Source organism: Flavobacterium sp. FlaQc-49, from assembly GCF_044005985.1.
GTDB lineage: Bacteria > Bacteroidota > Bacteroidia > Flavobacteriales > Flavobacteriaceae > Flavobacterium > Flavobacterium cupriresistens.
Window position 1 is genome coordinate 1 of sequence record NZ_JBIPCS010000008.1, and the last position, 57671, is coordinate 57671.

Genomic DNA, 57671 nt, shown 5'->3' on the forward strand with positions numbered 1-57671 from the left:
CTATTTCTTGAACAATTTGTAATTTAAAAGACATACTGTAGTCTTTTTGGGTACGCTTTACATAGCGTAATTCCTGATGGTTTTCCATAATGACACTTTTTGTGTATCGCTATTTCAGGACAAGACAACTATAAAATAAAAAAACCGTCTCCCTAACAAGAGACGGTTTTTTTGTGCGGTAGTGTTTTGTTTGTGAAAGGGTTTCACGCGGATTTAGCAGATTGAGGGGATTTTTTCTCTATTAAAAGATCAGCTTAATCTTCGTAAGAGAAAATATACTACCGGGTTTCTTTATTACTGGATAGCGATATAAATAGGAACTTCTGCATCCTCGCGATTTTGGGCTTTCTCTCCATAAACTTCAAAATCGGTGGTAAAAGTGCGGTTCAGATTGGAGTTCCAGATTTTCATCCATTCGTTATAGACGGCTCCTTCTGCTAAATTTCCTTTTGCGGTGAACGTTTGATATTGTACTCCTTCGATTGTTTTTGCGATCATTCCTTCAGGAATAACCTCTAAATTGTTTACCACGCAACCTATAATGGTGGTATAAGGTTTGGTGTGGTCTTTTTCATAATCGGTGTACATACAGATGATGTCCTGCGATATCTTGTTTGGAATTTTTTCACCGACAGCCTCAGAGAAAAATTTGTTCCAAAGTGCCGGAATGTCATTACCGGATTGCCCTTCTTCATTAGTCGTTCGCATTGAAATACCAATTACATTGAATTTTTGAGTGTACATGTTTTTTAATTTTTGGTTTAATATGATACAAAACTAAAATAGTGCTGTGACAACCGTATGTCAAGGGTTTGTTTTTTGTTGCGGTTTAAGGAATAGTTTTGAAAGAACAGTATAAAAAAACGGCGCTGAATTAGCGCCGTTTTACTTTTTTATGTATTTCTGAATTACTTTAGTTTACTGTAAATATAGGTTTCTATAGCTTTTAGTTCTTCATCAGACATGGCCTGAGTTACCGGAAAATTAGTTTTCATAACGGCAAACTGACTAGGATCTACGATTGGTTCTGCATTTCCTTTCAAGAAAGTAACAATGTCCCCATTTTTGTCTTTGTAGATTTTTGCAATTTCCTTAATGCTTGGGCCAATCACTTTTTGATCTACCTGATGACAGGAAGTACAGTTTCCTCTTCCTTCAAAAATTTGTTGTCCTAAAGCTTCCGGAGTTGCTGCTTTTGCCGTTTCTCCTTCTGAATACGCTTCTGTTGTTTCCGGAACTGGGTTTTCTGCAGTTTCTTTTTTACAGGAAGCCAAAGCTAAAACGGCAGATAGAAATAGTATTTTTTTCATGATTAATTAATTTTACCAACCAACATATTTAGGGGGTTCGATTTGATTTAAATTTAAATAGACAATTAGCTGTCCGCGATGATGTGTGACATGATCCTGCATTAAATTTAGAATTTGGAGCCTTGTTTTCGGCCCGGCAAAAAAATCTACTTTCTCATTTAAATTTGGATTCTTGTCCTCTTTTATGGTGTTTTTTGCTTTATCAAAAGCGCTTTCAATTTCTTTTAAAATAGCTTCTTTTGATGTGATTTTTGAACGATCTTTCTTTTGGTATTTAGCTGTAGAAAAATAAGTAGTACTCAACCAATCCATATTTTCTAAAATATGAAATACTTGCTCTTTAAAACTCATTTCTCTTGCGGTAGCCTTAAAATCATATTGATTCTCAGGCATTGCTTTCGCGATGTCATAAAGATAGGTTTTAGAATTGTCCCACTTTTCTATAAAGGTAGTTGTGATTTCTTGTTGAGCAGAAACAACAGCCGATATAAACAGTACTAGAATACAGATCGTTTTTTTCATCTTTATTTATTTAAAAGTATGGAGGCTTCTTTAGCAAAATAAGTCGAAATCAAGCTGGCTCCGGCGCGTTTGATACACATTAACTGTTCCATCATGATTTTATCATGGTCTAACCAACCTCTTTCTGCGGCTGCTTTTATCATGGCATATTCTCCCGAAACATGGTACACGGTAACAGGAACGTTCACGGCATTTTTTATTTCACGAACAATATCCAAATAAGCAATTCCCGGTTTTACCATAACCATATCAGCTCCTTCTTCTACATCCCATAAAGCTTCTTTGATAGCCTCAATACGGTTGGCATAATCCATCTGATAGGTCTTTTTATCTTTTGGAACTACCACATCAGCCTCTCTTGGTGCAGAATCTAATGCATCGCGAAAAGGACCGTAAAAGGCAGAAGCATATTTAGCCGAATAACTCATGATACCCACATTATGAAAACCTGCTGCATCTAAGCCTTCTCTTAAGCGTAAAACACGTCCGTCCATCATATCACTCGGCGCCACAAAATCGGCTCCGGCCTGAGCGTGAGAAACGGCCATTTTGACCAAAGCTTCAACGGTGCTGTCATTTTCTACATCGCCATTGGTTATAATTCCGTCATGACCGTAGATAGAATAAGGATCTAAAGCCACATCCGGCATAACAATCATTTCAGGACAAGCTGCTTTGATGGCACGAATGGCCTGTTGCATCAATCCGTCTTTGTTCCAGGCTTCTTTACCGGTATTGTCTTTTAAGTTTTCGCTGACTTTTACATAAATATTAACGGCGCGAATCCCCAAAGCATAAACTTCTTTGACTTCTTCTACTGTTAAATCAATCGATCTGCGATAAATTCCAGGCATAGAAGGAATTTCTACTTTTACATTTTCGCCTTCAGCAATAAACATAGGAAACATAAAGTCTGATGGACTCAAACTGGTTTCGCGGACTAAAGAACGAATGGATTCATTTACTCTTAATCTTCTGCCTCTGTGTAATGGGAACATATAATTTTAGATTTTTGGATTTTAGATTTTAGATTTTGACTTCTTGAAATCATAAGTCATGGATCTGCTTTCTTAAAATCGTGTTGTTGTTTTAGTTTTATATTTTAAATCCAATCAATCGGATTTTCAAGAACATTTAATAATTTCTCTTCCTCACTTCCCGTTTCCGGATGATGATCGTAAACCCACTGCACATGAGGTGGTAAACTCATCAATATACTTTCGATTCTTCCGTTGGTTTTTAAACCGAATAAAGTGCCTTTGTCATGAACTAAATTAAATTCAACATAACGGCCACGTCGGATTTCCTGCCAGTTTCTTTGTTCAGGTGTGTATGGAAGATTTTTTCTTCTTTCTACAATCGGAACGTAAGCTTCAAGGAAACTATTTCCCACTTCACTGACAAAATTGAACCAGTTTTCCATTGACATCTGTTCATTTGCTTTGCAATAATCAAAGAACAAACCACCTAATCCACGAGCCTCATTTCGGTGTGCATTCCAGAAGTAAGTATCACATTGCTTTTTATATTTTGGATAAAACTCCGGATTGTGTTTGTCACAGGCCGTTTTACAGGTTTGGTGAAAGTGTTTTGCATCCTCTTCGAACAAATAATAAGGCGTTAAATCCTGTCCGCCGCCAAACCATTGCTCGATTACTTTTCTTGGTTCTGTACTGAGCGAAGACGAAGAATCATACATTTCGAAGTAACGCCAGTTGGCATGAACCGTAGGAACCATTGGATTTTTTGGGTGTAAAACCAAACTTAGTCCGCAGGCAAAAAAATCTGCTTCGCCAACTCCAAACATCTTTTGCATGGCTTCCGGTAATTTTCCGTGAACGGCTGAAATGTTGACACCACCTTTTTCAAAAACAGCTCCATTTTCGATCACGCGGGTTCTTCCGCCACCACCTTCCGGGCGTTTCCAAAGGTCTTCACGGAATTTTGCAGTTCCGTCAACAGCTTCTAATCCGGCGCAAATCTGGTCTTGTAGTTTTTGTATGTAGGCGTAAAATTTATCTTTCATTGTTTTCGTATTCTGATTTAAGCAAGCCAAAATAAACGGTGTTCTGCAATTCGCCAGCACCGTTTCTAAATTCGTCGCGTAAAATTCCTTCTTGTTTGAAGTTGTTTTTTAATGCAATCTGCTGACTTGCGAAATTAATTTCTGAAGTACAGATGAAAACTTTATTCATCAATAATTCATTGAAACAAAAATCAAGCGCATCAGAAGCCATTTTTGATATTATTCCTTTTCCCTGAAAATCTTCGTCAATGAAATAACCGAGTTCGCATTTAGAGTTGCGATAATCTATAGATTTTACACACAGATAACCAATTAAAGCATTGGTTTCGATGGCTCTCGCGAAAAAGAAATAACCTTCTTTGTTTTTCTCTTTCTCAAGATTGACAGTCAAGAAGCTCTCTGTTTTCTTTAGCGTGTCAGAGTTGGCCAGTGTTAGCGGAAAGGTTTGTGCAATATGACTTTTATTCTTGTCAATAAGTTGGTAGAACTCTTGGGGAAGAATGTTTTTAATTCGGTCAGTTTTCCAATCGGTATTACTCATCTCTATTTGTTTTTAGCAGCAGTGATTTTAGTATTAATTCCAAAAGAAAAGACCTTGCTTTCCTGCTGGATGTATTGATAAACAGCCAAAGCTTTTTCGTGAAAAGTGTAACCTTCGGCTTTGGAAAAATGCATTAGAAAATCAGCAAATTGCTCGAGATGATCCCAGTCAAAATGAAGTCGGAGCAATAAGGTGATCAAATCTTCATTTGAATAGTCAACTAATGTTTCGATATTTAAACCGAATTCTTTTAATTGATTTTCTATGTCAATTTTATCTGAGTCGCTTAATGGTTGAGGTACAAAAACAATAGTTCGCAACGTTTTTAAAACATTATCGATTCTAATTTTTTCTTCGTCTCGTAAACCTTTGTTAAGCATGATTTATAGCGTTTTCAGTCGCAGTCTCGGTCTCAGTCTCAGTCTCGGTCTCAGTTTTCAGTTTGTTAGGAGATAACTGATAACTGAAAACGGAGACTGAAAACTGAAAACTAATTCCCGTATTCCTTCACAGCGTCAATAAATGCCTTGGCGTGATCTACAGGGATATTTGGTAAAATTCCGTGACCTAAATTTACGATGTATTTGTCTTTTCCGAATTCGTCGATCATTTCGTGAACCATTTTCTTGATGGTTGGAATTGGAGAAAACAATCTTGACGGGTCAAAATTTCCTTGAAGTGTGATGTTTCCACCAGATAAGTAACGTGCATTTCTTGCAGAACAAGTCCAATCTACACCCAAAGCCGAAGCTTTACTTTTACCCATTTCACCCAAAGCAAACCAACATCCTTTTCCGAAAACAATAACCGGAGTAACCTCTGCCAAAGCATCAATAATCTGGTTGATGTATTTCCATGAGAATTCCTGATAATCAACCGGAGAAAGCATTCCCCCCCAAGAGTCAAAAATCTGAACGGCATTAACACCTGCTTTTACTTTTTCTTTTAAGTATAAAATGGTGGTGTCTGTAATCTTTTGTAATAAAGTATGTGCTGCAACCGGGTTTGAAAAACAGAATCCTTTCGCAGTATCAAAACTTTTAGAACCTTTTCCTTCAACAGCATAACAGAAAATTGTCCAAGGTGAACCGGCGAAACCAATTAAAGGCACTTCGTCGTTCAACATTTCTTTAGTCAATTTAATGGCATCAAAAACATACCCTAAAGTTTCATTCACATCCGGAACAAAAACCTGATTTACTTGCTCCATTGTGCGAATTGGATCCGGAATAATTGGGCCCAGATTATCTTTCAATTCAACGTGAATTCCCATAGCGCGGGGTACCACCAAAATATCCGAAAACAAAATAGCAGCATCCGGTGCAATTCTGCGAATAGGCTGAACCGTAATTTCTGCAGCCAGTTCCGGAGTTTCACAACGGGTAAAGAAATCGTATTTATCACGTAAAGCTCTAAATTCCGGTAAATATCTTCCTGCCTGACGCATCATCCATACGGGTGGACGTTGAACAGTTTCTCCTTTTAATGCTCTTAAAAATAGATCGTTTTTTAACATGTTTTTTATTTTTACACCTAACAGGTTTTTAAAACCGGTTAGGTGTTGTGTTATAATTATTTATATTCGTTGATCACATCTTCAATCACGTCCTCAATAGTAGGCTGATCGGCGATTATGATGTTTTTTGTAATTTTCTCTAATGCTTGAGCTGTAGTTTCTCCGATACAGAAACAAGTTTCTTTCTTGATCGTGTTCTCTTTTAAATAACTATCAACGCCCGAAGGACTAAAAAACAAAATAGCAGCTGCTGCGGTTTTTATCTTCTGTGGAGTTAATGAAGTTTCATAAACCTGAATCTCATTTAGCTTTACATTGGCATCTTTTAAAGCTTTAGGCAACGTTTCTCTACGAAGATTTCCGCTGAAAAAAGTATAGCTTTCCTGAGAATAGATCAAGGTGATGATCTCAGCCAAGTCCGAGGCATAACCAGTGTAAGCGACAACGTTGAATCCACTATCGGATAAAAGAATCTTGGTTTTCAAACCGACGCAAAAAACATTTTTGGACTTTAATTTTTCACAGTTTGGATCTGCTAAAATACTGTGAACAGCATTTTGACTGGTGAAAATCAAATTGTCGTTAAGGTCTTTAATTTCAAAAGGTTTGTTTGCGGTTTGTATAAAATCGGCTTCGATAAGTTCAAGACCGGCTTTTTGCAGTTCTTGCTTTTGAATGTTCGAAAGCGTTTTAGTCGACAGTATTTGAATTGATTTTGTCATTATTTTTTCAGAGATTCTTTAATTGTTTGCATCAATTCGGTTCCGCCATTGTTCAGGATTTCCTGAGCGGCAAAGAATCCAAGTTTTTTCCATTCTTCAATTCCAACAGTTTTGTTGATTTCCAGTTTTTGTTTTCCATCAATAGAAAGCAAAACACCTTGAAAGTGAAGGGTGTCTTCGTCTTCATTATACGTGACCAAAGCTCCAATTGGCGCGGTACAACCACCTTCTAAAGTTCTTAAAAACTGACGCTCGATATAGGTGCAAATTTCAGTTTCAATATGATTTAATTGGGATAATGCATCCAGAGTATAATTGTCATTTTCCATTGCCACGACAAGCATTGCTCCTTGAGCTGGCGCAGGAATCATCCAATCTAAATCGATACAGTTTTGCGGTTTTAGGTTGATGCGCTCCAAACCTGCAGCGGCAAAAACAGCTCCATCCCAGTTATTGTCTTGTAATTTTTGCATGCGGGTGTTTACATTTCCACGTAAGTCAACCACAGTATGATTGGGATATTTATTGAACCATTGCGCTTGACGTCTAAGACTTCCGGTGGCGATGGTACTTGGTGTAGTAAAATCAGGGTTTCCTTTATGAACTAAAATATCCAGCACATTGGCTCTTTCCAGAACCGCCGCCTGTACGATACCTTTTGGCAAAGCAGTCGGAACGTCTTTCATCGAATGTACCGCAATATCAACATCACCATTAATCATAGCAATGTCTAAGGTTTTGGTGAAAATTCCTGTAATTCCAAGTTCGTAAAGAGGTTTGTCGAGAATAATATCACCGGTAGATTTTACCGCTACAATTGAGGTTTCATAACCTAAATCGTTAAGTTGTTTTTCGACGGTATGTGCTTGCCAAAGTGCTAATTCGCTATCGCGCGTTCCAATTCTTATTACTTTTTTGTTCATTATTGTTTTTTTAAACCATATAAGTTATGTAAGCTCATTTAAGTTTCGCGTGGCATAGTGTTAGCGGCTTTTTATTTGAATTTGTATAACTTATTTTTTTTAACCATATAAGTTATGAAAGCTCATTTAAGTTTCGCGTGACATGATGTTAGCGGCTTTTATTGAATTTGCATAACTTATTTTTTTAACCATTTAAGTTATATGAGCTCATTTAAGCTTTCCGCAAGATGATAGTAGCGGCTTTTTTTAATATGAACTTATATAACTTATATGGTTTAAATATTTTCTCAAGCTTTATGAAGCCTTTATTTTGAAGACTTTCTCGATCCATTCGATGCTTTCATCGACCATGGTGTTGTCGTCTTTTAAGTGATTGGCAAAATGAGTGGTGATTTTCTGAATAATTCTTGCACTGATGATTTCAGCTTGTTCTTCATTAAAATCGGTTATTTTTCTGCTTTGAAAATCCAGTTCTGAATTTTTTATGGCATTCAGTTTTTCTTTTAAAGCATTAATGGTAGGAGCAAATTTTCTTCCTTTAGTCCAGGTTATAAATTCTTCCTTTACCTCTTCGATAATCGCTTCTGCTGCAGGAATGTGCAGTTTACGGTTTTCTAAAGTTTCGTCTGTTAATTGAGACAAATAATCCATGTGGATTAAAGTTACACCTTCTAAATCCTCTACATTTTCATCTACATTTTTCGGAATAGAAAGATCCAGAATTAATAATGGTTTTTTAAGATTTAGAATCGCTTTGTCAACCGTTGGGTTCTGAGCTCCTGTTGCCACAACAACAACATCGGCTTTTTGAAGTTCAAGGTGTAATTCTGAGTAGTCTTTAACAATCAGATTTAGTTTTCCGGCCAATTTCTCGGCTTTGTCTTTCGTTCTGTTAATTAAAGTGATATGTTCGTTTTTGGTATGTTTTACCAGATTTTCGCAAGTATTTCTTCCGATTTTTCCGGTTCCGAACAACAAGATGTTTTTATTACTGATGTCGGCAACATTTTTAAGAATGTATTGTACAGATGCAAAAGAAACCGAAGTAGCACCTGAACTGATTTCCGTTTCGTTTTTGATTTTCTTGCTCGCCTGAATGACTGCATTTACCAATCTTTCTAAAAAAGCATTGGCCAAATTCATTGATTTTGAATGCGAAAAGCTGGTTTTTATTTGAGAGATAATTTCGAAGTCACCCAAAATCTGACTGTCTAATCCTGTTCCTACGCGAAACATGTGATTAATCGCTTCCTGATTTTTATAAACAAAACCCACCTTTTGAAAGGCATCAACAGAACCATTGCTGTTATCGCAAATTAGCTTTATCAATTGAAACGGGTGTTCTGCAAAACCATAAATTTCAGTTCTGTTGCAGGTCGAAGTTACGATTAAGCTTTCGATCCCTTCGTTTTTGGCTTGTTCTAATAGACGCGTTTTGGCAATTGCGTCCAAACTAAATTTACCTCTGACCTCTGCATCGGCTTTTTTGTAACTCAGACCAACTGAGTAAAAATAAAGATGTTTTGGTGCGTTGTTGTTTTCCATAAATCCACTTTCATAAAAGTGCAACAAAATTATCATTATAGCTTTTATAAAAGTAACGCTCAAAGTACTTTTTGTGTCGCTATATGTTTTTTTGATTCTAAACAGCTGTTTTTATGCAAAAAGGATTATTTTTGTAGCAAAATCAAGTTGTTAGAATTGATTTGTTTAGAGTCATTCTAAATAATATTTTGTTTTTTAAGCAATTTATCCTTCAAAAAAATATCGCTATGAGTTCTCAGGAAATTATAAAAATTGAAGACGATTTTACGCTAATCCGTTTTCAGAATGACAGTCCGGAGCCATTTTTTGCACAGCATGAAGTTGGTAGTGGTCTGATACAGTTTCACTTCGGTATAAAAGGGAACGCTAAATTTTTATTCAATCAGGGTAATTATGCTTTGGAATTGAAGGAAGAAAAATCGCTGCTTTTATACAATCCGCAGAAAGAATTACCGCTTCATTTAGAACTTGCTCCAAATTCATGGGTGATTTCTGTAATTGTTTCAATAAAGAAATTTCATGCGTTATTTTCTGCCGAAGCCGATTATATTACTTTTTTAAGTCCTGATAATAAGGATAAAAAGTATTATAACGAGGGAAATATTAGTCCGTCTATGGCGATTGTATTGAGTCAGTTGTTTCATTATAATCTGCATCCGTCTATTAAAAATCTGTATTATAAAGGAAAAGGATACGAATTGTTGAGTCTGTATTTTAACAGAACCGAAGACCCAAATGCAGAACAATGTCCATTTTTAATTGATGAAGACAATGTTTTGAAAATCAGAAAAGCTAAAGAAATCATTATAGCCAATATGGCCGAACCACCCGGTTTACAAGAACTGGCGGATGAAATTGGATTGAATCTGAAGAAACTAAAGATGGGTTTCAAACAAATTTATGGCGATACCGTTTATGGTTTTCTGTTTGATTACAAAATGGATTTCGCCAGAAAACTACTTGACAGCGGTTCTTATAATGTAAACGAAGTTGGATTGAAGATTGGTTACAGTACAGGAAGTCACTTTATAGCGGCGTTCAAGAAAAAGTTTGCTACAACTCCAAAAAAATATTTGATGTCGATTAATACAAATGTTTAGTAGAAAATGCTAAAAAGATATTTTGCCTTATTAGTTGTTTTGTCCCTGTTGTCTTGTAAGTCAAAAGAAGATAAAATGTTTTTTGATTTTGATACAGTTGAGTATTATTCCTTGAAGAAGGAGAAAGAAAAGGAGATGTATGAAAATGACCAAAAAGGAATTAATGATCCTGTTTTTGCAAATGTTTTGTACAATGAATCTCCGGAAGATCTTAATAATGAAAAATTTGCAACGACTATTAATTCAACGGGATTTTCGAAGTATACATTATTAAAAAATGATGTTGAAGAATTGAGGAATGATATTTTTATAGAGAAAATGTCTTTTAAGGCATTTTATTACAGGTATGCCTGTGCTCCTGAATATAGGGATATTTTAGTTTTTAAAAAGCAGAATAAAACAACAGGAATAGCTAAAATTTGTCTTTCCTGTAAGCAATATTATTTGGTAAGTTCAAAAAAAAATATTGAAATTGAAAATTTTGGTACGAAGGACGAGTTTGTTTACTTAGAGAAACTATTCCGTTTATATAAAGACAAAAAAACACGTAAAACGGTTTTGTAAATCAATTTTATATATCAATACATAATTAAAAAAGAACAAATATCATATTTCTAAAAAGTAACAATCAATACTTTTGCGGAAAATTTAATTAAACAAAAGCTTAAAGCCCAGAGCTTAAAGCCTAAAGCAATAAAAAAGATAATGAAAGGCGTATTATTAGTAAACTTAGGATCTCCGGATAGTCCAACTGCAAAAGACGTAAAACCTTATTTAGATGAATTTTTAATGGATAAATACGTGATTGATGTTCCGTATTTATTGAGAGCCTTTTTGGTTAGAGGTATTATTCTAAGAAAAAGACCGGAAGAATCAGCACATGCTTATGCAAAAATTTGGTGGGATGAAGGTTCACCATTAGTAGTGCTTTCCGAGAGAATGAAGAAAAAAGTACAACCTTTAACGGCTGTCCCGGTTGCACTAGCGATGCGTTACGGATCGATGACAATCGAAAAAGGACTTCAGGAATTGCACGACAAAGGAGTTACTGAGGTATTGCTTTTTCCGCTGTACCCGCAATATGCGATGGCTTCGACTTTGACCATTTTAGTGTTAGCAGAAGAGATTCGCAAGAAGAAATTTCCAAACATGAAGTTTACGGATGTTCCTGCGTTTTACAACAAACCGGATTACATTAAAAACGTTGCCGATTCTATTGAGAAAAATCTAAAAGGTTTTGATTACGATCAGTTGGTTTTCTCTTATCACGGAATCCCGGAACGTCACGTTCGTAAAACAGATAAAACAAAATCACATAAAAAGTTTGTTACTAACGAAATGTGTTGCGAAGTCGGAACTCCCGAAGCGGAATTTTGCTACAGAACACATTGTTATGAAACGACACGTCTGGTAATAGAGCAACTAGGAATCCCAAAAGACAAATATTGTGTGACTTTCCAGTCCAGATTGGCCGGTGATAAATGGCTTGAGCCTTATACAGATGTCGAAATCGACAAAATGCCTTCAAGAGGAATTAATAAAATTGCAGTTGTAACCCCTGCCTTTGTTACCGATTGTTTAGAAACACTGGAAGAAATTGCAATGCGTGCCAAGGAAGACTTTGAAGCCAACGGAGGGAAAGAGTTTTTGGCCATTCCATGTTTGAATGATGATGACGAGTGGTGTCAGACGGTTAGTAACTGGATTAATGATTGGGCAAAATAGAAAATAGAACAAAGAGTTAAGAAAAAAGAAAGTACGAAATGGAATATTATAATTACCTAAAATCCTTACATCTTATTTTTGTAATTACCTGGTTTGCGGGATTGTTTTATATTGTACGTTTGTTTGTATATCAAATAGAAGCCAACGAAAAGCCTTCTCCTGAAAAAGAAATTTTACAGGCGCAATATAAAATTATGGCCTACCGTTTGTGGTATATTATCACATGGCCGTCTGCAGTTTTGGCAAGTATTTTTGCTTTTTGGATGCTGTTTTTTACAGATTTAGGAAACGCCTGGCTCAAAATGCCGTGGATGCATGTTAAATTGTGTTTCGTGTTTTTATTGTATTTGTATCACGGCAAATGCCATCAGATTTTCAAACAACTGCAAAACGATGAGGTGAAATACACCAATAATTTTATGCGTTTGTGGAATGAAGGTGCAACGATTATATTATTCGCAGTCGTTTTTTTAGTAGTGCTAAAAAGCGCGATCAACTGGATCTACGGTGTAATCGGAATCATGGCATTCTCGATTTTAATCATGTTAGGATTTAGATTTTACAAGAGAATTAGGGAGAAGAAATAGAGTTTTTGTTTCAGGTTCAAAGTTTCAAGTTGTTCTTCTCAAGAACCTGAAACCTGAAACCTGAAACTTTGAACCTGAAACAAAAAAAAACTATGTTGAACAACTTCAAAATGTCGATGCTTTCTTTGCGCACCAGGATTTTCCTGTCGATGATTGTATTGATTGTTGTGGCATCTTTTTTATTGGCGTCTATTTCGATTATTCAGTTTAAAAATGAAGCCAAAGAATACCATCAGGAACGTTTAGAGCGTAAGGAAAATGCCGTAAAAGAACACATCAATTATGTGTTGTCTACTACAACTTATCCACTGAAAACCGGGAATCTGGATTTGATTTTTAAAGATAAAATCCATGAATTAGCTCAGATTCATAAAATTGAGATCAATATTTACAGTTTGGACGGTAAATTGTTAAAATCGTCCAAAGAGTCTTTTGCTGTGGATAAAGCACCACCGCCAATTCCGGAATACATTCTTAAATTGGTTCGCTCTTCTATTGAAAAGCGTTTTGTAGATATCAAAACCATCGATGGAGTCAAAAACAGATCTTCCTATAGCTTAATTAAGGATGAAAAATTCAAGCCCTTGGGGATTTTGAATCTCCCTTACCTCGAAGATGACGGCTATTATGACAATGAATTAAACACCTTTTTGATTCGTTTGAGTCAGGTGTACTCGTTTATGCTTCTGGTAGCTTTTGCTTTAGCCTACTTTTTATCGACCTATATTACGAAATCATTGAAAACCATTTCAGACCGATTGGAAGAAACCAATTTAGATCAGAAGAATGAGAAGATTGTTTTGGAGGCGAATAGCAAAGAAGTGAATTTCCTGATCAAAGCCTATAATGGAATGGTGGATAAACTGGAGACCAGTGCTATAAAACTTGCCCAGAGTGAGCGGGAAGAGGCATGGAGGGAAATGGCAAAACAGGTGGCACATGAGATTAAAAATCCGCTAACGCCAATGCGTCTGACGGTGCAGAGTTTTCAACGAAAGTTCGATCCCACAGTTCCCGATGTCAAACAAAAGCTGAATGATTACTCCGAAACGTTGATTCAGCAAATTGATACTATGACGGCAGTGGCTTCGGCATTTTCGAATTTTGCATCTATGCCGGCGCAACAGAACGAAACCTTAAATGTAGTGGAGGTTGTGGAGTTGGCATTGGATATTTTTAATGAAGATTATATCGTTTTTGAAAGCCAGGAAGAGGAAATTATTTCTAAAATGGATCGTACACAATTGATCCGTGTGATTACCAATCTGGTTAAAAATGCCACACAAGCTATTCCGGAGAATCAAACTCAGAAATCTATTTTAGTTACCGTGAAACGTCGCAATAATAATGTTGAAATAGCAGTAAAAGACAATGGAATCGGGATTCAAAAACAAGATAGCAGCAGGATTTTTGAACCAAAATTCACCACCAAAACCAGTGGAATGGGTCTAGGACTAGGAATTATAAAAAACATAATCGAAAATTACAAAGGAACAATTACCTTTGAATCAACATATGGAAAAGGAACTACATTCAGAGTTTCTTTACCAATCATAAACTCTTAAAATAAGCGTCATGAACTACGAGAATCTTTTAATTTCTATTGAAGAAAATATTGCAACCGTTACTATTAACAGGCCAACGAAACTAAATGCGTTAAACAAAGCGACGATTAGTGACCTGAATAAAGCTATAAAATTGTTAGGTAAAAATAACGATGTCAGAGTTATTATTTTGACCGGAAGCGGCGAAAAAGCATTTGTGGCCGGAGCCGATATTTCGGAATTTGCAAATTACACGATTATTGAAGGCGCACAATTGGCTGCCGAAGGACAGGAAGCGTTGTTTGATAATATTGAGAATTTGAAAAAACCGGTTATCGCTGCTGTCAATGGTTTCGCTTTAGGCGGAGGATTGGAATTAGCGATGGCATGTCATTTTAGAGTAGCTTCAGAGAATGCTAAAATGGGATTACCCGAAGTAAGTCTGGGATTAATTCCGGGATACGGAGGAACACAACGTTTGCCGCAGCTTGTTGGTAAAGGACGAGCGATGGAATTAATAATGACGGCCGGAATGCTTACTGCCGAAGAAGCTAAACAATACAGCTTAGTAAACCATGTAGTCCCTCAGGCAGAACTTTTAGAATTTACTAAAGGAATTGCACAAAAAATCATCAAAAATGCTCCTTTTGCAATCAGCAAAGCCATAAAGTCGATCAATGCGAATTTTGTGGATGGTAAAAATGGTTTTGAAACTGAAATAAAGTCATTCGGAAAATGTTTCGGAACGCAGGATTTTAAAGAAGGAACTACTGCCTTTTTGGAGAAAAGAAAACCTGAATTTACAGGGAAGTAATAAAAATATTTAACCGCAAGGTTCGCAAAGCTTTGCGAATCTCGCGGTTAAAAAAACAAATAATAATTATCATGTCCTACGAACCAATATTTGCTCTTTTCAGCGAACGCGTGAAAGAAAGCATTCAAAGCGGCACCTTTGCCAAATTAACTTTAGCCAAAACCATTGGTGATACCGAGATCAAAAACATCTATTTCAGATTGGTTCTGAATGAAGATAATACCTATTCGATATCGTTAACAACCCGTTATAAAACCGAAGAAATAGAAAGTATCCATACTTTAGACGAGGCTTTATTGGTGCTAGGTTCATATATTAAAAATCCATTTTTGACGGCACTTTTATTCACAACCGACAATGACCTGACGTTTAAAGTCAACAAGAAAAATGCCGGTAGCATCATCGAGCAACCGCCGACTTTTAAAAATGCCTCGCCCGTAATGCTTGAAATGATTGAGAAAGGGATTGTTTAATTGTTGTTGAACAGCATGGTGCGTTAGAATAAATCATAAAATTATAATTTAAGTTTACCCCAAATGAAGAAAAGAATTACTCTTTTTATGTTGGCATTGACTTTTGCTTCTGCAACGGTTTCTGCTCAAACGAAAATGAAAGAATATAAAGCAGGACATACTTTTACCGTTAATTTGCCTGACTATATGAATAAAACGGCCGGTATAAATACATCATCGGCTATTGAATACAAAAGCGAAGTCAAAGAAACCTATGGGTTTGTAATCTATGATTTGAAAGAAGATTTGAGTCTTGTAGAGTTAAATTATGCTTCGGCAAATGACTTTTATGAGGACTTTATGAAGGATTTCCTTAGTGATGTAGAGAAAAAAACGGTTTCGACTCCTGTTTCAAAGAAGATCAATGAAACCAATTTTCTGGAAGCCGATATTAGCTATTATGATAAAGATGCCGCGATGGATATTTATTATTTAGTGGGAATTGTTGAAACTAAAAAAGCTTTTTATAAAGTGTTTTCATGGACTTCAACGGCAAATAAAGACAAGTTCAAGGGCGATTTTCAAAAGATACTTTACAGCTTGAAAGATTAAAAAAAATCCCAAAACTTTAAGTTTTGGGATTTTTTTTGTTTCTAAACCAGTTTCACAAACAAATTAGAAGCAATTTTATTAGAAATCGACAGCTCTTTATTGTCTACCTTTATTTTTACTGATAAATCAAAAGACTCTTTGGACAAGAGTTCAATTTTAGAGCCCAAAGCAATTTCCTGTTTGTCCAGATATTTCAAAAACTCCGAAGAGGTGTCTTTTACGCCGACACAAACACCAATTTGACCTTCGTTTAACTCTGACAACAGATGTTTCTCAATTTTAACGATACGACCGTTAGCATCCGGAATGGGATCACCGTGCGGGTCTTCTGTTGGGTTTCCAAGAAAATCATCCAGACGGTTAATCAGTTGCTCAGATTTAATATGTTCTAACTGTTCTGCAATATCGTGGACTTCATCCCAGCTGAAATTTAATTTTTCAACTAGAAATACTTCCCATAAACGATGTTTTCTAACAATCATTTTGGCAGCCAGTTTTCCGTTTTCCGTCAAAGAAACGCCTTGGTATTTTTTGTAATTTACTAAATCCTTTTCGGACAGCTTTTTAAGCATATCTGTAACCGATGAAGCTTTGGTCTCCATCATTTCGGCAATAGCATTTGTGCTCACTTCTGTTTCTAAAGAAGCAGTAAGGTGGTATATCGCTTTTAAGTAGTTTTCTTCTGAGAAAGTCATTCTTTTTTAAGGTTCTAAGCGGCTGAGATGCTGAGGTTCTGAGTGTAAAGATTCAAAATCTTAGCCACTTAGTAACTCAGGATCTTAGCCACTATTTTTTAACAATCAACAAAGGTATTGAAATTTTATGACGCAGTTTGTCTACTGTTGTGCCAAAAAGAAGATCCTTTAGCCCCGTATGGCCATGGGTTCCCATTACCAAAATATCAAAATCACCTTCATTTATAATTTTTGCGATAATCGTATTGGGTTTTCCAAAGCCGAGCTCGGTTTTGATTTTAAATCCTTTTTTGGAAAGCATTTCTTTGTATTCCAATAATAATTTTTCATCAATAGTAGTTTCATGATCTTGTATTTCGACGCCGTACATTAAAGCGCCAACCGTTTCTACAATATGAATTAAGGTATATTGCGTGTCAATGCCTCCCAATTCAAAGGCTTTGTTTAATGCGGGCTCGTCAGCATTTGAGAAATCGACCGAAATGGCTATGTTCTTAATCGTTTGGTTTTCTTTTGGCGAAAACTGTAATTTTAAATGATGAGGGGAGTGGTTCACAATCTTGTTTTTTACCTTAGCGATAAAAGGTCCAACCACGATATAAAGCAGCAAAGCAAGGAATGCGAAAGCCAATGGAACAACGGTAAGCCACAGCACTATTGGATTGCTGGAGCTCTCAAGCCAGGAAGTGATTTCGTCGTAGACTAATTTTGCATTCAACGAAACTATAATTGCCGCAATAATCCACGAAACTACCTGTGTCGTTCTGGAAATATGAAAACCGTTCATTTTTGATTTGTCGCTCACAAAATGAATCAACGGGATAATCGCAAAACCCAATTGCAAACTTAAAATGACCTGACTTAGAATCAATAGTTTTCCGGTGACGCTTTCACCATAAATTAAAATAACGATAACGGCAGGAATAATGGCAATTAAGCGCGTAAGGATACGACGTACCCAGGGCTGAATACGCAAATGGAGATAGCCTTCCATTACAATCTGTCCGGCCAGCGTTCCGGTAACCGTAGAACTTTGTCCTGCTGCAATCAGCGCAACAGCAAATAAAATGGGAGCCCACTTGGTTCCCAACAGCGGTTCCAGAAATTGATGTGCATCCTGAATTTCGGCTACTTCAAACATACCGTTTTTATGAAAAGTCGCCGCCGCAAGAATCAAAATGGCTGCGTTCACAAAAAAGGCCAGATTTAAAGCAATGGTCGAATCGATGAAATTGTATTTTAAAGCTTGTTTGATACCTGCCGGTGTTCGGTCAAATTTTCTGGTTTGCACCAAAGAAGAGTGTAAATATAAATTGTGAGGCATCACAGTTGCCCCAATAATTCCAATGGCAATATATAAAGCAGCAGAATTTGGAATAGAAGGGATGAGGCCTTCGAGCACTTTATGCATTTCCGGTTCTGCAAAAATCATTTCAAAAATAAAAGAGAAGCCGATAATGGCAACCAAAGCAATAATGAAGGCTTCCATCTTGCGAATTCCTTTATTGATAAGGAAAAGCAGTAAAAAGGTATCTAAAACGGTAATTAAAACCGCTTCGAGAAGCGGAATGCCAAATAACAGATTAATTCCGATCGCCATTCCGAGAACTTCTGCCAGATCACAAGCTGCAATAGCAATTTCTGCCAGAAAGTATAAAATGTAATTGATGTATTTAGAGTAGGTTTCTCTCGAAGCTTGCGCCAGATCGCGCTGTGTCACAATTCCAAGTCGGGCACTTAGGCTTTGAAGTAGTAAAGCCATCAAATTACTCATAAGTAAAACCCAAACCAGGGTGTAGCCAAACTGACTCCCTCCGGCAATATCGGTAGCCCAGTTTCCGGGGTCCATATAACCTACACTTACTAAGTATGCCGGACCGAAGAAGGCTAATATTTTTCTGAATCCTGTTTTTTTATTCTCGGTGGGAACCGATTGGTTTACTTCTTCTAAAGATTTGGTCATTGTCAAAATATTGATTTTCCAAATATATAGAAAAATTGTATTCGCTCAACAATATTTTTAGACAAGTCTAAAAGTTAAATGTTAGAATTTAAACAATTGGGACACAAACCTGATAACGTAAAGTTAATATCATTTACTTTATAGTTGTGCGGAATGATGTAACTTGGTTTTACATTTTCAAGGCAGGTTATTTCGTGGCAATTTTCGCAGCTGAAATGAGCGTGATTATGAATGTGAACAGGATGTGCATGATGGCATTTGGCATATTTTACCGTACCGTCAAGATCTACAATTTTATGAACGATATCGTCATTTACAAGACGATCCAATATTCTGTAAATAGTAACACGATCACACAAATCTGCTGTTAGTTTGCGAATTTCTGTATGTGACAATGCCGTTTTCGATTCGGTGAGAATCTGTGTAACGGCCGTCTTTGCGGTGGTATTTCGAGTGTTTTTCATTCTAAATCAATTAAATATATTAACGCAACAATGTTGCGATTGAAATAATTTTATATATTTGCAACAGAATTGCATTAAGCAAAAGTACGAGAAATGAAGAAAACGACCATGGCCCTTTACGATATTTTAGGAATTTCGAGCGCTACCATTTGTTTGGTGCATTGCTTGCTCTTTCCTTTGCTAACCATTCTGCCATTAGGATTAACTCACAATCCTTTTGTCGATTTAGTTTTTGCTTCAATTGGACTTTTTGCGATTTTAAAAATAATTAAAAAATCGAACCTTTTGGTCTCCAGCATTTTTATTATTTCTATGGCTATGATTTGGATCAGTGTTTTGGTCGATATTTTTTTGGAAATTCATCTTGATTGGATCTTTTTTGGAGGTATAGGGATGATTGTGGGACATTTTTTGAATTATAAATCACATAAAGGATAACAATTATGGCACAGCAAAATCATTTTGAAGTTATTGTTGTAGGAGGAAGTTACAGCGGACTAGCTGCCGCGATGAGTCTGGGGCGTTCTTTGCGTGAGGTTTTGGTGATAGATAGTGGACTGCCATGTAACAGACAAACACCCTATTCGCATAATTTTATTACACAGGATGGAGAGAAGCCGGCAACTATTTCGAAGAAAGCCAAAGAAGAGATTGGCTCTTATGATACAGTTCAATTCCATAACGAATTAGCAATTAGCGCTGTCAAAATAGAAAATGGTTTTGAACTTAAAACAGAATCAGGAAAAACGTTTACAGCAAAGAAAATTCTTTTCGCAACCGGAATAAAAGATTTGATTCCGAATATTAATGGCTTTGGTGCCTGTTGGGGAATCTCCGTTTTGCATTGCCCGTATTGTCATGGTTATGAAGTGAAGGGTGAGAAAACGGCGGTTATTGCCAACGGTGATCTGGGTTTTGAATATGTGAAGATGATTTCAAACTGGACAAAAGAACTTAGTTTGTTAACAAACGGAAAAGCAAATTTTAGTACAGCGCAAATGGAGTTGCTTCAAAAACATGGAATTAAGATCATTGAAGAGGAGATTGATTCATTTCTTCATGAAAATGGAAGCATTCGTGAGGTAGTTTTCAAAAACAAATCAAAAATTAAAGTAAAGGCGGTTTATGCCAAAGTTCCTTTTGTACAGCACTGTCCCTTACCTGAAATTTTAGGGTGTGAATTGACCGAGCAAGGTTTGCTAAAAGTAGATCTGTTGCAGCGAACCAACGTTCCCGGAATTTATGCCAGTGGGGATAGTACCATTCAGGCACGATCTGTTGCAATGGCAGTTTCTTCAGGCTCTTTTGCAGGAGCCTCAATTAATAGAGAACTTATCGACGAAAGTTTCGTTTAAGGATCTCCTTATTCTTTTATAACACATGGAATCATAATTTCCTTTACTTAATTAAAAGGGGTTTTGTTTTTTAAAGGTTACAGAGTTAAATAGGTTTTTGGTTAGGTTTAGCTCGGTTTTTCTTATGATTCTGTGTGTTTTTTTCTTTTATCCAAACCCACTAAATGATTTCATTTTTAAGTTTTTAGCCTTGTAAACATTATTTGTCAAATTTAATTTTTAGATTTGCCTAAAAATTAATTTACATAAAATGAAATATTTATTTTTAGTCTTGTTTTTATTTTCTGCGAAAATGGTTCATTCGCAAACTATTTCGGGAAAGGTAAACAGGGATAATGACGCTCAATTGATTAAAATTACCTTGTTAAATACCGCATTTAAAACAGAAGCTGATAGTTTAGGGTATTATAAATTAGAGAGCATTCCTCAGGGAGAATATAAAATTCAGGTTACCTCTATGGGATTTAAACCCGTAACTCAAAGGATTTTGGTAGCAGAGAATGAAAAACTGAATCTTGATTTTGAATTAAAAGACAACGATAACGAACTCAATGAAGTGGTGGTTTCCGGAACTCTAAAAGCCGTAAAGCGATTAGAAAGTGCCGTTCCGGTTGAGGTTTATTCTACGGTTTTCTTCAAGAAAAATCCAACGCCCAGTATTTATGAGGCGCTTCAGAATATAAACGGTGTTCGGCCTCAGTTGAATTGTGGGGTCTGCAATACGGGAGACATTCATATTAATGGTCTTGAAGGACCATATACTTTGATTTTAATTGACGGGATGCCAATTGTGAGTAGTCTATCAACGGTTTATGGACTATCCGGAATTCCAAATTCGCTTGTAGAACGCATTGAAATCGTAAAAGGTCCGGCTTCCTCCTTGTACGGAAGTGAGGCTGTGGGAGGCTTAATCAATATCATCACCAAAAATCCGACTAACGCGCCGTTGTTTTCTGCTGATGTTTTTACGACTTCCTATTTAGAAACCAATGTCGATTTAGGAATGAAATTCAATCCGTCAAAAAAAGCAACAACGCTTTTAGGGGTTAATTACTTCAATTACAATCAGATTATCGATAAGGATCGTGATAATTTTACCGATGTAACCTTGTCAGAACGAATTTCAGTTTTTAATAAGTGGAGTTTTTTGAGAGACAATAACCGTTTGTTTACCATTGCTGCAAGAGGAATGTATGAAGATCGCTGGGGTGGAGATGTGCGTTGGGAGAAGAAATTCCGCGGAGGGGATGAAATTTATGGAGAAAGCATTTACACCAAAAGAGGAGAATTAATAGGAAGTTATCAATTACCTTTTGAAGAAAAACTGATGGTATCTTTCTCCGGAAATGTGCATTATCAGGACAGTCGCTACGGAACGACCTCTTATATCGCCAATCAGAAAATTGGATTTTTGCAATTGACTTGGGATAAAAAAATGGGTAGAAACGATTTTCTGGCCGGAATTGCCAATCGTTATTCCTACTATGATGACAATACAACCGCAACTAAAGAGGCCGAAAGTACGTGGTTACCCGGAATTTTTGTTCAGGATGAAATTACGATTTCTCCAAAAAGCCAGGTTTTGTTAGGAATGCGATACGATTACAATTCGATTCACGGTTCTATTTATACTCCCAGAGTGGCTTATCGATGGAAGAAAAATCCAAACACTATTTTCAGATTGAACGCCGGAACCGGATTTCGGGTAGTGAATCTGTTTACCGAAGACCACGCAGCACTTACGGGTTCCAGAGATGTGGTGATCAAAAGTGATTTAAAACCGGAGCAATCCGTCAATGTGAATCTGAATTACATACAGAAAATCAATTTTGGAAACGGAACTTTTATGGGGATCGAAACAACGGCTTTTTATACCCGATTCAGCAATAAAATCATTTCAGATTACGAAAGCGATCCGAATAAAATCATTTACGATAACATCAATGGTTATGCCTTAAGTCAGGGAATCAGTACGAATGTGGATCTTAATTTTCCGTCAGGTTTAAAGTTTATTGTTGGTGCAACGCTACTGGATAATAAAAATGTAGAAAATGGAGTTTCGGCAACCCCTTTTTTAACCGAGAAATTCACTGCCACCTGGAGTGTTTCATATAAAATAGATTCACTAAATTTATTGTTGGATTATACGGGGAATGTGTACAGCCCGATGAAGTTACCTTTATTAAGTGATTTAGACCCAAGAAGTCCGAAATCGCCGTGGTATAGTATTCAGAACATTCAATTTACGTATTTCGGATGGAAGAATTTTGAAGTGTACGGGGGAATTAAAAACCTGTTGAATTTTACACCAAAACGCAATAATCCCTTTTTGATTTCAAGAACAAATGATCCTTTCGATAAAAATGTGCAAACATCAGATGGAACAAATGTTGGCTTAAATGGACAAGTAGTTCCAAAAGGGCAAATTGTGACTACTTCAGATAATCCGTACGGTTTGACTTTTGACACAACTTATGTTTATGGACAAAACCAAACCATTAGAGGTTTCTTTGGTTTGAGATATAATTTAAACTAGGGATTTAAGTTGCCACAGATTTGAGGGATTAAAAATGATTTTGAACACGAATTACACGAATTTTCACGAATTATTTTTTATTCATCATGCTGAGATTAGTGTAAATTAGTGTAATTCGTAGCAACCTTTTAAGCGATGTATTGAAAAGAACGGGAAAATCAAAACATTCGTGGATTTTTTGGATTGCGATATACTTTGAGATAGAAATTAGTTATGCCACAGATTTGAGGGATTAAAAATGATTTTGAACACGAATTACACGAATTTTCACGGATTGTTTTTTTATTCATCATGCTGAGATTAGTGTAAATTAGTGTAATTCGTGGCAACCTTTAAACGATGTATTGAAAAGAACATGAAAATCAAAACATTCGCGGTTTCTTTGGTTTGAGATATAATTTAAACTAAGGATTTAAGTTGCCATAGATTTGAAAGATTAAAAATGATTTTGAACACGAATTACACGAATTCTCACGAATTATTTTTATTTATTATGCTTTGAGATAAGAATAAGTTACACCACAGACCTCACAGATTTAGAAAAGAATATTCAGAACAAGCTTAATCCTTTTAATCTGTGAAATCAGTGGCAAAAAAACAACACCAAAATGGGAAAGCTAACCCTTATTATCTTCTTCCTCGGGATTACTTCCACAGGATTCTGCCAGCTCAAAAGCACTCCGTTTGAGGCGATTGACAGCTTGCAGCAAATTCAAAAGAAAAATGTGATTGTTTTTATCCATACCGATTGGTGTCAGTTTTGTCAGCGAATGAAAAGTATGACCTTCAACAATCACGAAATCATAGACAAGTTGAATTCGGATTTTTATTTTATTGATTTGAATGCAGAAGAAAAAAGAGATATTTCGTTTAATAATCAGGTTTTCAAATACCGACCTTCGGGTAATAATGTGGGCATAAACGAGCTAGCCGTTCAGTTAGGAACGATTAATAAACAAATTGCCTATCCGGTTTTGTGTGTTTTGAATGCGAATAATGAAATCATTCTACAGTATAACAGCTACTTAAATGAGGCGGATTTTAAACTGTTTTTAGAAATAGCAAAAGAATAAAATTTCTTATTTTTGAACATGCATTCCTCACAAATCAAACATTTCGACTACATTTTCACCGGAACAGGTCTCTCGGCTTTAATGACGGTTTATAAAATGGTTTTGTCCGGTAAATTCAGCACCAAATCGATTTTGTTGTTAGATGCAAGTTCAAAACAATCCAATGACAGAACCTGGTGTTTTTGGTCGGAGAAGGAAACGATTTGGGATTCGGTTATTTCAAAAAAGTGGGATGCTGCTTTGTTTGCCAATCAGGATTTTAAACGCGATTTAGACCTTCGTCCTTATCAGTACAATCAGATTAGAGGATTGGATTTTTATAGTTTTGTTTTGAAAGCTCTTTTAAAAGAATCAAACATTACTTTTTTAACAGATAAAGTAACCGATATCAACGAACTCGATACCCATGTTTATGTTGGTACAGAAGATAACAGCTACACTTGCAGTCACTTATTCAATAGTATTTACACTAAAGCTTTTGCTGAAAACCAATCCCAATATCCCGTTTTGCAACAGCATTTTATAGGTTGGTTGGTCAAGAGCGAATCGGAGATCTTCAATCCGGAGCAAGTTACTTTTATGGATTTCTCGGTAGAACAAAAAGAGAATACCCGTTTTATGTATGTTTTGCCAATATCAAAAACAGAGGCTTTGGTTGAGTATACGCTATTTTCGGAGAAATTACTTCCGGAAGAAGAGTATGAAAAGGAGATTCAAAACTATTTAAAGAATTTAGGTGCAACTGCGTATGAAATTCTGGAAAAGGAGCAGGGAAGTATTCCAATGACCTGTTTTCCTTTTTGGGAGCGAAATACCAAACGCGTCCTGAATATTGGTACTGCAGGCGGATGGACAAAGGCGAGTACAGGATATACATTTAAAAATTCAGATAAAAAATCAACAGAGCTGGTGGCGTTTTTGTTAGATAATCCTTCGACTTCATTGAAAATGAAAGATTTTCATAAAAAGAGCCGATTTTGGTTTTACGATCTATTGTTGTTGGATATTCTCTATCGCCGCAATGAATTAGGGAATCGTATTTTTTCTTCCCTATTCAAAAAAGGAAATCCGGTTTTGATTTTTAAATTTTTGGATGAAGAAACGACATTAATTCAAGATGTTAAAGTTATTTTAAAGTGTCCCAAAACACCATTTATTAAAGCGTTATTTGGGTTGATTTTTCTTTCAAATAAATACAACCAAAACCAATAACCTTTGAAAAATACCATTTTAGGATTAAGTTTCCTTGTTACCCTTTTCTCTTTTGGACAAGTTTCTGTAAAGAAAGCACATGATGCTATTATAGAAGAATTTTTGACAAATGGAGCCGAAAAACACAACTATATTTTTGAAATGACCGAATGGCAAAATTGCCTCGATGAAGGTCTGAAAAAAGACAGCACAGTTGCTCAATTATGGCAGCAAAAGGCGATGCCCTATTTTAAATGCAGAAAGTATGAAGTAGGAATGACATTTTTAGACAAAGCCGTTTTGTATGATAAACAAGAATGGTTGCCCTATCGTGGTTTTATGAAATGCATCTTTTCAAAGAATTACAAAGAAGCAATCGCCGATTTTGAGGAATGTATCAAATTGTATGGTAACGGTTACAGAATGGACCATTCGTATCGTTTTTATATTGGACTTTGTTACTTACAGTTGAATGAATATGAAAAAGCAGAAAAAATTATAGGTGACTATGTAGATGATATTTATACTAACAGGCAGCAATTAGAACATCCGACAGCCTATTTTTACCAAGGAATTGCCAAATATGAATTGAAGAAGTGGGACGAAGCAATTGCTGTTTTTGATAAAGCACTGAAGATTTACCCTGAATTTTCGGATGTAAAGTATTATAAGGCCATTTGTTGGCTGAAACAAGGAAAATCCAGAGTAGAGGTCGTGGCATTAATTGATAGCGCAAAAGAAGATGCTGCTAAAGGATTTACGATAAATGAAGATAATGCCGTTTATGAAACCTATCCGTACCAAGTGAAGTTTAGGAAATAACAATCGAACTATAACAAAACTTTATACCTCAAATTAAGTAGTTGCCGCTAAACTTTGTAACTTTGCAGTTCAAAAGTAAAATTTAAAAAATAAAAATATGTATCCAGAAGAAATGGTAAAACCAATGCAGGCTGAACTTACTGCTGCAGGTTTTCAAGATTTACATAGTGCTGACGCTGTTGATAATGCTATTAAAGCTGAAGGTACCACTTTGGTTGTTGTAAACTCTGTTTGTGGTTGTGCTGCAAGAAATGCACGTCCGGGAGCAAAAATGAGTTTAGAAGGAGCTAAAAAACCGGATCATTTGATCACCGTTTTTGCTGGTGTTGACAAAGAAGCGGTTGATGCTGCAAGACAACATATGTTTCCTTTTCCTCCATCATCGCCAAGTATGGCTTTGTTCAAAAACGGAGAATTGGTTCACATGTTAGAGCGTCACCATATTGAAGGCCGTCCAGCTGAATTGATTGCTGAGAACTTGCAAGATGCTTTTAATGAGTATTGCTAGTCTGAGAAGCTAAGTTTCTTAGATACTAAGATTTTATAAAAAAGAGTGCGTTTCATCATGAAATGCACTCTTTTTTTTGTTTTTTGGATTCCAGACAGTAGTAAAAGGTCTTGAATGCTTATTTTAATTTTAAAAGTTTCCGCTTTTAATTAAATACTCAGAGCTGTCCCCCTGAGCGAAGTCGAAGGGTTACGCAAAGTTTTTTTGCACGCAGATTTAGCAGATTTAGCGGATCTGTGCGAATGTTTTTTTGCGCAAACACATCGATTTCAATTGTACGAATAAGAAAAAAATCTGCTCAATCTGCCAAATCTGTGCGAGAGCTTCTTCTTTTAATTTGGGATTTTCAGAGTTTTATTAAATACTCGAAGTTGTCCTCCTGAGCGAAGTCGAAGGATTATGCGTGGTGTTTTTTTCTCGCAGAGCCGCAAAGTTTTTAGCACGCAGATTTAGCAGATTAAGCGGATCTGTGCGAATGTTTTTTTTAAGCATAACGATTTCAATTGTACCAATGAAAAAAAATCTGCTCAATCTGCCAAATCTGCGTGCGAGCCCTTCTTCTTCTAATTTTGGGATTTTCAGAGTTTTATTAAATACTCAGAGCTGTCCTCCTGAGCGAAGTCGAAGGACTATGCGCGGTGTTTTTTTATTTCTCGCAGAGCCGCAAAGTTTTTAGCACGCAGATTTAGCTGATTAAGCGGATCTGCTCGAATGTTTTTTGCACTAACACATCAATTTCAATTGTACCAATAAGAAAAAAATCTGCCATATCTGCTAAATCTGCGTGCAAAAACCTCTTTCTATTATTTGCAACATTGTTGCGTTAGATGTGTTAATTCGTTTTAAGTTGCTATTAATGAATGTTTTAGTTATGTAATTTTTTGTTTTAACATCTCACAAATTTCCAAAAGAGACAATGCCCTAATTCCATCCACCGCCAAGTGCTTTATACAACAGAACCATCGAACTCAACTGTTTCTGGGTTAATTGCGAAAGACTTAATTGTGCTTCAAACAAGGAACGTTGGGCGTCCAGAACTTCGAGGTATGAAACATATCCGTTGTAATATCTGGCGTTAGATAAGTCGTAGTTTTTTTGCGCGGCTACAATTTGTCTGTTTCGGGCGGTCCATTCTTCTTTGTACATGGCTACGTTTTGCAAGGCGTTTTCTACTTCTGAGATGGCTATTAAATACGTTTTCTGAAAAACCAGTTTGTTTTCTTCTGCTATCTGGCGGTTTACCTCAACGCGGCGTTTATTCTTTCCAAAGTTAAACAACGGTCCACTAACGCCAGCTCCAATATTCTGGAGGTAAGAAGCATCAGTAAACAAATCACCAATCGTTGGACTTACAAAACCCGCAAGCGCTGCAATATTAAACGATGGATACCGCATCGCTTGTGCAACACCAATTCTTTCGTTGGAAGCGCGGTATAAAAGTTCCGTTCTTTTTACATCAGGACGGTTTTCTAATAAGGCCGAAGGTACCGAAGTCGGAAATGTAGACAAAATCAATAAATCATTGTTGGTTTTACCTCTTTCGATAGGAGCGGGAACCTGGCCTATTAGTACCGAAATGGAGTTTTCTAAAGCTGTAATCTGTCTTTTAATCAATGGAATATTGGCTTCTGCAATTGCGACCTGTTGTTCGATTTGGACTTTATCTAATTCCGCAACATAACCGCTTTTGAATCTTTCGTTAATGATATCATATGCTTTTTGTCTGGTTTCTAAAGTGTACTGTGTGATTTCCAGCTGATTATCGAAATCACGTAATTCAAAATACGAAACAGCAATGGTGCTGACTATATTGGAAAGCACTACTTTTCGGGCTTCATCTGTTGCCAGAAGTTCACTCTGAAGCGCTTTGTTTTGATGACGAAATTTCCCCCAAAAATCCAACTCCCAGGACATATTGGCGGTCAAAGAAGTTTGCTGCAGAAAAGTCTGGGCGCTATTTACCTGACCTGAATATTGAAAGGACGGATATAAATCGGCTTTGGCGATGCCTAAATTAGCTTTTGCCTGTTCCAGACGTGCTAAAGCAATTTTTAAATCATAATTATTCTGAATCCCTTTCTGAATCAATCCGATCAATACATCATCATTAAAAATTGTGGACCATTTTAGGGTAGTTACATTGGCAGTGGTGTCTGTTGTTTTGTTTCCGAATTGAAAACTGTCGGTTTTGGGTTGCTCTGGTTTTGAATATTTTGGACCCACCATACAGCCATAAGGAAAAACAGCTATTACAAGTAATACGAGTACTAATTTTAGATTTTTCATCATTCTTCCTTTTTAGTTTCATCAATTTCTTCTGAAGGTTTTTTACCAAAACTTTCAATAAATACAAATAAGACAGGAATCAAACAAACTCCCAAAATTGTGGCAACCAGCATACCGCTGAAAACCGTTAATCCCATTACCTTTCTGGCTTGAGCTCCGGCACCACTAGCCGTTAAAAGAGGCACAACACCTAAGATAAAAGCAAAAGCAGTCATAAGAATAGGGCGGAAACGCAGTTTGGCGGCATATAGCGCCGCTTCTTTTACAGGCATTCCTTTTTCATACTCTTCTTTGGCAAATTCTACAATCAAAATGGCATTTTTCGCAGCCAAGCCAATTAACATGACTAAACCAATCTGGGCAAAAACATTATTGACATAGTCGGGACTGATTAATCGGCAGAGGAACAGTCCCAGAAAAGCGCCGAAAACGGCAAAAGGAGTTCCTAAAAGCACGCTAAAAGGCAATTTCCAGCTTTCATATTGCGCAGCTAAAATTAAGAACACAAAAAGCAATGCCATGAGGAATACTGTATTCCCTTTTCCTTCGGCTTGTTTTTCCTGAAAACTCATATTCGACCATTGATATCCCATTCCCGAAGGCAGTACTTTGTCGGCGGTTTCCTGTAAAGCATCCATGGCTTCCGCTGAGGTATATCCCGGTGCGGGAGTTCCGCCAACTTCGGCGGCCCGATATAAATTAAAACGAGTTGTAAATTCAGGACCACTTTCTTTTCGGATTGTAGCAATACTCGAGATCGGAATCATTTTGTTGTCTTTACTGCGAACAAAAATCTTATTGATATCTTCCGGATTTACGGTATAATTTGGTGCAGCCTGTAGCAGTACAATATACTGTCGGCCGAATTTATTGAACTCATTGATATATTGTCCTCCTAAGCTTGCTCCGATAGCAAGATTGACATCAGACAACGAAAGATTAAGTTCGCTGACTTTCTCCCGATCAATATCCAGACTAATCTGTGGTACATTGGGATTAAAAGTGGTTCGGATGGTTCCGATTTCCGGACGTTTTTTAGCCTCAGCCATAAAACGTTGCGCATTCTGATAGAGATATTGTGGCGTTTGTCCTTCTTTGTCCTGAAGCATAATTGTAAATCCGGCAGCATTTCCAATTCCGGAAATTGGCGGAGGTCCAAAGGCAAAAACAGTAGCTTCGGGAATTCCAAAAACCACTTTTCCATTCACCTCTTTGAGGATTTGGAAAACGTCTTGCTCGCGTTCTTTCCATTCTTTTAGCGAAACAAAAAAGAAACCATTATTAGTAGCAACAGAGTTTTTGATCAAACTAAATCCTGCAATCGAAGTATAGGAATCGATCCCTTCGTTTTTGGAGAGGATGTTTTCTACTTTGTCGATGACTTTATTGGTTCTTTCTAAGGAAGAAGCGCCGGGAAGTTCAATATTCACAAACATATAGCCCTGATCTTCTTCGGGAACAAATCCACCTGGAATTCTTCCACCTAAAAGGATAATGGCAACAATTAAAATTCCGATGAAAATAAAACTTCTTGTCATTTTCTTGATAAGATAACCAGAGAAACCTGTGTATTTATCGGTGAACGCACTAAATTTTTGATTGAAGGCTTTAAAGAATCGGCCTAACCATCCTTTTGATTCCTGATTGGGTTTTAACAAAAGAGAACATAAAGCCGGACTTAAAGTTAAAGCGCTTAAAGCAGAGAAAATCACCGATATAGCAATTGTAATGGCAAATTGTTGGTAGAGTCGGCCTGTTATTCCGGGTGTTAAAGCTACGGGAATAAATACTGCCGTTAATACAATGGCAATGGCAATTACAGGGCCCGAAACTTCTTTCATGGCTTGGTTGGTGGCATCCCTGGGCGACATACCCTGCTCAATGTGGTGCATGACGGCCTCGACGACGACTATGGCATCATCGACCACAATCCCGATGGCCAATACTAAGCCTAAAAGAGAAAGTACATTGACCGAAAATCCTAAGAGTGGAAAGAGCATAAAAACACCAACAAGTGAAACAGGAACAGTTAAAAGCGGAATCAAAGTCGCGCGCCAGTTTTGCAAGAAGATAAAAACAACCAGAATCACTAAAATAATGGCTTCAAACAAAGTGTGCAGGATTTCGTCTATTCCTTCCGAAATGGCAAGGGTGGTATCTAAAGAAACTTTGTATTTTAGATCCTGTGGAAAGCGTTTGCTTAATCCTTCGATTGTTTTTTTGACATTCTCGGCAACTTCGAGAGCATTTGAACCCGGCATTTGTTTAATACCAATGGTTCCTGCGGGACTTCCGTTTAATTTGGCTATTGAAGCGTAACTTTCAGTTCCCAACGAAACGGTGGCCACATCTTTTAATCGAACCTGCTGATTGCTTAGATTTGATTTTAGAATAATATTCTCAAAATCTTCCGGATTTACCAGACGATCTTTAAGGGTTACATTATAAGTAAAATCGTTTTTGTCTTTTGCGGGTGGTGCGCCAAATTTTCCCCCCGGTGCAATCGCATTTTGTTCCTGAATTGATCTGACAATGTCGGGAACTGTCAGGTTGTATTTGGACATGATATCGGGTTTGACCCAAATTCGCATGGCGTAACTACTACCTCCATAAAGGGTTACTTCTCCAACTCCTTTGATACGGGCCAATGCATCCACAATATTAATGTTGGCATAATTGGTTAGAAAGTTATTATCGAAGGTTTTGTTGGGCGAATACAAGGACAAAATCAACAACGGCATGGCGAGAGACTTTTTGGTAGTCACACCGGTGGTTTTTACATCTTGCGGGAGTTTGTTGGTCGCCTCGGCAACTCTGTTTTGTGTTAACATCGTGGCGATATCCAAATCGGTTCCCATATCAAAGGTGATCGAAAGAGACATACTTCCGTCTCCGGTATTGGTCGATTGCATGTAAAGCATGTTTTCAACACCATTTACTTTTTGCTCAATAGGTGTCGCTACGGCTTGCTCTACATTTAAGGCATTGGCTCCACGATAGCTGGTGGATACCTGTACCAAAGGCGGTGCAATTTCGGGATATTGGGCAACTGGGGTCGAGAGTATAGAGAGTCCACCAATTAAAACAATAAAAATGGACAATACTATGGCGACTATCGGTCTTCGTACAAAAAAATTATCCATAATTTAGTTTTTTTGAGTTGAAGCAATTTGTTTCGGGTCCGGCACATAAGGAACCGGGACTACTGTCGATCCGGGCTGAATAAACTGATTTCCAATTATGGCTACTTTTTCATTCGCTTTTAATCCTTTGGTAATGACCCAATCGGTGCCGGTTTTGGGACCAACTTCAACCACTCGTGTCTCGATTTTGTTTTGTGCATCAATTACAGAAACCTGAAAAAGTCCTTGAAGTTCGGTAACGGCTCTTTGTGGAATCACGATGGCATCTTTTTCGGTTCGGATTAAAACACGGACTTTACCAAATTGTCCCGAACGTAAAGTTCCGTCCGGATTTGGAAATTGTGCTTCAATGGTTACGGTTCCTGTCGTTGGGTCTATTTTACTGTCAGAAAAATTGAGTGTTCCCTTTTGAGGATGAAAACTACCGTCGGATAATATCAATTGAAGATCTGTGATTCTTTCGCCTATTTTCGTTTGTTTCTGATATCTGAGAAAATCAGCTTCACTAACCGTAAATTGCACTCTGACTTTTTCGAGTTTTGAAACGGTATTCAATCGGGAGGCATTGCCTAATTTAGTAATGTAGTCGCCTAACCTCGCATTCGAAAGGCCAATAACACCATCTATTGGTGATTTAATATTGCAATAACCTCTTTCAATTTCCTGATTTTTTAAACTTGCCTGTACACTGGCATAATTAGATCTTGCGGCTTTGTCTTTGGCAACTGCCGCATCGAGCTCCCGTTTACTTACCGCATTCATATCGGCCAGCGGTTTAATTCTTTTCAATTCTTCATTAGCATTTACTAAATTACTCTGAGCAACAGCAACTTGTCCGCGAACCTGTTCGACCTTGGTTTCATATTCAAGTGGATCTATCGTATAGAGTAATTGTCCTTTTTTAACCTTTTGACCTTCTTTGAAATGAATTCCTGTTAAAATTCCATCTACTCTGGCGATCAGTTCAATGTCTAAGTCTCCAAAAGTCTGTCCGGCAAAATCTTTGTAGATCGGAACGTCTTCACTTTTTACGGTTACAAAAGGCGCCTGCATGGGCGGTGGCGCTTTTGGTTGTTCCTTTTTACAAGAACTTAAGAGGGTTAAAAAGATAAAGATTGGGAGCAGTGTTTTAGAGAGTTTTAAAGCATTCATAAGTCATAAATGTTAAAATTGTTTAACATAAATATAGTAAAAAAAGGCAAGCCCTTGATTGTTTGTGACTTATATTTCGGGATTCGGCCCCGTTTCTCTTAATTTTTAGATAAGAAACCGGCAGGGATTTTTAAATTGTAAATAAAGGTCTACCTTTGCAGCCGAATTCAGAATAGGAATTCATTAAAATATATCTCTCAACTTAAATCTGTTTATAGCATGCAACTGTATAACACTTTGAGCGCAGAAGAAAGAGCCATCATGATTGATGATGCAGGTAAACAACGTCTTACTCTGTCTTTCTATGCTTATGCGCAAATTTCAAATCCAACTCAATTTCGTAATGATTTATTTTTAGCTTGGAATCCGCTTGGGGTTTTGGGTCGAATTTATGTAGCCAACGAAGGAATCAATGCTCAATTGTCTCTTCCGGCGGATCATTTCTATGAATTTAAAGATACCATAGAGCAATATGACTTTATGAAAGGGATTCGTTTGAATATTGCGGTAGAGCATGATGATCATTCCTTTTTGAAATTGACGATAAAAGTGCGTGATAAAATTGTTGCCGATGGTTTGGAAGATGAAAGTTTTGATGCCACAAACATCGGAATTCACCTGAAAGCCAAAGAATTCAACGATTTATTAGAAGATCCAAATGTAATTGTGGTCGATATGCGTAATCATTACGAAAGCGAAATCGGTCATTTTACACAAGCAATACGACCAGATGTAGATACGTTCAGAGAAAGTCTGCCTATTATCGAAGAGCAACTAGCAGAACATAAGCAAGATAAAAAATTGTTGATGTATTGCACAGGGGGAATTCGTTGTGAAAAAGCGAGTGCTTACTTTAAACACAAAGGTTTTGAAAATGTGTACCAGCTTGAAGGAGGGATTATAGAATATACCCGTCAGGTAAAAGCAGAAGGATTAGAAAGTAAATTCATAGGTAAAAACTTTGTATTTGATCATCGCTTAGGCGAAAGAATTACTGACGATATCGTTTCGCAATGCCATCAATGTGGGAAACCTTGTGATGTACATACGAATTGTGTGAATGAAGGTTGTCATTTGCTTTTTATTCAATGTGAAGAATGTGCACAGGCAATGGAAGGCTGTTGTTCTACCGACTGTATTTCTGTAATTCACTTACCGGAAGAAGAGCAAAAAGCAATCCGAAGAGGGATTAAAAACGGAAATATGATTTTCAAAAAAGGAAAATCAGATGTTTTGACTTTCAAAAACAATTTAGACCCATTAGCAGCTGTTCCGACTCTTTCTGATTTAGTAAAAACGAAAGCGGTTGCTAAAAAACAGCCAAAAATAAAAAAACAATACATCGGAAAAGGAACCCACTTTTTTCCGAAACCTTCTATTGGTCAGTTTTTAATTGAAGAAAACGAAATCAAAATTGGGGACACTGTTTTAATCAAAGGATCAACAACCGGAGAGCAAAAATTGATAATTGAAAAGATGTTTGTCAATGATATTGAATCAGAAACAGCCGTTTCCGGTGATACCTGTACATTTCAATTGCCATTCAGAATACGATTATCGGATAAAATCTATAAAGTTCTAGACTAGGTAATTCTAACAAAAAATAAAAGGAACAACTCATGGCTCTCGTTGGGAGCTATGAGTTTTTTTATGTATTGTAGTGGTTGCAAAATCCTGTCCGGTTAAAATTATAACCTATTTTTTTTGCGGGTTTTTGAACTGTACAACTCTTGTCAGTACTGCTGCTTATCTTTAGCGATATAAAGTAAAATGTCCAATAAAATCGCTGTCGTGCTTAGGTTCATTGAGGTTCAATGTATACCAATAATCACCCGTAGGCAATTCTTTTCCTTTATATTTCCCGTCCCATCTTTTGTTGTAGCTGCAATTTGCTAGTGGTCGGCCGTAGCGGTCAAAAATAGTAAAGGTCAAATTTTTGTAGTTTAATTCACATTCTGGACCCCATTCATCATTTTGTCCATCTCCATTAGGTGTGAAATAGTTAGGAATGCACAAATCAATTTTAGTGTATTCGAAATATTTTGAAACCGATGCAGTACACCCATTTTCATCAGTAGTGTTAACCGTATACGTACCTGATTCATAAACGGCGAATTTGTTAGTCTGGCTGCCAGGCCCGTCGTTTATGGAATACTGATATCCCGGTTTTCCGCCACTTGCAGTTGCTACAATCTCATTTTTCCCATCGTCTGTTAAAGTTAAAGTAAGCGGACTAGCTAGATTATTTATTTTGATCTCGACATCCAGAAAGTTGCTTTCACAATTTGAACTGTTTATTTGCTTAACCTTGTAAGTGGTGTCAGATGAAAGGATAGGAGTTGTAAATGTGGCACCTTGATAAAGTAAGTTTGTTCCTCTTGCATCGTACCAGTAAAAAGAAGCACCGGGAACTCCGGTGGCTGTAAGTGTGGCAGGTGAGTTATAACAGATTGTTTTATCGGTTACCACAGGGAGACCAAGATGGGCTGCGCTGATTATAACATCCAGAAAGTTACTTTCGCAATTCGAACTGTTTATTTGTTTAACCTTGTAAGTGGTGTCAGATGTGAGAACTGGAGTTGTAAACGTAGCACCTTGATAAAGTAAGTTTGTCCCTGTTGCATCGTACCAATAAAAAGAGGCGTTAGGGACTCCGGTGGCTGTAAGCGTAGCGGATGAATTACTACAGATTATTTTGTGGGCTACCATAGGGAGACTAATATTAGCTGTGCTGACTTTAACATCCAGAAAGTTACTTTCACAATTCGAACTGTTTATTTGTTTAACCTTATAATTAGTATCAGATGATAGAATAGGAGTTGTAAATATGGCACCTTGATAAAGTAAGTTGGTTCCTGTCGCATCATACCAATAAAAAGAGGCACCAGTAATTCCGGTAGCTGTAAGTGTGGTAGATGAGTTAGAGCAGATTGTTTTGTCGGCTGCCACAGGGGGATCAATATTAGCTGCGCTGACTTTAACATCGAGAAAGTTACTTTCACAATTCGAGCTGTTTATTTGTTTGACCTTGTAAGTGGTGTCAGATGTGAGAACAGGAGTTGTAAATGTGGCACCTTGATGAAGTAAGTTGGTTCCTGTTGCATCGTACCAGTAAAAAGAGGCGTTAGGGACTCCGGTGGCTGTAAGCGTGGTAGATGAGTTATAACAGATTGTTTTGTCAGCTACCACAGGAGAGTTAATAGAGGCTGTAAAACTTATGGCGTCCAGAAAATTACCTGCAGTTGGGTTTCCCGTTGCAGTTGCAGAAGATTCAAAGATAAATCGTGTTCTGGTTTGACCTGCCGGGACAGTGTAAGTTCCGGAGTATACTTTCCATTCTTTGGCTGTTGCGGCAGTTTTAATAGTGGTGTAAGGGCCTCCCGGGGGACCCACTTTTAATATCATGGTATCAACTCCAAATCTTCCCATGTGACTAAACGAATAATTGAAATGTGGCGTCGTAGAAGTGTCGTAATCCTGAAATAGACCTGAAGATTGATAGGCATTAAGTTCGATAAATTGATTTCCGGAATAGGCATTTCGACCTTCGTAACCATTACTCCAAAACTCCATTATGTTATCTGTAGCAGTGGTTCTCCAGCCAAGTGAAGCTGCAGGATGCTGAGTTTGATTTATAAAAGCAATGCTACCAGAAGCTATAACGGGGTATTCAAAATCTGAATTTATAGTTTGAATCGTACACTGACTGTGTGTTAAAGAAGAGAAAAGAAAAAGAGAGAGAATTCCGGCTGATTTGATAGCGCTCATTATTACCGAAATATTTTTTTTTCTCTTAAATAAGCGTTGGATTAAAGAAGATTTGTAAATTGACAGACTGTGATAGGTCAGTAGGTGAAGTTTTTTGAAGATCATATGGGAATACTTTGCAAATGGAACCTGATCTTAAAATTGAATTATTATAAAAACAGATTTGTATGGAATATTTTCTTGCAAAGAAAAATCCGATGACAATATTAAATCGTCCTTTTAAGCCAAAAAACTGGTGTAATACGGTAAAACATAAAGTTTTAACAATTAACAAACCATTAGATTTAATCTATAAAAAGACAACTAAAAAAAATACTATCTTTACCGATCGAATGTTTATGAACTTAAGTTGCTTTTATGCAACACTACATATATAATTATGGCATGTACAAGTTGTTCAACCTCAGATGGCGGTGCGCCAAAAGGTTGTAAAAATAATGGGACTTGCGGCACCGATAGCTGCAATAAATTGACGGTTTTTGATTGGCTCGCGAATATGAGTCCGTCTAATGGAGAAGCAATTTTTGATTGTGTTGAGGTTCGTTTTAAGAACGGACGTAAGGAATTTTTTAGGAATTCGGAGAAATTAACATTAAGCATGGGCGATATTGTAGCAACTGTTGCATCGCCGGGACACGATATTGGAATTGTTACTTTGACAGGAGAATTGGTAAAAATTCAAATGAAGAAAAAAGGAGTGAATCCCGAGAGTAACGAAGTGCCGAAAATCTATAGAAAAGCATCTCAAAAAGATATTGATATTTGGTCTGTAGCACGTGAACGTGAGGAGCCTATGAAGGTTCGTGCACGTGAATTGGCAATTCAGCACAAATTAGAGATGAAAATTTCTGATATTGAATTTCAAGGTGACGGGTCAAAAGCTACTTTTTACTACACCGCAAACGACAGAGTCGATTTTAGACTTTTGATTAAGGATTTTGCAAAAGAATTCAGTACAAGAGTAGAGATGAAACAAGTTGGTTTTCGTCAGGAAGCAGCTCGTTTGGGCGGAATCGGTTCTTGCGGAAGAGAGCTTTGCTGTTCAACCTGGTTAACAGATTTTAGAAGTGTCAATACTTCTGCAGCCAGATACCAGCAACTTTCGCTAAATCCTCAAAAATTAGCGGGACAATGTGGTAAATTAAAATGCTGTTTGAACTATGAGTTAGATACTTACATGGATGCCTTGAAAGATTTTCCGGATTACGATACTAAATTAGTGACCGAAAAAGGAGATGCAATCTGTCAGAAACAAGACATTTTCAAAGGGTTAATGTGGTTTGCCTACACGAATAATTTTGCAAATTGGCATGTTTTGAAAATTGATCAGGTAAAAGAAATTATTGCCGAAAACAAACAGAAAAATAAAGTGTCTTCACTTGAAGATTTTGCAATTGAGGTGACGGAAGAGCCTGAAAAAGATTTCAACAATGCAATGGGTCAGGAGAGTTTAACACGTTTTGATCAGCCAAAAAGAAAGAAAAAGCCAGCTCGAAAACGTAAACCCAATGCTGAGAATGCTGTTGTTGCAGCTCCCGAGAAACCAAAACAAGGGAATAACAACAATAATAGCAATAACAATAATAACGCGAAGCCGGCCGGTGGAAACCAAAATAAAGGGAATAAGCCAAATAATAACAACAATAGGTCAAATCAATCGAATAAGCCCAAATCGAATGATGGTAAACCAGCCGAGCCAAGAAAACCTATAATTATTACTAAAAATGAGAATAAAAAATAGCGGTATTCTACTTTTGGTTGCCATTCTTCTTTTTTCCTGTGATAAAAAAAGAGTATTTGATGAGTACAAATCTGTTGGCAGTGCCTGGCATAAAGACAGTGTGGTTACCTTCAATTTGCCAGTTTTAGATTCTACCAAAAAGTACAATTTGTTTGTGAATTTGAGAGACAATAACAATTATCCTTTCAATAATTTGTTTTTAATTGTTGCTATTGAAACCCCAAGCGGATTCACGAAAGTGGATACCTTAGAGTACCAAATGGCAAATCCGGATGGGACATTATTAGGAAACGGTTTTACGGACATTAAAGAAAGTAAACTGTTTTACAAAGAAGATGTAAAGTTTAGAGGAAAATACAAAGTACATATCAAACAAGCGGTTAGAGAATCAGGTAAAATCCCTGGTGTTCAGGCTTTAGAAGGTATTACAGACGTAGGTTTTAGAATAGAACAAAAAGATTAGACGAATATATTTATGGCTACTAAAAAAAACAATGCAACCAACAACACTAAAGATATTAATTACTACAAAAAGAAATTCTGGAGAATTTTTGCTTATAGTTTATTAGGTGTTCTGGCCTTTTTCCTATTTGCTTCATGGGGATTATTTGGGTCAATGCCTTCTTTTGAAGATTTAGAAAACCCGGATTCTAATTTGGCAACAGAAATCATTTCGTCTGACGGAGTGGTGATTGGAAAGTATTTTAAAACCAACAGATCACAACTTAAATATTCTGATTTGCCAAAAAGTTTGGTAGAAGCTTTGGTGGCTACCGAAGATGCCCGTTTTTACGATCACTCCGGAATTGATGGACGTGGGACATTAAGAGCCGTTTTTACTTTAGGGACAAACGGTGGAGCGAGTACATTAACACAACAATTAGCTAAACAATTGTTTCATGGTGAAGGGTCTAAGTTTTTGCCTTTCAGGATTGTACAAAAAATAAAAGAATGGATTATTGCCATTCGCTTGGAAAGACAATATACCAAAAATGAAATTTTGGCGATGTATTGTAACGTTTACGACTTCGGAAATTACTCTGTTGGAGTGAGTTCTGCAGCACAAACCTACTTTTCTAAAGATCCCAAAGATTTAACGATGGACGAATCGGCTATCTTAGTTGGAATGTTCAAAAATTCAGGGCTTTACAATCCGGTTAGAAATCCGGAAGGGGTAAAAAACCGTCGTAATGTGGTGCTTTCTCAAATGGAAAAAGCAAAGATGATTTCTTCCGCTGAAAAAGTAAGATTACAAGCTTTGCCAATTGCATTGAAATTTAAACTGGAGAGCCACCGTGAAGGAACGGCTACTTATTTTAGAGAATATCTTCGTGATTATATGAAGAAATGGGTTGCTGAGAATAAAAAACCGGACGGATCGGATTACGATATCTACAAAGATGGTTTAAAAATCTACACTACTATCGATTCCAGAATGCAGCAATATGCAGAAGAAGCAGTTTCGGCTCATATGAAAAATCTTCAGGAGCAGTTTTTTATTGAGATGAAAAACAATAAAAACGCGCCTTTTTTAAATATTACGCAGGCTGAAACCGATCGAATTATGATGCAGGCCATGAAGAACTCAACTCGTTGGGCGATCATGAAAGACCTGGATAAAAGTGAGGAGGATATTATCAGCTCATTCAAAGTTAAAACAAAAATGCGCATATTTACCTGGAAAGGAGAGCGCGATACGATCATGACTCCAATGGATTCTATCCGTTATTACAAGCATTTTTTACAAGCAGGTGTAATGGCGATGGAGCCTCAAACCGGAAATATTAAAGCGTGGGTAGGTGGAATTAATTATAAATATTTTCAATACGATCACGTAGGGCAGGGAGCCAGACAAGTTGGGTCTACTTTTAAACCTTTTGTTTATGCTACTGCTATCGAACAATTAAATATGTCTCCTTGTGATTCTATACTGGATGGACCCTTTATGATTCACAAAGGGCGTCACCACGTAACGGCAGATTGGGAACCAAGAAATTCCGACAACAGATACCGTGGAATGGTTACCTTAAAACAAGGTTTGGCGAATTCTATCAATACGGTTTCTGCGAAATTAATTGACAGAACCGGACCTGAGGCAGTTGTAGAATTAACGAAAAAATTAGGTGTAAAAACAGAGATTCCTGTACAACCTTCCATCGCATTGGGAGCGGTAGATATTACAGTTGAAGATATGGTTGCTGCTTACAGTACCTTTGCCAATCAGGGAGTTTATGTAAAACCACAGTTTTTAAGTCGTATTGAAAATAAAAGCGGAGAGGTTATTTACGAACCAATTCCGGAATCACACGACGTTTTAAATAAAGATATTGCTTTTGCGGTAATCAAATTACTGCAAGGAGTTACAGAAACCGGTTCAGGGGCGCGTTTGCGTACAGAAGGCGGTGGAAGTGGTGATAATCGTTGGACAGGTTATCCTTATATGTTCAGAAACCCGATTGCGGGTAAAACAGGAACAACACAAAACCAGTCTGATGGTTGGTTTATGGGAATGGTTCCGAATTTAGTAACGGGAGTTTGGGTTGGTTGTGAAGACCGTTCAGCACGTTTCAAAAGTTTGACTTACGGACAAGGCGCAACAGCAGCATTACCGGTTTGGGGTTATTTCATGAAACTTTGTTATGCCGATCCGACGCTTCAGGTTTCTAAATCTGATTTTGAACGTCCGGCTAATCTTTCTATAAAAGTAGATTGTTATAGCAGGCCTGCTGTAGTAAAAGATACAACACAAACAGATCAAAACACGGACGAATTCGAATTGTAATCCGGTTTTTTCTTATAATAAAATAATCCTTTTGTGCTTTCCAAACCGGAAAGAGTACAAAAGGATTTTTTTTGTTCTATGGTTTTATTTTTTTACGAAATCGATATAATATGATAAGAATATAGTATTTTTATCAAAATTATTTGTCAATAAAAGACTAATTATTATGATTACAAAAAAAGTAAATAATGTTCAGGAAGCAATAAAAGGAATTGAAAGCAGCATGACGATTATGTTTGGTGGTTTCGGTCTTTGCGGTATCCCTGAAAATACAATCGCCGCTTTGGTTGCGACCACAATTTCTGATTTAACTTGTATTTCAAACAATGCAGGAGTTGATGATTTTGGACTTGGATTGCTTTTACAAAAAAAGCAAATCAAAAAAATGATCTCTTCTTATGTTGGTGAAAATGCAGAGTTCGAACGTCAGATGCTTTCCGGGGAATTAGACGTAGAGCTTATTCCACAAGGAACTCTTGCAGAACGTTCCCGTGCAGCACAAGCCGGAATTCCTGCTTTTTTTACACCTGCAGGTTATGGAACTGAAGTAGCAGAAGGAAAAGAAGTTCGCGAATTCAATGGTAAAATGCATATTATGGAAGAAGCTTTCAAAGCAGATTTCGCCATTGTAAAAGCATGGAAAGGCGACGAAGCCGGAAACCTGATCTTCAAAGGAACAGCCAGAAATTTTAATGCATGCATGGCCGGTGCCGGAAAAATTACCATTGCTGAAGTAGAGGAATTGGTTCCGGTAGGGACATTAGACCCTAATCAGATTCATATTCCGGGAATTATGGTGCAACGTATTTTTCAAGGAGAGAAATTTGAGAAACGTATAGAGCAACGTACTGTTAGACAGAGATAATTAGATAATTAGAAGATGTGATAATTTGTCCATCAGATAATTGAGAAATGTAATCGTTGTTTAGACAGCAGAAGTAAATCATTATCCAATTATCTAATTGACCAATTATCTAATTACTAAATTGATACATTTAAGACATATGTTAACAAAAGAAGATATAGCAAAACGAATTGCTAAAGAAGTAAAAGACAGGTATTTTGTCAATCTGGGTATCGGTATTCCGACTTTGGTTGCCAATTACGTCAGAGAAGATATTGCGGTAGAGTTTCAAAGTGAAAACGGAGTTCTGGGTATGGGACCTTTTCCTTTTGCAGGAGAAGAAGATGCCGATATCATTAATGCGGGAAAACAAACCATTACAACACTTCCGGGAGCGAGTTTCTTTGATTCCGCTTTTAGTTTTGGAATGATTCGCAGTCAGAAAGTAGATTTAACTATTTTGGGTGCGATGGAAGTTTCTGAAAATGGAGATATTGCCAATTGGAAGATTCCGGGCAAGATGGTAAAAGGGATGGGAGGCGCTATGGATTTAGTAGCTTCTGCCGAAAACATCATCGTTGCCATGATGCATGTGAATAAAGCCGGCGAATCTAAAATCTTAAAAAAATGTACTTTGCCATTAACAGGTGTAGGATGCGTTAAAAAGGTTGTTACAGAGCTTGCGGTTCTAGAAGTGACTCCAAAAGGTTTTAAGCTCTTAGAACGAGCGCCAGGCGTTTCTGTGGAACATATCATTGCGTCAACCGAAGCTGATTTGATTATTGAGGGAGATATTCCTGAAATGGCGATTTAAAGGCTAAGTTCGCAAGGTGCAGAGGTACAGAGAAAATCTTAGAAAATAGTTTATACTAAAAAACCGTCCATTTGGACGGTTTTTTTAGTTGTAACAATCTTAGAATCTTAGAGCTTTAGCAGCTTAGTACCTCAGCACCTTTGTTCCAAGAACCTTAACAAAACTATAGATTAAAAGAAGCTCCTAAACTAAATGTAGTCTGATTGTTTAAGTTGTAAAAAGGATCATTGTTATTACCGTATTTCGCTATAGGGAATCCAACTTCTGTAAATACTCCAAATCCGTCTGTGAAGAAATAACGTCCTCCTACATGACCTCCGAAATTATGTAAACCTAAACTTAGTCCAGGATAAACGTCTAATTCTTTAATACCGATCACGCTTGATAAGTTAGCGTTGATTCTTGCTTTAGCATCAAAACGATCACCGAAATCCGCTTTTGAGTCATTGTATAACGTTGCATCATTGTGGTAAAAGCCCGAAAAATTGTCTACTCCTAATAAATAATTAGCAACAAAACCAAACGAGAAATTCTCTCCTAATCCAAAATCTACAGAACCCTGAATACCAGAACCACCATTTTGTAAATTAGCACCAACATTAACTTTTACATCACCTTTTCCTTTAAATGCTTCTTGTGCCTGTGTGATTCCAACTGTTACCAGAAACAAAAGTGTAATTACCTTTTTCATAAATTTATATATTAATTATTTTAAAGCGCAAAAATAGCCATTTACAGATTTAATTCCTACCCTTTTCGTTAGAATACAGTTCGTTTAACGGATCACTTTGCCAGAATTCCTTGGTATCAACATCCATTATAGTCAGCGAACCTTTGAAGGCGGCACCTGTATCAAGGTTCCATACGCAAGCTCTTTGTACGGGAACGGTTTCTCCAATTCGCGTCACCGGTGTATGACCGATGTATACTTCTTTGTAAACGGTTAATCGTTTTGGATAGTATAAATCGTCGGGTTTCAAATTCGGATCTAAAGAAAGTGCGGTTTCCCAAAGGGTTCGGTCCCAATAGAATAATTTGGAGAAAAATTCATAAGTTACACCACTTAGATTGGTATATCCGGCGTGTATGAACAAGCGGTTTTCAGTATCCAGATAAAAATCCTGCAGCGATGCCAAAAAAGCGATATGTTCCTCTTTTCGTTCTTCAGAAAGAACAGCATATCCTTCAACAGTGGCTTTTCCGCCATGTTTATACCACATTTCCTCATCAAATTCCTCATGTCTGTTTTCTAGCCAGTCTAAAGCCAACTGATCATGATTGCCTCTGATGCAAATGCATTTTTGTTTCTTTTTAAGGTCAATTAAAAAATCGATTACCTGAGTTGAATGACTCCATCCATCGACATAATCGCCTAAAAATATAAGAGTATCATTTTGAGTAACCTTAGCCTTACGCAACACCTGTTCAAGTGCAAGTAAACCTCCATGTATGTCACCAATAACAAATGTTCGCATTTTATTTTCTTTCGTGTAGAAGAACAAAAATAAAGAAGATAAATTGATAATCATCAGTGGGGAGAAGAATTTTCTAAAAAACATATTTTAAAAATAGTGGAGAGAAAACGTTCTGCTGTTTGTTTGCCAAAAAGGATGAAATCAGCAGTGGGTTTGCGTTGTAATGGATTGACAAATTGATATTGATCTTCTCAAAAAGCAAGATCATTAATAAACGCCAATCCAATTAATTTAAAGGTTTATTCTAAGATTTATTTTGAAAAATTGAAAGACGGAGTCAAATTCTTTTTTTTTAAATCATAAAATCAGCTCAAAACACTTTGTTTTAATATTCTTACATTTTTAAAAATGAAAAACACATGTCACTTTTTATAAATTGTTAGTTGTCAATTAAGTAATTAATTATTTTGTAAGGTATTATTTACATTGTGTTTCTTTCCTTTTTTTAGAGATTTAAAGGTGTGATTTGTTTAAAAGTATAAATATTAATTATTTTACGTACGAAAATAGTTATTTTTATAAAGCAAATCCTACAAAATGATTTGTGAATTTTTAACCAATTAAAAAATATTGCTTATGAAACGTATTTTATCCAAAATTGTTACAATGACAGTTGTTGCATTTTCATTATCCGGAGTAGCTCAGGAGAAAGATAAAAGAATCAGTCAGAAAAGTTTATCTGAGAACGGAGTACCAAGTTTAATTACTTTCAGTAAAATGTCGACTTATAAAAGTGCTGACGCTGAAAAAGTATTTAAAGAGCAACTGGCTTTAAGGGACAACCAATCCTTTGCAAAAGTTAAAAGCGAATCGGATCGTGAAGGTTTTACGCATGATAAATTTCAGTTGTATGAACAGGGAATTAAAGTAGAATTTGCAAATTATTCTTTACACTCAAAAAATGGAAGGCTGGAATCCATGAATGGTGAATTTTACAAGATTGTAAATGCAAGAATTAAACCGACACTTTCTGCGCAAGAAGCTTTTAACAGAGCGGTTGCACATACCGGAGCAAAGACATATTTGTGGGATTCTCCGAAGGATGCTGCCGCAATGAATTATGAGAAGCCAAAAGGAGAGTTGGTTTTCTTGCCGGATATGGAAAACCAAGGAAAAGAAAGAACTTCAGATAAAGTTCGTTTGGCGTACAAATTTGACATCTATGCAACAAACCCGTTAAGTCGTGGTGATTTGTATATTGACGCCGCAACAGGACAGGCTTTGTTTTATAACGTAACAATAAAACATCTTGGTGAGTATAGTCATGGAAAATCTAAAGCTGCTGTTAAAGATTATAGTTCAAATTCGAAAACAACAATGGTTTCCGGTAATGCAGCAACACGTTATAACGCAGCACAAACCATTGAAACAACCTTAAGCGAGTTTTCTTATATTTTGCTTGACGGAACACGAGGAAACGGAATTCAGACGTACAACTCTTCAAGAACGGCAGCGTACCCAGAAACTGATTTTACAGATGCAGATAATAATTGGACAGCGGCTGAGTATGCTAATGCAAACAAAGACGATGGTGCATTGGATGCACATTGGGGAGCCGAAAAGACGTATGATTACTGGTCCGCCGTACACGGAAGAAATAGTTATGATAATGCAGGAGCAAAAATTAAAAGTTATGTGCATTATGACTTAATTGCAGCGGGTTATGCGGACAATAATAATGCATACTGGAACGGAACTGTTATGACTTATGGGGACGGTTCCGGGGCGGGAGGATTCGATATTCTGACTTCATTGGATGTTGCGGGGCATGAAATTGGTCATGCAGTTTGTGAGCATACGGCTAATTTGGCCTACCAGAAAGAATCAGGTGCGATGAACGAAGGTTTCTCTGATATCTGGGGAGCTTGTATTGAGTATCATACAACTCCAGTAAAATCGACTTGGTTGATTGGAGAAGATATAGAAAAAAGAGACGGTCATTTGGCTTTACGTTCTATGAGTGATCCAAAGTCTGAAAGACAACCGGATACTTACAAAGGAACTAATTGGGTATCGGTAAATTGTTTCAGCCCGCAAAGGAGTAATGATTACTGCGGTGTACATACCAATTCAGGAGTATTAAATCACTGGTTTTATATCCTTTCTATTGGTAAATCGGGGACAAATGATATTGGAAGTGCTTACGATGTTGGCGGAATAACAATAGAGAAGGCTGAAAGAATCGCATACCGTTTAGAAAGTGTTTATTTAACAGCGAATGCTACTTTTGCAAATGCAAGAACTTTCGGAATTCAATCGGCTATTGATTTGTACGGAGCAAATTCTGCAGAGGTTATTGCAACAACAAATGCATTTTATGCAGTTGGGGTTGGAGAAGCTTATGTAGAACCGGCAGATATAGTGCCTCCTGCAGCACCAACTTCTTTGATAGCTTCAGGAACAACAGCAACAACAACAAATTTAACTTGGACCGCTTCTGCAGATAATGTTGCTGTTACAGGATATGATGTTTATGAGGGCAGTACGCTAAAAGGAACTGCCACTACAACAAACTATACCGTAACCAGACTTACGGCTAAGACTGCTTATCACTTTTCTGTAAAAGCCAGAGATGCGGCAGGAAATGTTTCTGTGGCTAGTAATGCGGTAGATGTTTTCACATCCGCAATTCCAATAGTGTACTGTGATTCTAAAGCGTTCAGTGCAGCAAGCGAAAGAATTGGTAGAGTAGTATTTGGAACAATTGATAATCCTTCTACAGGAACAGCCGGTTATGAAGACTTAACTACGATTTCTACCAACTTAACTCAGGGATCAGCTAATACGATTACAATCACACCATTTTGGGCTTACAGGGCTAGTAATGAAGGTTATGCTGTGTTTATTGATTACAATCAGGATGGTGATTTCTCTGATGCAGGAGAAACGGTATGGACAAAAGCTACTTCTAAAACAACTCCGGTTACAGGATCAATTACAATTCCGGCAACGGCTACTTTGGGAAAAACACGATTGAGAGTTGCTATGAAAAGTTTTGGGACTCCAACAGCCTGTGAATCTTTTTTTAGCGGACAAGTGGAAGATTATTCCATAAACATTACAGCTGCAGGATCTGTTGCTATTAATGAATTGGTTGGAGAAGTAAATGCACCAGGTTCCGAATTTGATTTATATCCGAATCCTACTGATAAGGAACTAAATGTTTCTTCAATAGCGAAAAGCGGAGTTACTTTTAAAATTACAAATGCTTTAGGGCAACAGATTGGCTCAGGTCAATTGTCTAATAATCCTATTGATGTAAGTAAATTAAATGCCGGGATTTATACTATCGAATTCAACAGCGGTCAAAAAAGAGTTACTAAAAAATTCATCAAGAAATAAGTTCTGTTTTTAAGGAGATTAAAAGCCATCTCACAATGAATTGCCCTCAAGAAGTTAAACGCTATTTTGGGGGCATTTTTATGAAAAAAAACCGATTGAATCTATTTAATTATTTGTAAAACCTTTGGAATTCATGAAGATTGGAAGCGTTATGTTAGATTGCCTTCTGCTTTATATCAATACCATTAAGATAAGCATTGTCAAAAAAAGTCTCACGCAGATTTTAGCAGATTGAAATAAAAAAAATCCGCAGAATCTGCTGAATCTGCTTGAAAGAACATCATTAAGTTAAGCAATATTAAAGAAAATCTCACGCAGGTTTTAGCGGAACGAAAGAAAAAAATCCGCTGAATCTACAGAATCTGCGTGAAAGAATGTCATTGAGTTAAGCATTATCAAAGAAAATCTCACGCAGATTTTAGCAGATTGAAATAGAAAAAATTCGTTGAATCTGCAAAATCTGCGTGAAAGAATATCATTTAAGTTAGGCATTGTCAAAAAAAGTCTCACGCATATTTTAGCAGATTGAAATAAAAAAAATCCGCAGAATCTGCTGAATCTGCGTGAAAGAACATCATTAAGTTAAGCATTATCAAAGAAAATCTCACGCAGGTTTTAGCGGAACGAAAGAAAAAAATCCGCGGCATCTGCAAAATCTGCGTGAAAGAATATCTTAACTTAAATGATATTGAGCTAAAGCAGGAGGCTATTCATAATAATACTTGTACAAATCTTTTAATTTTTAGAGATTGGAGGACAAGCAACTTCAATTAAGTATTATAAACCTCCTCCCAAAATAACAAGATCAACCGGTCTAAGTCAGATTAGTTTCAGTACAAAGTTTTAGGATTTATTTTACAAAATAAGAAGTCGGGGTCAAATCCCGGCTTTTTCATTTCAAAAAATCATTCAAAAAAGGTTTCTTTTGGCATTCTTACATTGAAACAGCTAAAAAAGCATGCTATTTTTTATAAATTGTTAGTTTTCAATTGAATATGTCATTATTCTGTAAGGTGTTGTTAATACTGGGATTCTTTGTTAATTTTAGGTGTTTTTACTTAGGAAAATGTTGCATTTTATCGATAAAAGGTAAAATTTGGCGTTTAATTAACAAAATTTATATATTTTTATCAAATAAATAAAGTATTTACTTACATGTTTTATTTATGAATATTTAACCAAATTTAACTAACCAAAATTAAAATTTGCTTATGAAAAGTATTTTACCCAAAATTGTGGCAACAACCGTTGTTGCGTTTTCATTTTCATTCTCTGCAGTAGCTCAGGAGACAGACAAAAGAATCAGTCAGAAAAGTTTATCTGAAAACGGAGAGCCTAGCTTAATTACTTTCAACGAGAAATCAACCTATAAAGGTTCTGATTATGAGAAAGTGTTTAAAGAGCAATTGGCATTAAAAGACAACCAGTCTTTTGCAAAAGTTAAAAGCGAATCGGATCGCGAAGGTTTCACACATGAAAAATTTCAGTTGTACGAACAAGGAATTAAAGTAGAATTTGCGAATTATACTTTACACTCTAAAAATGGGAAACTGGAGTCTATGAATGGTGAGTTTTACAAAATTGTAAATGCGAAAATTAAACCATCACTTTCTGCACAAGAGGCTTTTAACAGAGCGGTTGCGCATACCGGAGCAAAAAAGTATTTATGGGATTCTCCACAAGATGCTGCTGCAATGGATTATAAGAAACCAAAAGGAGAATTGGTTTTCTTGCCGGATATGGAAAATCAGGGTGTAGAAAGAATTACAGACAAAGTTCGTTTGGCCTATAAATTCGACATCTATGCTACAAACCCGCTAAGTCGTGGTGATTTGTATATCGATGCTGTAACAGGACAGGCTTTGTTTTATAATGCTACCATAAAACACCTTGGCGAGAATAGCCACGGAAAATCAAAAGCTGCTGTTAAAGACAATAGTTCAAAATCAAAAATGGCGATTGTTTCTGCTAATGCAGCAACACGTTATAGCGGAACACAGACTATTGAGACAACCTTAAGCGGATCTTCTTACATCTTGCTTGACGGAACACGCGGAGGTGGAATTCAGACGTACAACTCTTCAAGAACGGCAACGTATCCTACAACCAATTTTACTGATGCGGACAATAATTGGACAGCTGCCGAATACAATAATACAAACAAAGACAATGGAGCATTGGATGCACATTGGGGAGCAGAAATGACTTATGATTACTGGTCTACTGTTCACGGAAGAAATAGTTTTGATAATGCCGGAGCAAAAATTAAAAGTTATGTGCATTATAACTTAATTGCAGCGGGTTATCCGGACAATAATAATGCATTCTGGAACGGAAGTGTTATGACCTATGGTGATGGTTCCGGAACAGGAGGATTTGATATTTTGACTGCCATGGATGTTGCAGGTCACGAAATTGGTCATGCCGTTTGTACTTACACAGCTAATTTGGCTTACCAAAAAGAATCTGGAGCGATGAACGAAGGGTTTTCTGATATCTGGGGAGCTTGTATCGAGTATCGTGCAGCACCAACAAAAGGAACTTGGTTGGTTGGAGAAGATATCGAAAGAAGATCAGGGCATGCGGCTTTACGTTCTATGAGTGATCCAAATTCAGAAGGACAACCGGACACTTATGGAGGAACCTATTGGAAAAACGTAAATTGTACGCCAACAAACAGTAATGATTATTGTGGTGTTCATACCAATTCAGGAGTATTAAACCACTGGTTTTATATATTGTCCGTAGGTAAATCAGGAACAAATGATATCGGAAGTGTTTATAACGTTACCGGAATAACAATTGATAAGGCGGCAAAAATTGCGTACCGTTTAGAAAGTGTTTATTTAACATCCAATTCTACTTTTGCAAATGCAAGAACTTCCGGAATTCAATCGGCTATTGATTTATACGGAGCAGGTTCTGCAGAGGTTATTGCAACAACAAATGCGTTTTATGCAGTTGGGGTTGGAGCAGCATATGTAGGATCTGGTGATACAACGCCTCCTTCAGCACCAGCTTCTTTGGCAGCTTCAGGAACAACAGGAACTACAACAAATTTAACCTGGACAGCTTCTACAGATAATGTTGCCGTAACAGGATACGATGTTTATCAAGGCACTACGCTAAAAGGAACAGCTACGACAACAAATTATACCGTAACCGGACTTACAGCGCTAACAGCTTATACCTTTTCTGTAAAAGCTAAAGATGCTGCAGGAAATGTTTCTGCGGCCAGTAATACGGTAAATGTTACTACATTGGCTGCTGGTGTAACGTATTGTGCTTCTAAAGGAAACAGTACTGCAGACGAAAAAATTGGTAAAGTAGTATTTGGAACCATTAATAATACTTCTACAGGAACAGCAGGTTATGAAAACTTTACTGCGATTTCTTCTAACGCAGCTCAGGGAACTGCTTATACAATCACAATCACACCATCATGGACTGCTACGGTTTATACCGAAGGTTATGCAGTGTTTATTGATTACAATCAGGATGGTGATTTCTCTGATGCAGGAGAAACGGTATGGACAAAAGCGACTTCTAAAACTACTCCGGTTACAGGAACAATTACAATTCCTGCAACGGCAACTTTAGGAACAACAAGACTGAGAGTTTCTATGAAATACAACGGAATTCCAACTTCTTGTGAGGCTTTTTCTTATGGACAAGTAGAAGATTATTCGGTAAACATTACAGCTTCAGGGCCTGTTGCTATTACTGAATTGGTTGCAGATGCAAGTGCCGTAAGTTCTGAATTTGCTATCTATCCAAATCCTGCTGATAAGGAACTAAATGTTTCTTCTTTAGGGAAAACCGGATCTACTTTTAAAATTATAAATACTTTAGGACAACAAGTTGGCTCAGGTCAATTATCCGATAATCCGATTGATGTAAGTAAATTAAATGCCGGCATCTATGTTATCGAATTGAACAGCGGTCAAAAAAGAGTTACTAAAAAATTCATCAAGAAATAATTTCTGTTTTTTAAGGTGATTAAAAGCTTCGCAATTGCGAAGCTTTTTTTGTGTTTGAAAGCGATAAAACTGCTTAAATTTGTAGCATGTCTGAAACGCCAGTATATCGAAAAATTATCCATATTGATATGGATGCTTTTTATGCATCGGTAGAGCAAATGGATAACCCTGCTTTGCGCGGGAAACCCGTTGCTGTTGGCGGATCAGAGAATAGAGGAGTAGTCTCGGCGGCAAGTTATGAAGCCCGAAAGTTTGGTGTTCGAAGTGCCATAAGTGGTGTTCTGGCCAAAAAATATTGTCCCGATATTATTTTTGTCCGACCCCGTTTTGACCGTTACAAAGAGATTTCGAATAAAATTCATGAGATTTTTCATGAATATACCGATTTGGTTGAACCGCTTTCGCTTGATGAAGCCTATCTTGATGTAACCCAAAATAAAAAAGGAAATCCAAGTGCCGGTTTACTGGCTCAGGAAATCAGATTAAGAATTTTTAATGAAGTGGGTATTACAGCTTCTGCAGGAATTTCAGTCAATAAGTTCGTGGCTAAAATTGCCAGCGATTATAATAAACCAAACGGACAGAAAACCGTAAATCCCGATGAGATCCTCGCTTTTTTGGAAGTATTACCGATTCGTAAGTTTTATGGAGTTGGAAAAGTAACTACAGAAAAAATGTACCAATTGGGTATTTTTACCGGAATGGAGCTCAAGAGTAAATCATTGGAGTTTTTGGAAAAACATTTCGGAAAATCCGGTGCCTTCTATTACAAAGTCGTTCGTGGTATTCATAATAGTGAAGTAAAACCGCATCGTGTGACAAAATCGGTAGCTGCTGAACACACTTTTGATGTGAATTTATCTTCGGAAATTTTTATGTTGGAACAGCTTGACCGAATTGCTACTTCCTTAGAAAGACGCTTAAAAAAATACAATATTTCGGGTAAAACGGTGACGCTCAAAATCAAATACAGTGATTTTACCCAACAGACAAGAAGTAAAACACTACCCTATTTTATTGCCGATAAAAGCCTGATTTTGGAAACGGTCGAAGAGTTATTGTATCAGGAAAAGATGAAGGATTCCGTTAGACTACTCGGAATTTCTTTGAATAATCTCAATACAGAAGAGAAGAAAGCAGTTGTAGTTCAATTGAAATTCGCATTTTGATTGTTTAAAGTAATATTAAATAACCAGCATGTTTGTTTTGTGATGAATTTTCTCGTTATCTTTATAAAGAAATAGTTTGTTCTTAAATTATTTACAATGAAAAAAGCCAAGTTAGAAGAAATTTCCAATCATACTTCAGTCCCTATTTTAGCATGGGATTTTCACTACGAGTATTTAAATGAGCTGAAGGTCGCTTTTGCTGATTTGAAGAAAGTAAAGGAGATCTCCGTTCAATTTGGGTGGAATGAAGAAAAGCTGAACATAACGGAGCGTATAAAGGAAGAAGTAGTTCTGATAACCGATCCGGATCTAAAAATCATCTTTGCATCAAGCGGAATAAAAAGAATGACAGGATACACAGAAAGTGAGGTTCTCGGCAATACGCCAAAGATGTTTCAGGGGGCAGCAACTTCTAAAACAGATTTGAAAGAAATAAAAAAAGCAATCGAATTGCAAATCCCGTTTGAGAAAACCATCAAAAACTATAAAAAAGATGGCAGAACCTATAAATGTAAAATATCAGCCTCTCCCGTTTTCAACCTAAAAGGAAAACTATCACATTTTATCGCTTTTGAGAAAGAAGATTTGAATGTATAGTTGATTAATACTGAAAAGAAAAACCGCCATCTAAAGCGGTTTTATAATTTATTATCTTCCGATTTTCTGCCAACTTTAGTGAACCGTTAAGAGATGTAGGTTTTATATTTTAACCGATATACTTGAGCAATGCGTGCTTTTTTCGAAACTAGAAAGCAGTAATTTTCATAATTGTTACTGCAATAATAGATGCGATAACTAAAAGCACATAATAACTACTCCTTTTTGTTTTATTATCAATATTCTTATTTTTTCTAATTTGGAAGAATGATCTAATTAAAAGAATGGTTACAATTAGTCCGCAAGTTCCAACAAGAATTTTATCAAATGAGACATAAACAACAGCCATGCAAATTAGCGTAAATACTGTTATCAGAGTTGTGTATTTTTCCTCAAACGTGGGTTGACTAAGCTCCTCAATTGGTTTAATTTTACTAAAGAGCATTTCTAAATTCTCACAGTCTTCAATTTGCGAAGGAATTAGAATATTTCCTATACTCGTTTTTCCGCTGATGGTATAACTTCCGTTTTTATTCTTAATTATAGATTTAATGTCATCAAATTGAATATTGATTGTTGGTGTGTTATGTTGCTCTCTAGTCACTGTGCTTTCCAGAAAGACTAGTTTGTAACTTTCGAATAGTAATTTCTGTCTTTTTAAACCTATGAAAAGACCATAACCTAGGGAAAAAAGAAAAATAGGAATTATAAACGGTAGGGCAGCAAATAAATCTTCTTTTGCTTCCACATTAAAAAAAACCATCGCGATTCCAAAAGTAATAGATAACAAGAGAATAGGTATAGATTTGATTAATAGTTGTTTTTTTATTTCTTGAAATCCGGTTGCTCTGATTTTAAATGTTTTATTCATATTTATTAAAAAATTATTGGCTTCACAGGTTAAATTCTTACTTATACACAATTAGTATATTCTGTTAAACAAATCTAACAAAATTGGTCTCAAATCATTTTACAAGCTCTAATGTTTTTGTGAAGTGTTAAAAAAAACAAAAGGCACAGTTTTAAGCTGTACCTTTTAATGTATTTGTAATATAAAAACCCTTGCGAACCTTGCGCAAAAACCTAGCGTTCCTTGCGGTTAAGTGGTTAAGCAGTTAGGTATTATAGATTTTCAAAGAAATCATTTCCCTTATCATCTGTAATAATAAAAGCAGGGAAATCTTTAACTGTAATTTTACGAACCGCTTCCATTCCTAATTCTTCAAAATCCACAACTTCTACTTTAAGAATATTATCCTGTGCCAAAATTGCTGCAGGACCACCGATAGAACCTAAATAGAATCCACCATATTTGTTACAAGCTGTTGTAACTTGTTTAGATCGGTTTCCTTTTGCCAGCATAATCATGCTTCCGCCATGTTTTTGAAATTCATCTACATAAACATCCATACGACCCGCTGTTGTTGGTCCAAAACTTCCTGAAGCCATTCCTTCCGGAGTTTTTGCAGGACCGGCATAATAAACCGGATGGTTTTTGAAATATTCCGGCATTGGTTTTCCGGCTTCCAATAACTCCATAATTTTAGCATGTGCGATGTCACGGGCAACAATTACAGTTCCGTTCAGTTTTAAACGGGTTTTAATTGGGTACTGAGTCAGTTTTGCTAAAATATCGGCCATTGGCATGTCCAGATCAATTTCAACCGGAGCTTCTAAATGTGGAGCTGTTTCTGGTAAAAATTGCTTTGGATTTACTTCTAATTGCTCAACGTAGATTCCGTCTTTAGTAATTTTTCCTTTGATATTTCTGTCAGCAGAACAAGAAACCCCTAATCCAACCGGACAAGAAGCGGCGTGACGTGGCAAACGAATTACGCGAACATCGTGTGTGAAATATTTACCCCCAAACTGAGCACCAATTGCACTTTCCTGGCAAATTTTCTGTACACGTTCTTCCCATTCTAAATCACGGAAAGCCTGACCGGCCATGTTTCCGGAAGTCGGTAAGTGATCGTAGTACCCTGCAGATGCCTTTTTAACGGCACCTAAGTTCGCTTCTGCCGAAGTTCCACCAATTACCAAAGCTAAATGGTACGGAGGACAAGCCGAAGTTCCTAAATCCTTTATTTTTTCACGGATGAATTCATCCATTGCTTTATCATTTAAAAGCGATTTTGTTTTTTGGTACAAAAAGGTTTTGTTGGCAGATCCGCCTCCTTTTGCCATAAACAAAAACTCGTAAGAAGCGCCTTTTTTAGAATAGATATCAATTTGTGCCGGAAGGTTTGATCCTGAGTTCTTTTCTTCAAACATCGAAATCGGAACAATCTGCGAATAACGCAAGTTGCGTTTTTGGTAAGTGTTGAAAATTCCTCTACTCAACCATTCTGCATCATCCACTCCGGTGAAAATATTTTCTCCTTTTTTGGCCATTACAATCGCTGTTCCTGTATCTTGGCAACTAGGTAACTGACCTTCGGCTGCAACAGAAGCATTTTGTAATAAGTTATAAGCCACAAAACGATCATTGTCTGTAGCCTCGGGATCGTCTAAGATGTTGCGAAGTTTTTGTAAGTGCGTCGTCCTTAGCATAAACGAAACATCTGTTAAGGCTTCTTCAGCTAATAATTCTAATCCTTTTGGATCAACAGTCAGGATTTCACGTTCCCCAAATTGTTCCACTTTTACAAAATCGGAAGTGATTTTGCGGTATTGCGTCTCATCCTTCAAAATAGGATAAGGGTCTTGGTATATAAAATCAATCATTGCTTTGTTTTTTTACAAAGTTAGAAATTATTTACCTTAGAAAGATTTTGAATAAGGGCTCTGAAAGAGTTTATTGTTGTTTGTGGAATTCGTCAAAAGACCTCTTTTTTTCAAAGTAAGGTTTGTCTTCAACAGAAAGCATTTTTTTGGTCCAGAGCTTATTTTTTAACTGAAAAACGATTGAATCATAATGTTTTTCATAGCCCATTTCCTCGTTTTCATCATCCGGTTCAAATGCAACTCTTTTGCAATAAAAGAAATCGGGGTTTGATTTCCCACTCGGATTTGTGAATTCAACCGAACTTCCCCAACCGCTATCAGACATTGTTATCCATTCGTGTAGAAGTTCTAAGTTATTGTTGTTTAGCTGGTAAAGATAGTTGTCATGGGCATATCCACAGGCTGGATATCCATAGCTAATTTGTATAAAAGAACTGTTTTTGGCATCAGAAGCAGACAATCCATAAGAAGCACTCCATTCAGATCCTTCCGTAGTCCCTTTAATCGTTAATTTTGAAGAGGCAGTTTTGATTTTGTTTCGATAAAAATCAAGTTGATAGTTTCCTGTTACAACACTGTCCTTGTCTATTTTTTGGTTTAAAAGGTGTGCCAGAATATAACTGTTTTTTGTTGTTCCCGCAGTTTCATAAAATGAAATTGTATCTGTTTTTAGGAAGTTTTCTTTTGCAATTGTGACTTCTTCAGTTTTGTTTTCCTGATTAGCAACAGATGGGATATCTGCTATGTTTTTTTCTTTTTGACAGCTTATAAAAAAAGCTAATATAAATAAGTATTGAATTTTCATGGTCTTACTTTAGTCCTTCAAAGATATATTTTTCGTCGTATTGAATTTTAAATTTATTCAAATATGCTAAGTATTCTTTGTTGAAAGTTTGTTTTTTATGATGTTCTTTTTGATTTTGGACATATTTGTAAACAGAATCAATTTGCGATTGACTATAGGAAAATGCGCCATATCCTCTTTGCCATTCAAATCTTGACTTTGTCAGTTTATGATCATTGATATATTTTGAAGATTTTGCTTTTACAACTTTCATCAGTTCAGAAATAGAAGTAGTTGGGTTTAATCCAAAGAAGCAGTGAATGTGATCTTCAACACCATTAATTATAATTGTTTTACATCCGGATTCATTTATAAGATTCCCAATTACACTGAATAGTTTTGGTCTCCATTCTTCTTCCATTACAGCTCTTCTGTATTTTACGGCAAAGACGACCTGAATATAAATTTGATGATAAGTATTTGCCATTTGAAGCGATATTATATGAGCCGTTCCTACGGAA

The 57671-nt window shown here is 36.7% G+C and carries 49 protein-coding genes; 25 read left to right on the forward strand and 24 right to left on the reverse strand.

Annotated elements, in window-relative coordinates; all coding sequences use genetic code 11:
• Positions 1-294: 294 nt before the first annotated feature.
• From ACHRV3_RS16365 to hemA, 11 genes are all read right to left on the reverse strand, one after another.
• A complete protein-coding gene (locus ACHRV3_RS16365; protein WP_395435502.1) occupies positions 295-744 on the reverse strand; it encodes a GyrI-like domain-containing protein in 450 nt (149 codons plus the stop codon).
• A 164-nt stretch (positions 745-908) separates the two neighbouring features.
• The gene (locus ACHRV3_RS16370) at positions 909-1310 is read right to left on the reverse strand and encodes a c-type cytochrome (protein WP_395426304.1); all 402 of its coding nucleotides are present in this window, start codon (positions 1308-1310) and stop codon (positions 909-911) included.
• 12 nt (positions 1311-1322) lie between these two features.
• Entirely contained in the window at positions 1323-1832 is a 510-nt protein-coding gene (locus ACHRV3_RS16375) for a DinB family protein (RefSeq protein ID WP_047776884.1), read from the reverse strand.
• 2 nt (positions 1833-1834) lie between these two features.
• Positions 1835-2830: a porphobilinogen synthase gene (hemB, locus tag ACHRV3_RS16380; RefSeq protein WP_047776886.1), complete on the reverse strand. Its 996-nt coding sequence runs from the start codon at positions 2828-2830 to the stop codon at positions 1835-1837.
• Between the two features lie 104 nt (positions 2831-2934).
• Positions 2935-3858 (reverse strand): oxygen-dependent coproporphyrinogen oxidase, encoded by a 924-nt coding sequence (gene hemF, locus ACHRV3_RS16385; protein WP_395435501.1) that lies wholly within the window; start codon positions 3856-3858, stop codon positions 2935-2937.
• A complete protein-coding gene (locus ACHRV3_RS16390; protein ID WP_395435500.1) occupies positions 3848-4399 on the reverse strand; it encodes a GNAT family N-acetyltransferase in 552 nt (183 codons plus the stop codon). Before ACHRV3_RS16390 ends, hemF begins: the two co-directional genes overlap by 11 nt.
• A gap of 2 nt (positions 4400-4401) precedes the next feature.
• Positions 4402-4779 (reverse strand): hypothetical protein, encoded by a 378-nt coding sequence (locus ACHRV3_RS16395; protein WP_395435499.1) that lies wholly within the window; start codon positions 4777-4779, stop codon positions 4402-4404.
• 110 nt (positions 4780-4889) lie between these two features.
• Positions 4890-5915, reverse strand: a complete 1026-nt coding sequence (gene hemE, locus ACHRV3_RS16400) for a uroporphyrinogen decarboxylase (protein ID WP_047776893.1) — start codon at positions 5913-5915, stop codon at positions 4890-4892.
• 56 nt (positions 5916-5971) lie between these two features.
• Positions 5972-6637: a uroporphyrinogen-III synthase gene (locus ACHRV3_RS16405; RefSeq protein WP_047776895.1), complete on the reverse strand. Its 666-nt coding sequence runs from the start codon at positions 6635-6637 to the stop codon at positions 5972-5974.
• A complete protein-coding gene (gene hemC, locus ACHRV3_RS16410) occupies positions 6637-7560 on the reverse strand; it encodes a hydroxymethylbilane synthase (protein WP_047776896.1) in 924 nt (307 codons plus the stop codon). The genes ACHRV3_RS16405 and hemC overlap by 1 nt, the downstream gene beginning before the upstream one ends.
• Before the next feature lie 294 nt (positions 7561-7854).
• Positions 7855-9105, reverse strand: a complete 1251-nt coding sequence (hemA, locus tag ACHRV3_RS16415) for a glutamyl-tRNA reductase (RefSeq protein WP_047777096.1) — start codon at positions 9103-9105, stop codon at positions 7855-7857.
• A 227-nt stretch (positions 9106-9332) separates the two neighbouring features.
• On the opposite strand from hemA, the gene ACHRV3_RS16420 reads away from it, so the two are divergent.
• From ACHRV3_RS16420 to ACHRV3_RS16455, 8 genes are all read left to right on the forward strand, one after another.
• Complete coding sequence (locus ACHRV3_RS16420) at positions 9333-10205, forward strand: AraC family transcriptional regulator (protein WP_047776898.1); 873 nt, start codon at positions 9333-9335, stop codon at positions 10203-10205.
• A 6-nt stretch (positions 10206-10211) separates the two neighbouring features.
• A complete protein-coding gene (locus ACHRV3_RS16425) occupies positions 10212-10769 on the forward strand; it encodes a hypothetical protein (protein WP_395435498.1) in 558 nt (185 codons plus the stop codon).
• Between the two features lie 141 nt (positions 10770-10910).
• Positions 10911-11930 carry a ferrochelatase gene (gene hemH / locus ACHRV3_RS16430; protein ID WP_395435497.1) on the forward strand — a complete coding sequence of 340 codons (1020 nt, stop codon included), beginning with the start codon at positions 10911-10913 and terminating at the stop codon, positions 11928-11930.
• 38 nt (positions 11931-11968) lie between these two features.
• Positions 11969-12517, forward strand: a complete 549-nt coding sequence (locus ACHRV3_RS16435) for a CopD family protein (RefSeq protein ID WP_047776901.1) — start codon at positions 11969-11971, stop codon at positions 12515-12517.
• 149 nt (positions 12518-12666) lie between these two features.
• Positions 12667-14082, forward strand: a complete 1416-nt coding sequence (locus tag ACHRV3_RS16440) for a sensor histidine kinase (protein WP_395426481.1) — start codon at positions 12667-12669, stop codon at positions 14080-14082.
• Between the two features lie 10 nt (positions 14083-14092).
• A complete protein-coding gene (locus tag ACHRV3_RS16445) occupies positions 14093-14875 on the forward strand; it encodes an enoyl-CoA hydratase/isomerase family protein (protein WP_395435496.1) in 783 nt (260 codons plus the stop codon).
• Positions 14876-14946: 71 nt separating this feature from the next.
• Positions 14947-15348, forward strand: a complete 402-nt coding sequence (locus ACHRV3_RS16450) for a hypothetical protein (protein ID WP_047776905.1) — start codon at positions 14947-14949, stop codon at positions 15346-15348.
• Positions 15349-15411: 63 nt separating this feature from the next.
• Positions 15412-15939 carry a hypothetical protein gene (locus tag ACHRV3_RS16455; RefSeq protein WP_131701540.1) on the forward strand — a complete coding sequence of 176 codons (528 nt, stop codon included), beginning with the start codon at positions 15412-15414 and terminating at the stop codon, positions 15937-15939.
• Positions 15940-15980: 41 nt separating this feature from the next.
• On the opposite strand, the gene ACHRV3_RS16460 is transcribed toward ACHRV3_RS16455, so the two are convergent.
• From ACHRV3_RS16460 to ACHRV3_RS16470, 3 genes are all read right to left on the reverse strand, one after another.
• A complete protein-coding gene (locus tag ACHRV3_RS16460; protein WP_395426314.1) occupies positions 15981-16634 on the reverse strand; it encodes a metal-dependent transcriptional regulator in 654 nt (217 codons plus the stop codon).
• A 91-nt stretch (positions 16635-16725) separates the two neighbouring features.
• Positions 16726-18597 carry an Nramp family divalent metal transporter gene (locus ACHRV3_RS16465; protein WP_395435495.1) on the reverse strand — a complete coding sequence of 624 codons (1872 nt, stop codon included), beginning with the start codon at positions 18595-18597 and terminating at the stop codon, positions 16726-16728.
• A 74-nt stretch (positions 18598-18671) separates the two neighbouring features.
• Positions 18672-19061, reverse strand: coding sequence for a Fur family transcriptional regulator (locus ACHRV3_RS16470; RefSeq protein ID WP_395435494.1), 390 nt, complete (start codon positions 19059-19061; stop codon positions 18672-18674).
• Between the two features lie 93 nt (positions 19062-19154).
• Between ACHRV3_RS16470 and ACHRV3_RS16475 the strand changes: the two genes are divergently transcribed.
• The 7 genes from ACHRV3_RS16475 (at position 19155) to ACHRV3_RS16505 (ending at position 26546) form a co-directional block, all read left to right on the forward strand.
• On the forward strand, positions 19155-19499 hold the full coding sequence (locus ACHRV3_RS16475) for a MerC domain-containing protein (protein WP_395435493.1): 345 nt from the start codon (positions 19155-19157) through the stop codon (positions 19497-19499).
• A 5-nt stretch (positions 19500-19504) separates the two neighbouring features.
• Complete coding sequence (locus tag ACHRV3_RS16480; protein WP_395435492.1) at positions 19505-20416, forward strand: NAD(P)/FAD-dependent oxidoreductase; 912 nt, start codon at positions 19505-19507, stop codon at positions 20414-20416.
• Between the two features lie 250 nt (positions 20417-20666).
• Positions 20667-22952: a TonB-dependent receptor domain-containing protein gene (locus ACHRV3_RS16485; RefSeq protein WP_395435491.1), complete on the forward strand. Its 2286-nt coding sequence runs from the start codon at positions 20667-20669 to the stop codon at positions 22950-22952.
• A gap of 608 nt (positions 22953-23560) precedes the next feature.
• The gene (locus tag ACHRV3_RS16490; protein WP_230003956.1) at positions 23561-24025 is read left to right on the forward strand and encodes a thioredoxin fold domain-containing protein; all 465 of its coding nucleotides are present in this window, start codon (positions 23561-23563) and stop codon (positions 24023-24025) included.
• Between the two features lie 18 nt (positions 24026-24043).
• Complete coding sequence (locus ACHRV3_RS16495) at positions 24044-25237, forward strand: lycopene cyclase family protein (RefSeq protein ID WP_395435503.1); 1194 nt, start codon at positions 24044-24046, stop codon at positions 25235-25237.
• Positions 25238-25240: 3 nt separating this feature from the next.
• The gene (locus ACHRV3_RS16500) at positions 25241-26038 is read left to right on the forward strand and encodes a tetratricopeptide repeat protein (RefSeq protein ID WP_395435490.1); all 798 of its coding nucleotides are present in this window, start codon (positions 25241-25243) and stop codon (positions 26036-26038) included.
• A 97-nt stretch (positions 26039-26135) separates the two neighbouring features.
• Complete coding sequence (locus ACHRV3_RS16505) at positions 26136-26546, forward strand: BrxA/BrxB family bacilliredoxin (protein WP_029271207.1); 411 nt, start codon at positions 26136-26138, stop codon at positions 26544-26546.
• Between the two features lie 921 nt (positions 26547-27467).
• On the opposite strand, the gene ACHRV3_RS16510 is transcribed toward ACHRV3_RS16505, so the two are convergent.
• Genes ACHRV3_RS16510 through ACHRV3_RS16520 form a run of 3 tightly spaced genes read right to left on the reverse strand, consistent with a single transcriptional unit; the run spans position 27468 to position 33127 of the window.
• Positions 27468-28835 carry an efflux transporter outer membrane subunit gene (locus ACHRV3_RS16510; RefSeq protein ID WP_395435489.1) on the reverse strand — a complete coding sequence of 456 codons (1368 nt, stop codon included), beginning with the start codon at positions 28833-28835 and terminating at the stop codon, positions 27468-27470.
• Entirely contained in the window at positions 28832-31975 is a 3144-nt protein-coding gene (locus tag ACHRV3_RS16515) for an efflux RND transporter permease subunit (RefSeq protein ID WP_395435488.1), read from the reverse strand. The genes ACHRV3_RS16510 and ACHRV3_RS16515 overlap by 4 nt, the downstream gene beginning before the upstream one ends.
• A gap of 3 nt (positions 31976-31978) precedes the next feature.
• Positions 31979-33127, reverse strand: a complete 1149-nt coding sequence (locus tag ACHRV3_RS16520) for an efflux RND transporter periplasmic adaptor subunit (protein WP_230003948.1) — start codon at positions 33125-33127, stop codon at positions 31979-31981.
• Between the two features lie 219 nt (positions 33128-33346).
• Between ACHRV3_RS16520 and ACHRV3_RS16525 the strand changes: the two genes are divergently transcribed.
• Entirely contained in the window at positions 33347-34714 is a 1368-nt protein-coding gene (locus tag ACHRV3_RS16525; RefSeq protein ID WP_047776924.1) for a rhodanese-related sulfurtransferase, read from the forward strand.
• A gap of 165 nt (positions 34715-34879) precedes the next feature.
• On the opposite strand, the gene ACHRV3_RS16530 is transcribed toward ACHRV3_RS16525, so the two are convergent.
• The gene (locus ACHRV3_RS16530; RefSeq protein ID WP_395435487.1) at positions 34880-36895 is read right to left on the reverse strand and encodes a T9SS type B sorting domain-containing protein; all 2016 of its coding nucleotides are present in this window, start codon (positions 36893-36895) and stop codon (positions 34880-34882) included.
• 379 nt (positions 36896-37274) lie between these two features.
• Between ACHRV3_RS16530 and ACHRV3_RS16535 the strand changes: the two genes are divergently transcribed.
• The 5 genes from ACHRV3_RS16535 to ACHRV3_RS16555 all read left to right on the forward strand — a co-directional run bounded on the left by ACHRV3_RS16535 (position 37275) and on the right by ACHRV3_RS16555 (position 43076).
• Positions 37275-38636, forward strand: a complete 1362-nt coding sequence (locus tag ACHRV3_RS16535) for a stage 0 sporulation family protein (RefSeq protein WP_395435486.1) — start codon at positions 37275-37277, stop codon at positions 38634-38636.
• Entirely contained in the window at positions 38620-39099 is a 480-nt protein-coding gene (locus ACHRV3_RS16540) for a gliding motility lipoprotein GldH (protein WP_395435485.1), read from the forward strand. The genes ACHRV3_RS16535 and ACHRV3_RS16540 overlap by 17 nt, the downstream gene beginning before the upstream one ends.
• A gap of 12 nt (positions 39100-39111) precedes the next feature.
• The gene (locus ACHRV3_RS16545; RefSeq protein ID WP_047776933.1) at positions 39112-41418 is read left to right on the forward strand and encodes a penicillin-binding protein 1A; all 2307 of its coding nucleotides are present in this window, start codon (positions 39112-39114) and stop codon (positions 41416-41418) included.
• 166 nt (positions 41419-41584) lie between these two features.
• Positions 41585-42283 (forward strand): CoA transferase subunit A, encoded by a 699-nt coding sequence (locus tag ACHRV3_RS16550; protein WP_047776935.1) that lies wholly within the window; start codon positions 41585-41587, stop codon positions 42281-42283.
• Positions 42284-42422: 139 nt separating this feature from the next.
• A complete protein-coding gene (locus ACHRV3_RS16555; RefSeq protein ID WP_047776937.1) occupies positions 42423-43076 on the forward strand; it encodes a CoA transferase subunit B in 654 nt (217 codons plus the stop codon).
• A gap of 163 nt (positions 43077-43239) precedes the next feature.
• On the opposite strand, the gene ACHRV3_RS16560 is transcribed toward ACHRV3_RS16555, so the two are convergent.
• Both ACHRV3_RS16560 and ACHRV3_RS16565 read right to left on the reverse strand, forming a co-directional pair.
• Entirely contained in the window at positions 43240-43767 is a 528-nt protein-coding gene (locus ACHRV3_RS16560; RefSeq protein ID WP_395435484.1) for a DUF6646 family protein, read from the reverse strand.
• A 49-nt stretch (positions 43768-43816) separates the two neighbouring features.
• Entirely contained in the window at positions 43817-44551 is a 735-nt protein-coding gene (locus ACHRV3_RS16565; RefSeq protein ID WP_395435483.1) for a metallophosphoesterase family protein, read from the reverse strand.
• Between the two features lie 576 nt (positions 44552-45127).
• Here ACHRV3_RS16565 and ACHRV3_RS16570 point away from each other — a divergent pair.
• From ACHRV3_RS16570 to ACHRV3_RS16585, 4 genes are all read left to right on the forward strand, one after another.
• Positions 45128-47893, forward strand: coding sequence for a M4 family metallopeptidase (locus ACHRV3_RS16570; protein ID WP_395435482.1), 2766 nt, complete (start codon positions 45128-45130; stop codon positions 47891-47893).
• A gap of 1211 nt (positions 47894-49104) precedes the next feature.
• A complete protein-coding gene (locus ACHRV3_RS16575) occupies positions 49105-51873 on the forward strand; it encodes a M4 family metallopeptidase (protein ID WP_395435481.1) in 2769 nt (922 codons plus the stop codon).
• Between the two features lie 86 nt (positions 51874-51959).
• Entirely contained in the window at positions 51960-53042 is a 1083-nt protein-coding gene (gene dinB, locus ACHRV3_RS16580) for a DNA polymerase IV (protein WP_230003937.1), read from the forward strand.
• Between the two features lie 96 nt (positions 53043-53138).
• On the forward strand, positions 53139-53639 hold the full coding sequence (locus ACHRV3_RS16585) for a PAS domain-containing protein (RefSeq protein ID WP_395435480.1): 501 nt from the start codon (positions 53139-53141) through the stop codon (positions 53637-53639).
• Positions 53640-53787: 148 nt separating this feature from the next.
• Here ACHRV3_RS16585 and ACHRV3_RS16590 read toward each other — a convergent pair whose 3' ends face one another.
• From ACHRV3_RS16590 to tnpA, 4 genes are all read right to left on the reverse strand, one after another.
• Positions 53788-54510 carry a hypothetical protein gene (locus tag ACHRV3_RS16590; RefSeq protein ID WP_395435479.1) on the reverse strand — a complete coding sequence of 241 codons (723 nt, stop codon included), beginning with the start codon at positions 54508-54510 and terminating at the stop codon, positions 53788-53790.
• Between the two features lie 251 nt (positions 54511-54761).
• The gene (locus ACHRV3_RS16595; RefSeq protein WP_047776949.1) at positions 54762-56366 is read right to left on the reverse strand and encodes a fumarate hydratase; all 1605 of its coding nucleotides are present in this window, start codon (positions 56364-56366) and stop codon (positions 54762-54764) included.
• A 70-nt stretch (positions 56367-56436) separates the two neighbouring features.
• Positions 56437-57171: a hypothetical protein gene (locus ACHRV3_RS16600; protein ID WP_395435478.1), complete on the reverse strand. Its 735-nt coding sequence runs from the start codon at positions 57169-57171 to the stop codon at positions 56437-56439.
• Positions 57172-57175: 4 nt separating this feature from the next.
• Positions 57176-57637: an IS200/IS605 family transposase gene (gene tnpA / locus ACHRV3_RS16605; RefSeq protein WP_395435477.1), complete on the reverse strand. Its 462-nt coding sequence runs from the start codon at positions 57635-57637 to the stop codon at positions 57176-57178.
• Positions 57638-57671 lie beyond the last annotated feature (34 nt).

What these genes read in the sequence shown, in the direction of transcription:
- ACHRV3_RS16395 (WP_395435499.1), bottom strand. Translation starts at nt 4,779, where the DNA reads ATGCTTAACAAAGGTTTACGAGACGAAGAAAAAATTAGAATCGATAAT.
- hemC (WP_047776896.1), bottom strand. Translation starts at nt 7,560, where the DNA reads ATGAACAAAAAAGTAATAAGAATTGGAACGCGCGATAGCGAATTAGCA.
- ACHRV3_RS16460 (WP_395426314.1), bottom strand. Translation starts at nt 16,634, where the DNA reads ATGACTTTCTCAGAAGAAAACTACTTAAAAGCGATATACCACCTTACT.
- ACHRV3_RS16450 (WP_047776905.1), top strand. Translation starts at nt 14,947, where the DNA reads ATGTCCTACGAACCAATATTTGCTCTTTTCAGCGAACGCGTGAAAGAA.
- ACHRV3_RS16560 (WP_395435484.1), bottom strand. Translation starts at nt 43,767, where the DNA reads ATGAAAAAGGTAATTACACTTTTGTTTCTGGTAACAGTTGGAATCACA.
- ACHRV3_RS16405 (WP_047776895.1), bottom strand. Translation starts at nt 6,637, where the DNA reads ATGACAAAATCAATTCAAATACTGTCGACTAAAACGCTTTCGAACATT.
- ACHRV3_RS16370 (WP_395426304.1), bottom strand. Translation starts at nt 1,310, where the DNA reads ATGAAAAAAATACTATTTCTATCTGCCGTTTTAGCTTTGGCTTCCTGT.
- ACHRV3_RS16550 (WP_047776935.1), top strand. Translation starts at nt 41,585, where the DNA reads ATGATTACAAAAAAAGTAAATAATGTTCAGGAAGCAATAAAAGGAATT.
- ACHRV3_RS16445 (WP_395435496.1), top strand. Translation starts at nt 14,093, where the DNA reads ATGAACTACGAGAATCTTTTAATTTCTATTGAAGAAAATATTGCAACC.
- hemH (WP_395435497.1), top strand. Translation starts at nt 10,911, where the DNA reads ATGAAAGGCGTATTATTAGTAAACTTAGGATCTCCGGATAGTCCAACT.
- hemB (WP_047776886.1), bottom strand. Translation starts at nt 2,830, where the DNA reads ATGTTCCCATTACACAGAGGCAGAAGATTAAGAGTAAATGAATCCATT.
- ACHRV3_RS16470 (WP_395435494.1), bottom strand. Translation starts at nt 19,061, where the DNA reads ATGAAAAACACTCGAAATACCACCGCAAAGACGGCCGTTACACAGATT.
- hemA (WP_047777096.1), bottom strand. Translation starts at nt 9,105, where the DNA reads ATGGAAAACAACAACGCACCAAAACATCTTTATTTTTACTCAGTTGGT.
- ACHRV3_RS16565 (WP_395435483.1), bottom strand. Translation starts at nt 44,551, where the DNA reads ATGCGAACATTTGTTATTGGTGACATACATGGAGGTTTACTTGCACTT.
- ACHRV3_RS16480 (WP_395435492.1), top strand. Translation starts at nt 19,505, where the DNA reads ATGGCACAGCAAAATCATTTTGAAGTTATTGTTGTAGGAGGAAGTTAC.
- ACHRV3_RS16575 (WP_395435481.1), top strand. Translation starts at nt 49,105, where the DNA reads ATGAAAAGTATTTTACCCAAAATTGTGGCAACAACCGTTGTTGCGTTT.
- ACHRV3_RS16505 (WP_029271207.1), top strand. Translation starts at nt 26,136, where the DNA reads ATGTATCCAGAAGAAATGGTAAAACCAATGCAGGCTGAACTTACTGCT.
- ACHRV3_RS16600 (WP_395435478.1), bottom strand. Translation starts at nt 57,171, where the DNA reads ATGAAAATTCAATACTTATTTATATTAGCTTTTTTTATAAGCTGTCAA.
- ACHRV3_RS16390 (WP_395435500.1), bottom strand. Translation starts at nt 4,399, where the DNA reads ATGAGTAATACCGATTGGAAAACTGACCGAATTAAAAACATTCTTCCC.
- ACHRV3_RS16570 (WP_395435482.1), top strand. Translation starts at nt 45,128, where the DNA reads ATGAAACGTATTTTATCCAAAATTGTTACAATGACAGTTGTTGCATTT.
- ACHRV3_RS16455 (WP_131701540.1), top strand. Translation starts at nt 15,412, where the DNA reads ATGAAGAAAAGAATTACTCTTTTTATGTTGGCATTGACTTTTGCTTCT.
- ACHRV3_RS16525 (WP_047776924.1), top strand. Translation starts at nt 33,347, where the DNA reads ATGCAACTGTATAACACTTTGAGCGCAGAAGAAAGAGCCATCATGATT.
- ACHRV3_RS16510 (WP_395435489.1), bottom strand. Translation starts at nt 28,835, where the DNA reads ATGATGAAAAATCTAAAATTAGTACTCGTATTACTTGTAATAGCTGTT.
- ACHRV3_RS16595 (WP_047776949.1), bottom strand. Translation starts at nt 56,366, where the DNA reads ATGATTGATTTTATATACCAAGACCCTTATCCTATTTTGAAGGATGAG.
- ACHRV3_RS16585 (WP_395435480.1), top strand. Translation starts at nt 53,139, where the DNA reads ATGAAAAAAGCCAAGTTAGAAGAAATTTCCAATCATACTTCAGTCCCT.
- tnpA (WP_395435477.1), bottom strand. Translation starts at nt 57,637, where the DNA reads ATGGCAAATACTTATCATCAAATTTATATTCAGGTCGTCTTTGCCGTA.
- ACHRV3_RS16485 (WP_395435491.1), top strand. Translation starts at nt 20,667, where the DNA reads ATGAAATATTTATTTTTAGTCTTGTTTTTATTTTCTGCGAAAATGGTT.
- ACHRV3_RS16375 (WP_047776884.1), bottom strand. Translation starts at nt 1,832, where the DNA reads ATGAAAAAAACGATCTGTATTCTAGTACTGTTTATATCGGCTGTTGTT.
- ACHRV3_RS16495 (WP_395435503.1), top strand. Translation starts at nt 24,044, where the DNA reads ATGCATTCCTCACAAATCAAACATTTCGACTACATTTTCACCGGAACA.
- ACHRV3_RS16520 (WP_230003948.1), bottom strand. Translation starts at nt 33,127, where the DNA reads ATGAATGCTTTAAAACTCTCTAAAACACTGCTCCCAATCTTTATCTTT.
- ACHRV3_RS16515 (WP_395435488.1), bottom strand. Translation starts at nt 31,975, where the DNA reads ATGGATAATTTTTTTGTACGAAGACCGATAGTCGCCATAGTATTGTCC.
- ACHRV3_RS16425 (WP_395435498.1), top strand. Translation starts at nt 10,212, where the DNA reads ATGCTAAAAAGATATTTTGCCTTATTAGTTGTTTTGTCCCTGTTGTCT.
- ACHRV3_RS16555 (WP_047776937.1), top strand. Translation starts at nt 42,423, where the DNA reads ATGTTAACAAAAGAAGATATAGCAAAACGAATTGCTAAAGAAGTAAAA.
- hemE (WP_047776893.1), bottom strand. Translation starts at nt 5,915, where the DNA reads ATGTTAAAAAACGATCTATTTTTAAGAGCATTAAAAGGAGAAACTGTT.
- ACHRV3_RS16475 (WP_395435493.1), top strand. Translation starts at nt 19,155, where the DNA reads ATGAAGAAAACGACCATGGCCCTTTACGATATTTTAGGAATTTCGAGC.
- ACHRV3_RS16440 (WP_395426481.1), top strand. Translation starts at nt 12,667, where the DNA reads ATGATTGTATTGATTGTTGTGGCATCTTTTTTATTGGCGTCTATTTCG.
- ACHRV3_RS16545 (WP_047776933.1), top strand. Translation starts at nt 39,112, where the DNA reads ATGGCTACTAAAAAAAACAATGCAACCAACAACACTAAAGATATTAAT.
- ACHRV3_RS16420 (WP_047776898.1), top strand. Translation starts at nt 9,333, where the DNA reads ATGAGTTCTCAGGAAATTATAAAAATTGAAGACGATTTTACGCTAATC.
- ACHRV3_RS16530 (WP_395435487.1), bottom strand. Translation starts at nt 36,895, where the DNA reads ATGAGCGCTATCAAATCAGCCGGAATTCTCTCTCTTTTTCTTTTCTCT.
- dinB (WP_230003937.1), top strand. Translation starts at nt 51,960, where the DNA reads ATGTCTGAAACGCCAGTATATCGAAAAATTATCCATATTGATATGGAT.
- ACHRV3_RS16365 (WP_395435502.1), bottom strand. Translation starts at nt 744, where the DNA reads ATGTACACTCAAAAATTCAATGTAATTGGTATTTCAATGCGAACGACT.
- ACHRV3_RS16435 (WP_047776901.1), top strand. Translation starts at nt 11,969, where the DNA reads ATGGAATATTATAATTACCTAAAATCCTTACATCTTATTTTTGTAATT.
- ACHRV3_RS16535 (WP_395435486.1), top strand. Translation starts at nt 37,275, where the DNA reads ATGGCATGTACAAGTTGTTCAACCTCAGATGGCGGTGCGCCAAAAGGT.
- ACHRV3_RS16490 (WP_230003956.1), top strand. Translation starts at nt 23,561, where the DNA reads ATGGGAAAGCTAACCCTTATTATCTTCTTCCTCGGGATTACTTCCACA.
- ACHRV3_RS16540 (WP_395435485.1), top strand. Translation starts at nt 38,620, where the DNA reads ATGAGAATAAAAAATAGCGGTATTCTACTTTTGGTTGCCATTCTTCTT.
- ACHRV3_RS16590 (WP_395435479.1), bottom strand. Translation starts at nt 54,510, where the DNA reads ATGAATAAAACATTTAAAATCAGAGCAACCGGATTTCAAGAAATAAAA.
- ACHRV3_RS16465 (WP_395435495.1), bottom strand. Translation starts at nt 18,597, where the DNA reads ATGACCAAATCTTTAGAAGAAGTAAACCAATCGGTTCCCACCGAGAAT.
- hemF (WP_395435501.1), bottom strand. Translation starts at nt 3,858, where the DNA reads ATGAAAGATAAATTTTACGCCTACATACAAAAACTACAAGACCAGATT.